This window comes from Morganella psychrotolerans (genome assembly GCF_001676055.1).
Taxonomy (GTDB): domain Bacteria; phylum Pseudomonadota; class Gammaproteobacteria; order Enterobacterales; family Enterobacteriaceae; genus Morganella; species Morganella psychrotolerans_B.
Genome location: NZ_LZEX01000012.1, coordinates 346,028 through 403,521, shown reverse-complemented (window position 1 = coordinate 403,521; position 57,494 = coordinate 346,028). Strand labels below are relative to the sequence as shown.

The following is a 57,494-nucleotide window of genomic DNA, read 5'->3' as shown; positions in this document are numbered from 1 at the left end:
TGATTTCAATGACGGCCGCTGGCTGCCGTTTGAAGGTATCCCGGTGGATGATGACAGCAGCCTGACCCTGAGCTTCCCGGACGCAATCGGTGAGAAGCAGAAACCACTGCTGCTCAGCCTGACGGATATCGTCATCCATATCCGTTACACCATAAGTTAATTTGCGTCCTTATCCGGGCAGCCTGCGGGTTGCCCTTTCAGGAGGATACAACGGGTATTAACAGTGCAATCTCAGCCTGCTTCCGGCAGGCTGTTTGCTTTTTAGTCATAATTTATATGCGTAATTTTTCCGGGGGTACAGTCACAGCTCACTGCACGGGCAATTTTATGACCCTGCTCAAGAGAAAATGCCGGATTGGTTACCGGGCTGAACATATCGATATAATCCAGACTGGCTTTATTGTAAATAAAACCACCAATAAGCGGATTATTAACCTGATACATCAGCGGTAACATTGCCATCATTGATGAGGCGGGGATACCAATAAGGTGTTTTTCCAGATCGCCTTCCTGAATAGTATCCTGCGGATAAAACCATAATGGCGTGCTGATAAAAAAGCGGGCATTATCATTCATATTCGTCAGGATATATCTGACCAAATCAATTGCTGCCTCTTTATTAAGATGTTCAATCACATCCAGCAGGCAAATAACATCATATTTTGCAAATAATTCCGGAGGAATATTCTGAGCCAGTCCATGCCAGATATTCCGATAAATATTATCGTTAATCAGGCTGTTATTATAACAATTAGGTTTAAAACCGTCGATACCGTCCACAGACCAGTAAAACGAGTCTTCCCCGCCCTTTATCATCCGTCCCGTAAGGCCCAGACCAAACCCGATATCCAGTACATTAACTGAAAACTGCGTCATCAGGTCAGTTAATTGAAATAATAGTTCACGCGGGGCTGCAGACATTCCATCGCAGCATCCGGCAATCTCTCGTTCTTCACCGATAAATACGTAATCCTTTACTGTCTGTAATAACATACAAACCTCTTTTTAATCCGGAATTATTTCATCACTCTTCCTGTGCTATCTTATGCTACATAAATACCAGAATAAAAATATAGGAATAGCAATTATTTATATCCTTATTCATTCAAATCGCAGGGTTGTTGTCTGCATCCTGAATAATGTCAGATATATAATGAAAAAATCCCTGACGGATACCGGCAGGGATTTCTTTGATAATCCGATTAATTACGGTTCACTCATGCATCTCAACACTGAGTTCTGACGGTGGCAGCCCTATTTGCAGAATAACCGGCTCATAATCACCGGTATCACCTAAGCGGCGGGCAATATTACGTGCCAGCAGAAAACCGGCAACACCGCCCAGTAAACCACCCATTGGCACCAGAGTCTGGCTCATCGCCAGCGCTTGTGCCAGACCGGCACCTATGAATAATCCCAGCAGAGGTGTGAGATAGACCAACATAGCTGAGCGCAGCAGGCTTCCTTCCGGAATGCCTACTTCCACTTTTTGCCCGGCAACCAATGCTTCACTCACGGGGACTTCCAGCTGATGTTCAGCTTCCGGCCCCAGTTTATTGAGCAGATACGAGCCGCATGCGGCTTTCGCTTTACAACTGCCGCAACCGGCTGATGAACCGTAACGCAACACCGCGCGCCCGTCCTGCCAGCGCACGACGGTCGCCCATTCTTTCACCATATCAACCTCCGCTGAACGTCACGCCCTCAGCGACCTGCCTGGCTGTTGCCATCGGCAATTCACCGAAAATCGTGATTTCGTTATTACCTTTACGTAAGGTATACAGCGTACGTGAACCCTGGCGCAATGTCTGTTGATTTTCTGGGATCTTAACCGCCTTCGCGACATTCACTGAAAACGAGAACACCCCGTCACTGAACATCACGGTTTCAATCCACTCTTGCGCGCCAACCTGACGACGATTGCGGGTCAGCTCTTTAAAACCGTTCGGCAGACGCATCACATCCCAGTCAAATTTTACATTCTCAGACTGAGGAATAGCGAGAACCGGCGGCATAGTCACGGTTTGTACGGCTTTCAGCGATTCTGTCACGCCGGGATTATTCACTGATACAGATACCACACGGAACTGCTCCAGCGAAACATTGTTAAGATCCAGTAACTCGACCTGAAGCGGCAGACCACTCTCTTCATCCACCACAACAATATAGTTATAGCGGGAGTTATCTTTTGATGTGATCCGCACGACCCGTCCCGGGTGATCCCCGATATGAATGCGCCCCACATCAATAAAATTGTAATAGGCTTTCAGTGCAGCAAAATCGGCAAAAATAATGGCCGGCAGATAATCAACAATATGGTTACCGGTCAGACTGAATGAGTCCAGACCCGGCTCATAATAGCTGATTTCCTGACCCCGCTGCACAATTTCACGCCGCGAGCTGTCCATCTGCATAATTTGGGCAACCGGCTGACCGTTCATCAGCGCATGGCGGTAACGGACAGGAATAATTCCTTTCGGGGAAATGGTAATAAAAGCAAGTTCATAATTGAGAGTACGGGAAGCATCACCCATTTTCTGCAACAATGCCTCAGCACTTTGTGGTGATTGTGCTGAGGCAGGTGCTGCAGATAACAGGCTGCCCGTCAGGAGAACAACGGATAACCAGATTCGTTTCATTACCACACTACGGCTGTGATTGGCGGGACACACTACCCTGTTTCGGGGCGGATGTCGGTTTAACATCAGACTGACCGTCAGTGTGAGCACGGCGATCCAGTTCATACTGCTGTAAGATAGCGTTCAGGCGCGCACCGCGTTCCTGATCCATCTGACTCTGAGGTGCAAGACCCGCGCCACTTTTCAGATCAAGGCTGACCGGTGAGGCGCTGCCCATAAACGGAACCGTGTTAAAAGCAGATGCATCACCTGTTAACACGCCCTCTGTGCCGTCAGTATTATAGTGCTGAACACCCACAATGACCGCGAGTGAAACACATGCAGCCATACCAATCTGCGTAATCTGACTGGCCCACGGACGTAATTTTGCCACAAAACTGTAGTCACGCCATGTTTTCGGTTCAGGCTGAGATTCAGGGATAGCCTGAGGTGCAATATAAACCGGCTCCTGCGCCAGTGCATCAGCTACCCGGGCTGCGATGTCAAAATGCATGACATCAGGCAAGTCTCCACGCATTGCATCGCGGATAAGATGATAATCTGACCAGCTTTTTTGCAGGTCGGCATCACTTGTCAGTCCGGTAACCCATTCACTGTCAAGAGTTTCTCCGTCCATCAGTGCGGAAAGTGTCTCTTTTTGCATGCCAAAGTTCCCTTCAGTGTTGTTAAGCGCTCACTAATATTGTATCAGTGGCTGAACTTTATTATCGATGGCTTCACGCGCACGGAAAATACGGGAACGAACCGTACCAACCGGACACTCCATAATCACGGCTATCTCTTCATAGCTCAGACCATCGAGTTCGCGCAGTGTAATCGCCGTTTTCAGATCCTCAGGTAAGGAATCGATCGTGCGGAAAACCACCGCTCTTAATTCTTCAGACAACATTAAATTCTCAGGGTTCGATATTTCTTTTAATGCGCCTGATGCTTCAAAATTTTCCGCATCAGTTGCATCCACATCACTTGACGGCGGACGACGCCCCTGAGCAACCAGATAATTCTTTGCTGTATTAACCGCAATACGGTACAGCCAGGTATAAAATGCACTGTCACCACGGAACGACCCGATAGCGCGGTATGCCTTAATAAAGGACTCCTGCGCCACATCAGGAACATCACCCTGCGGAACATAGCGGGAAACTAAACTCGCCACTTTATGCTGATAGCGTATAACCAACATATTGAAGGCGTTCTGATCCCCTGTCTGTACCCGATCAACCAGCATTTGATCTGTTAACTGCTCGCTCATGCGCAGTGTTCTCTCCTGAAGCTCAGTTTCACTATTCTCTTACCTGTTCCGCTTCACTTCAATATGAGCAAGCGATACTTTGAGTCAGGCAAAAGAGTGAAGTTCATTTTTCTTTTAAAAAAATATAAAAAAACAGATCATTTTGTGATCTTTCCGACAATTTTTATAAGACGACGCCTAAGTAACTACACCCGGTCAGCGACTTTGACAAGCAGCGCTATAGGCTATCACGTTTTTCCCGGTAAGCTCTCTGATAATCACGAAAAATTCCGCTTCAACAGTGTAAATATCCTGTGAAATCCGTTTTAAGCCGGAAAAGCCGCTGCTACACCCGATATGACAGTCCGGTTTAGTATTTCAGGTAATATCCACTGATAAATGCTTTAAAATCATCGCTATACTGACCATCCTGCATTTTGATGCTCATTGTCCGGGTCTGTGCTGTAACCGCCCGGCGGGATAACGCAATCAGTATGCGGTGAAACGGGGTGTCCGGTTTGTCTGACACTGCCACTTGTGAATGCAGAAACCAGTTCTGTTCATTTCCGGCTGCGATAAACGCCTGTCCGATATCATAAGGCAGCACCACACACAGCAATCCGTCAGGTGTCAGCAGTTGCTCCGCCGTGTGCAAAAGCGTGCGGTGATCCAGTGACGAGGTATAGCGCGCCGTTTCACGCGCACTGTCGCGGCAGGCCACGGCGGGTAAAAAATAGGGCGGGTTACTGACAATCAGATCATAGCGTTTCTGCGGATACGCACTGAGAAATTCGCCGATACCCAGATGAAAGACCTGCATCCGTGACGCCCACGGTGACGCCTGTGTATTTTCCAGCGCCTGTAAATACGCGCCTTCATCAATATCCACCGCATCAATCTGTGTGTCCGGCAGCGCCCGTTGCGCCAGCATCAGTGCCACCAGCCCGCTGCCGGTGCCGATATCCAGAATGTGCCGGGCGTGCTCACACGGCGCCCAGCCCCCCAGTAAAACACCATCGGTGCCGACCTTCATTGCGCACCGGTCATGGGCGACAAAAAACTGTTTAAAGGTAAAACCGCGGCGGCGCGGAGTGGAATTATTTTCTGTCATCATTATTGCGCTGCTATATGATAAAATAGGAAAAAATCTGTCCGACAGGATACGGGCTTATGTCTGCGGAAGAAAGTCCGGCGTGCACAGAACTATTTTTAATGAAGATCCTGCCCAAGCCGTCTATAATCAGCGGTCCAAACAGAGGTATATAATGACTGCAATCACTTTTTCTGAACTCGAACTTGACGATTCGCTGATACGCGCACTGAATGAAAAGGGCTTTGAGCGCCCGACTGCCATCCAGGAAGCCACCATTCCGGCTGCGCTGGATAATCGTGATATTCTGGGTTCAGCCCCGACCGGCACCGGCAAAACTGCCGCTTATCTGCTGCCGGTGATCCAGCACCTGCTCGACTTCCCGCGTAAAAAATCCGGGACGCCGCGTGTGCTGATCCTGACCCCGACCCGTGAACTGGCAACACAGGTTGCGGATCAGGCAAGACAACTGTGTAAATACACGCACCACGACATTGCCACCATTACCGGCGGTGTGGCTTACATGAATCACGCTGAAGTCTTCAGCGAGAACCAGGATATCGTCGTCGCCACCACCGGCCGCCTGCTGCAATACATTAAAGAAGAAAACTTTGACTGCCGCTCAGTTGAAATTCTGATCCTTGATGAAGCTGACCGTATGCTGGATATGGGATTTGCCAACGATATCGAAACGATCGCCGGTGAAACCCGCTGGCGGAAACAGACTATGCTGTTTTCCGCAACGCTGGAAGGCGATGCCATCCGCGATTTCGCCAAGCGGATCTTAAATGAGCCGGTTGAAATAGAGACCGATCCTTCCCGCCGTGAACGGAAAAAGATCCAGCAGTTTTATCTGCGGGCAGACGATCTCGAACACAAAAAAGCGCTGCTTGTTCACCTGCTGAAACAGCCTGAAGTCACCAAATCGATTGTGTTTGTCCGCAAACGCGAACGTGTGCGCGAACTGGCAGACTGGCTTCGCAGCCGGGAGATTATCTCCTGTTATCTTGAAGGGGAAATGGTACAGGTCAAACGGACCGAAGCCATCCGCCGCATGACCGAGCCGGGTCCGACTACCGTACTGGTCGCCACCGATGTCGCCTCCCGCGGGATCGATATTGATGATATCAGTCATGTGTTTAACTTTGACTTACCGCTTACCGCAGACGTTTATCTGCACCGTATCGGGCGTACTGCCCGTGCCGGACGCAAAGGTATTGCTATTTCACTGGTTGAATCCCATGACCAGCCGCTGCTCGGAAAAATCATCCGTTACATCGATGAGCCGGTGAAAATCCGCGTAATTGATGAATTGCGACCGAAGACCCGTGCGCCGTCTGAAAATGCGTCGTATAAGCCATCGAAAAAAGTGCTCGCCAAACGTAAAGAGAAAAAAGCGGCAGAAAACGACCAGAAGAAGAAAACCAAAGTCCGCCACCGCGTGACAAAAAATATCGGAAAACGCCGCAAGCCAAACGAAGATGGCGCTGCAGTTGAAACACCGGTGACCAGCAAGCCACAGGAATAGCCGGTAACCGTTATCCTGCCCTGAAAAAACGGACTCCTGAGTCCGTTTTTTTATTTTTATAACAAAGGTTCCCGTCTGTTCTCCATTGCCGTGATAACCTGCGTCAGCATGTGCGCTTTCACCCCCAGAATCAGTTTCTGCAAAACAGAATGCACGGTCTGCGGCGGATAATAATCCAGCTCTACCCTGCGTCCCAATGCCTTAGGAATATCCAGCCCGTCCTGAATATGGGTCAGCCAGTCATACTCCAGCGCATAATGGCGGATGAACGCCATGCCGTGCTGTTGCGCAGCCTTCAATGATAAACCTTCCCGTACCAGGGTATTTTCCGCCAGACCTGCGGCATTAAAAGTAACTGCCGGCTGCTGCAATACCACCGCGCATAATGATGCCAGCCCGCCGCCGAGAGAATGGCCGATAAACAGCCAGGGATAGGAAGAGTGAGAGAGCAGATGCCTCGCCAATTGCACAGCCTCACGATATTGCAGCGAAGGCAGCCCCTGCCCCTGGCGGATATTCGTTATCATATCCGTCATATCATTACTGCCGGCAAATGCCAGAATTCCGGTATCCTGATAGTGATAAATCATACTTTGCAAACCCGACGGGCTTCTTAACTTTCCGGGACTCAGCGAAAGGCGCGCCAGTGTCTGCGTATCGGCACGGGTAATCCCGGCGATACTCTCTTCCCCGGGATTGTAACTATCCGCACATAAACGGGCGAGGGTAATATCATCCGCAAGTCCGGTATTTTGACCAGGGGAATAAAGCGGCAGAACAGGCTTTTCAATATTGATGTACGGCTGTTGCAAGAGGGACCGGCAGAGTGATGTGGATGAAAAGGACAGTAACTTTGAAAAATAGTGCTCAATTAACATAAATACGCCTCCGCAGATATACAAGGCGCTACTTCACCTGATCCGGTGAAAGACAACAATATTATTATTTATTAGCCTGTTATATAAATCCCATCAGTATAATGATAAAAAAAACCACGCCGGAGCGTGGTTTTTAACATAACGGTAGTTACCGATACAATTACAGGCTTGCTGTAAAAGTACGGGCGATAACATCGCGCTGCTGTTCAGGTGTCAGTGAGTTAAAACGCACTGCATAACCAGAAACACGGATAGTTAACTGCGGGTATTTTTCAGGATGATCAACTGCATCCTGCAGTGTTTCACGGCGCAGAACGTTAACGTTCAGGTGCTGACCACCTTCAACGCGAACAGTCGGCTGAGCCTGAAGATTAACTTCACGATACTCAAAAGGACCTAATTCCGCGCGGGAAACAACATCACCGTCTGCATATTTTTCTTTGGCACAGATGCAACGGGCTTCGTCTTTGCTGTCATCCAGCAGCCAGAAAGAGTTCAGCAGTGCAGCGTTGTCAGATTTAGTAATTTGGATACCAGTAATCATAGTGACCTCCGGGTTGGTTCGATATCAATTTATCGATTGTCATTTAAAGTGGAAATTGGTCTAACCAATGTCTATGCGTATTATATACCAAGAAAATCAGGTCGATTCTTTGATATATATCAATAAAAATCACACCAATTTTTCATGCCGTCCGTAAAAGCCTGTTTTAAATCAAAAACCCGCATCCGGCAAATTTACGTTTTTTTGTAAAAAATACACTATTTTTTTAAAATTCTGCAGTTCACCGATAACTATCCGGTAAATATGGTCTTCTGCTTTCCCAAGACCTGACAAGTCAGGTAAGCTGAACGCTGAATTTTGTTATTAATGAAGGATAACAGCACAATGCCCACTTCACTTACCTGGCATGACGTCATCGGACGGGAAAAAACACAGTCCTATTTTATTGATACATTAAATACGGTTGCCCACGAAAGAGAAATTGGTAAGACCATTTATCCAGAACAAAAAAATATCTTTAATGCCTTCCGTTATACAGAGCTGAAAGATGTCCGTGTTGTAATGTTGGGACAAGATCCTTACCACGGCCCGGACCAGGCTCACGGCCTCTCTTTCTCCGTACTGCCCTGCATTAAACCGCCTCCGTCACTGGTTAACATGTATAAAGAGCTGGAAACCGATATTCCCGGTTTTACGCGACCTGACCACGGCTGTCTGGTCAGTTGGGCGCAACAGGGTGTACTGCTGCTTAATACAGTATTAACCGTTGAACGCGGTCAGGCACACTCCCACGCAAAATTGGGCTGGGAAACCTTTACAGATAATGTCATTGCCGCAATTAATGAAAATTGCAGCGGTGTTATTTTTCTGCTCTGGGGCGCGCATGCACAGCGCAAAGGTCAGCACATTGATCAGAATAAACATGTCATTCTGAAAGCACCGCACCCTTCTCCGCTCTCCGCACACCGCGGTTTCCTGGGCTGTCATCATTTTTCGCAGACAAATGCACTATTGCAGGCACGCGGGCAGGCGCCAATCGACTGGCAGCCGGTGATCCCGGCAGAATTACAGCCGGACGCATAAAACAGAGACAAAAATGCCGCCATATAAAGGCGGCATTGAGATTGCAGACAAAACAGGATAAACCGTGGTTTTTCCTGTTTTGTGTTATCCGCCTGAAATCTCTGTTTATTTAGACACAATCACCATCGCCGGACGCAACAGGCGCCCGCTCAGGGTGTAGCCTTTCTGCAACACATTGACTATCTGGTTCGGCTCGTGACCTTCGGCCTCAACCATGCTGATAGCCTGATGCACATCCGGATTGAACGGCACTTTTGTCTCGGCAACCACATCAATACCGAATTTTTTCACGGCATCCAGGAATGATTTCAGCGTCAGCTCAAGACCTTCGAGCATACTTTTTTGCGCTTCATCTTCCGGATTGACTGCTTCCAGTGCCCGTTCCAGGTTATCAATCACCGGCAACAGTTCATTAGAAAAACGCTCTAATGCAAATTTATGCGCTTTTTCAATGTCCTGCTCCATACGACGGCGGTTATTCTCAATCTCCGCCTTCGCCCGCAGCATTGCTTCACGTTCCGTTTTACGGGACTCTTCCAGCTCATGCTCCAGTTCCGCAATACGACCCGCCGCCACTGCCGCGTGGTCAATTTCTGTGTCTGCTGCCTGTTCCTGCCCTGCATTCAGGGTATCTGCTGCATCTGCAACAGCTTCTTCGTGTATTTTTTGTTCGTGACTACTCATAAAATCTCCGCGTATTTCGCAATAATCCTGATTCTTGTTTATTATGGGGATCAAACTCAAAGATTCAAGGGAACGGCGACTAAGTGAGGGGAAAACGCACATGCTGACGGACAGCCCGGCAAAAAACAAATTATTCCGCTGTATCGGGATTGTCGGCCACCCGCGCCACCCGGAAGCTCTGGCGACACATGAACAACTCTATCACTGGCTGATGAAAAAAGGCCTGCGCGTTCTTGTTGAAAGTGATGTCGCTGCCGAAATGCGGTTAACGGATGCCGAAACCGGCTCATTACCGGATATCGGGCAGGAAGCGGATCTGGTCATTGTTGTCGGCGGTGACGGTAACATGCTGGGCGCTGCACGCGTATTATCACGTTACGGCGCGGATGTGATCGGCGTAAACCGGGGAAATCTCGGATTTCTCACCGATCTCGCACCGGATAATGCCCTTCAGCAACTCGACCGTGTACTCACCGGCGAGTATCACGTCGAAAAACGTTTTTTGCTGGATGCGGGTGTTGTCAGCCCCGACGGAAAACTGCGGCGCAGCACCGCTCTGAATGAAGTGGTACTGCATCCGGGAAAAGTCGCGCACATGATTGATTTTGAGGTCTATATTGATGAACGCTTTGCATTTTCACAGCGTTCTGACGGACTGATCATTACCACACCGACCGGCTCCACCGCCTATTCACTTTCTGCCGGTGGTCCGATACTGACGCCAGACCTCGATGCTATCGCCCTGGTGCCGATGTTCCCGCATACCCTCTCCTCGCGCCCGCTGGTCATCAGCAGCCGCAGCACTATCACACTGAAATTTCCGCAGACAAATATTGACTACGAGGTTAGTTGTGACAGCCAGATAGCCCTGCCGATACAGGAAGGAGATATTGTTAAAATCAAACGCAGCCAAAAAACGCTCGATTTAATACATCCGATTGATTACAACTATTTCAATACGTTAAGTACCAAATTAGGCTGGTCTAAAAAAATGTTCTGATTTTTTTCACTCCGCCTCTTTACGGGATATAAAACCTGATTATACTGTACATAAATACAGATATGGTTATATCAACAGGGGAGACGGAATGTTAACTCAGCTCACTATCAGCCAATTTGCCATTGTCCGCGAATTAGAAATCGACTTCCGCGCAGGAATGTCCGCCATTACCGGCGAAACCGGTGCAGGTAAATCCATCGCCATTGATGCCCTCGGCCTGTGCCTCGGCAACCGTGCTGATGCCAATATGGTGCGTCCCGGCGCAAACCGCGCAGATATCTGCGCCCGCTTCTCTCTGAAAGATACTCCCGCCGCCCGTCTCTGGCTGGAAGAGCACCAGCTGGATGATAACCACGAGTGCCTGCTGCGCCGGACAATCAACAGTGACGGACGTTCCCGCGGTTTTATCAATGGTACCGCCGTTCCCCTCTCTCAGTTACGGGAACTGGGCACGTTGCTTATTCAAATCCACGGCCAGCATGCTCATCAGCATCTCCTTGAGAACAGCCACCAGAAAGTGTTACTGGACACATATGCAAATCAGGGGCTGCTGTTAGGGGAAATGAAAAAAGCCTGGCAACAGTGGCATGATGCCTGCCGGACGCTGGCCTGTTATCAGCAGCAGTCGCTGGAACGGGAAGCCCGTCAGCAGCTTGTTGATTATCATCTGAGAGAACTCAGCGAATTTGAACCACTCGAAGGAGAATTCCCTGAAATTGACGCGGAATATAAACGACAGGCAAATTCCGGGCAATTTCTGAACCTGAGTCAGGAAACATTAAATATCCTCAGTGAAAATGATGAGCGCAATATTCTCAGTATGCTTAACCATGCCAGAAATGAACTCAGCGAACTGATTTCACTGGATGAAAGCTTATCGCCTTTACTGACCATGCTGGAAGAAGCCACTATTCAGGTTGATGAAGTCAGCAATGAAATGCGCCACTACCGTGACCGGGTTGATCTTGATCCTAACCGCCTTTACGAACTGGAGCAGCGCCTTTCGCGTTATATCAGCCTGAGCCGTAAACACCATACGCCACCTGAAGAGCTGTATGTTCTCTATATGCAGTTACAGGAAGAGCAGCAGATGCAGCAGGAAAGTGAGCATCACAGTGATGAACTGAGTCAGCAGGTTGAACAAAGCTATCAGCAGGCGCTGGCTATTGCACAGCAACTGCATATGGTCAGAGAGCACTACGCTGCTGAACTGAGTGAACTGATCACACAGAGTATGCACCACCTCTCAATGCCTCATGGTCGCTTTACTGTCGATATCACTTTTACACCTGATCAGCTGAATATGGATGGTGCCAGTAAAATTGAATTTAACGTCACCACCAATCCGGGACAACCACATCAGGCATTAGCTAAAGTCGCATCCGGCGGGGAATTATCCCGTATTGCTCTGGCAATCCAGGTGATCACCGCCAAAAAAATGGATACACCGGCACTGATTTTTGATGAAGTCGATGTCGGGATCAGCGGCCCGACTGCAACTATCGTAGGAAAATTGCTTCGCGAACTGGGTGAGTCCACACAGGTAATGTGTGTGACACATTTACCACAAGTCGCCGGTTGTGGACATCAGCACTATTTTGTCAGCAAACACACTAACGGCACAGAAACAGAAACCGCAATGCAGTTACTCGACAAAAAATCACGGGTACAGGAATTGGCCCGGTTGCTGGCAGGAGCCGAAGTCACAAAAAATACACTGGCGAGTGCAAAAGAATTACTGGCTGCGTAACAATCTGACAGATTTCATTCAACTTTTATGCGATCCTATGGTCATAGAAAAATGCATACCCAACGTCATTCAGGATGCCACGAACAAACCTGCAGTTTGAATGAATAAGGGGACTACCCAACGTCATTCAAGATGCAGGCAGGCGGTAAGGGAAGATAGACAAGGAGCATACATAAGTATGTGACTTGGCTAGCTGAGTGCCACCAACGAACCTGCAGTTTGAATGAATAAGGGTATAAAGGTTTTCAATTTAGTTATAGTCGACTATCATCGTCACCATGAATCCTAAAGGAATGAAATCACCATGCGTTGTAAATTGCTGATTGCCGCAACGACATCTCTGTTGCTGTTAACTGCCGGATGTTCCACTCTGGAGCGTGTGGTTTACCGCCCTGATATCAATCAGGGGAATTACCTCACACCAGCAGATGTAGCGAAAATTCAGACAGGAATGACTCAGCAGCAGGTTGCCTATACACTCGGTACGCCGATGTTACGCGACCCGTTCGGAACACAGACATGGTACTATGTTTTCCGTCGTGAGCCTGGTCACCAGAAAGTGAAACAAGAAACACTGACACTCAGCTTTGATGCAGCCGGCAAGCTGACTGAAATTAAAAATACGGATTACAAACCTGATAACGGGGATGAAACCACAAGCGAAATCGCAAGTGAGACCGTAAAAGACTAATTCATCATTATCATGTCCGTCTGACGTGTGGTGAACTGTAAAAAACCGCTGATGCAGGTATTGTGTCAGCGGTTTTTTATTTTAATCATTATTTTCCGCATTCAATCAATCGGGCAGTCGATTTATGCTACTTCCGGTTATAGATAAACCGGCAGATAAATTGTAAATCAGCAAACAACAAAATAAACAGTGACATCGTCCGACACTTGTTACCATACTAATTATACGGTTATAAGTCATTAATATAATTAACTTTTCATAAAAACTCAACTGGCAGATATTATCATGCTAGTATTCACGAATATTTCGTATTCACACATGTTTGATAGGTAAGGTTAACAGCATGTCTAATCGGTTAAGACTTCAGGACGGGAAAACGCTGACACTGGCGTCTCTGGGTGGTGCACTGGAATTTTATGACTTTATTGTCTTTCTCACCTTTGCACCTTTCTTACAGATACTCTTTTTCCCTGGTGATTCACCGCTGCTTTCGAGCATCATGACCTATCTGACCTACGCGGTAGCGTATTTCGTACGCCCCCTGAGTGGTGTTGTAATGGCCCATTTCGGCGATATCATCGGCCGGAAAAGAATGTTCATGCTGTCACTTTTTCTGATGGCTATCCCGACACTATTAATCGGATTGCTGCCTACTTACGAACAAATTGGCTATGCCGCGCCGGTGCTGTTACTTATCATGCGCCTGTTGCAGGGAATAGCATTAGGTGGTGAAGTCCCCAGCGCGCACGTTTTTGTCACAGAGCATGTTCCGCACAACCGCATGGGTCTGGCAAACAGTATGATCGCCAGTGGTCTGACATTTGGCGTGGTTATCGGTCACTTTGCAGCATACATTATCTATATTAATTACAGTCATGATGAAATTTTAAGCTTTGCATGGCGCTACCCGTTTATCTGCGGGGGAATATTAGGACTTATGGCGGTCTATTTGCGTCGTTATCTGCGCGAAACGCCTGTATTCCTGGAAATGAAAAAACGTAAAGAACTGGTCTCACTCCCGATAAAAGAAGTATTAAAGAACTTCCGGGGCGCAACACTGATTTCTATTTTAACCACCTGGCTGCTGACCACAGGTGTGGTGTTAGTTGTACTCGCACCAAACCTGATGAAATCAGATATCTTTAAAATCGACCCGGAATTTGTCAGTAAAATTGCCATTCTGGCAACAATAATGAATGTGGTAGGTAATATTATTGCCGGTATTATTGCAGACCGTGCGGGCATACGGAAAACTGTTGTTCTTTACAGCCTGCTTCTGGCGGGTACCAGTTATGCATTTTTTGACTCATTAAGCAGCGGCGATCACATGACTATCGGCTTCTTATATTCATTCGCCGCATTGTTCTTAGGTTTAGTCGCCTGTGTACCTATCATTATTATCAAGCTTTTCCCGGCAAATATCCGCTTAAGCGGCATTGGATTTTCCTACAATATCGGTAACGCCCTCTTTGCCGGGCTGACCACCTTTACGGTCCCGGTCATCGCTGAACACGTAAACCCGATGTTTATCGCCTACTACATATTATTCCTCTGCGCCCTCGGTCTGTTTATCAGTTTCTGCCTGGGCAGAAAGTCAGTGAAGTTTTATGTTTAAATAATTCAGGGATGGCTGTTTAACAGCCATCCCTGCGTTTTATTACTGTATTAATATCGACAGAGAGGTGGTTATCTCTGATAAGTCAAATACACCGTCAGAACGAATAATTAAGACCAACAGAGTAATTAACCGAGTTACTATGATTACTTTCCTGGTTGTAATTAACCACGCCGAACACATTCAGATTCTCTGTCAATGCCGCTGAAGCGCCTAATTTAGCAGATACCCAGCTATCCTTTGATTCAATGCCGGTACGGGTAAACGATGTATCCGTGCTATTAACCGCACCTTTAACGCTCATCGGTTTATCGCTTAAATTGTGATTATATTTTATCTCAAAATATGGGTTTACCGGCAATGACTGCGTACTGATGCCCCACCCTCCGCTCACAATATTCCGCTCTTGTTTCTGAGAACCAAAATGCATAGCCGTACTGGTATCCGAGTTTTCACGGTAACCATCTACTTTATATTTATCATACTGGTAACCAATAACCGGACCGGTAGTTATATTCTCTGTAATTTTATAGTCATAACCTGCGTTTACTGCCACACCAAAGCTGTTAGCATCGGTTTTACCTTTTTCTTTGCGGGTCGCTTTACCTAACTGTATTTTACGCTCGATATCATCCAGCTTCATATCGCCATAACTGGTATTAATATTACCCCAAAGACCATTTTCAGCTGATACCTGCATAAACAATGACACAACTTTACCATTATAATCATACTGATACTGATCATTAACTTTAAAGTTTCCGTCAGAGATACTAACCATTCCCCCATAAGCTAACATCGACGATGTACGTACAGAAAAACCAAGATTAAGATCATTATTGGTATCTTTACCGTCTAAATCGAACCGATTTCCTTGTGAGGATTTATATCGCCCGCTGTAACCACCAAATACATTGAATTTATTGTCACTGATATTTTTACGCAAACTCTGTAATTGCCCGTCAAGGAAAAGACGATGAGTATAATTGACATTCTCCAATGATTTAGACAGGCTTGTTGCATAATAAGGAGCATCAATAACAGATGCTATATATTGTGCAATAACAGCGTGACCTTCGTTGCTGGGATGGAACCAATCTGAAAACAAATATACTTTATCATCATGGAAGGTTTTAACACCTTCTTTACAATGAAAAGAGCGAATACCGATTTGACAAACAGGGACCAGAACGTCATCAAATCCATATTCTTTTCCTGAGAACATTATTTCATCAAATAGTTTTTCAACGTCTGCACGTATTATATTACCATTTAATTTAGCCAGTCCTTTATCCACGCTATAGTTAAACTGTGATGTAATTCTGTTTTCAGTATCAGTTATAACCTTCTGATAAAATTTAACTATAGAACGAGGAACAGGTACACCATTTTTATCCAGCACTGTTTTAAATGCATTAACAATATATTCCTGACGCTGTTCTTCATTGCTTATCTCACCTTTGTTCTTCAGCTCATCATTCATTTCTTTGTATAGTCGCTGAGAATCAAACTTATCACCAAGAGCATCTTCCATAAAACTAAAAATTGATACCGATGTCCATGGGCTCAATCCAGCTTTAGGGATACTGGGTACAACAACATATCCGGCACCAGCATCTAATAATTTTTTTGCACTGGCGACAGAAAGATCTGCTGACGGAGAAATTAAATATTCATTACCTTTATGAAGTAAGCCATGTAAATCAAAACGCTTTACTGCACTAAGAACATTATGAGATATATCATTAGCACCAATCCATAAAATATATAATCCATTTTTATTGGCATGACCGCCATTTCTGCTCAGATAAAAATCGATCTGCTGATCACTGGTACGTATAGTCGGCAGAGACAATTTGTCTGCTGTAGCCCCCCCTTCCGCATAATTTTCACCACCAAAATTAGAGGGTATCAGTGCTTTATTTACATAATATTCGGATAAAACTTCATTATATAATTTACTATAAGAACCAGCTAAATACCGGCTGTCATTACCTCTGTTTCCTCCATCACTCATACTGTCTCCGATTACAGTAAAGTTATCAAAAGCAAAAGCATTTGATCCTGATAATATAAGTGCTGCAGCGGTACAGCAAAGAAAATTGCGTCTCATGAATTAATCCTTTAATCAATGATTTGACCTGAATTTCATAATTCAGGTAATGAAGTTTTATACTATTTTGGTTTGATTTATTAATCAGGCTTTATACAATCAGGCAATCACATAGGATTGATATTGTTATAAATAACCATAACAATTTTATTTTATATACTATATTTATTAACAACCCTCTGTTTATATATAACACACTCTGCAGGATGCAGTTTATCCTGTTACTCTGAACATTATTTACTGATCTGATAGAATCAATAGAATGAAATACAGATAGCATATTAATTTACGGATACACGTAATTAAATTTGAAATTAACAAATTTTAAATTTAACCATTGAATGCTCTGGCTTCACCAAACCATATTAATATGCTGACAACTCATTATCAGTAAGTAGTAACATAATTTATTTTTAGTATTGTAGTTTTATATTTTAAATATCAAATATTTAGTTCCATAGATTATTATTTTTCTGACGAGATGACAGATTTGGCTTAGTAATTACTATTGATTTTAAATTATTTTACTAAGAATGAAAGATAAATATTTGTAATTAAACCAAGCGAAAAAATTGAACTTTACACTTTGTTTCCTCAGGAATTTAAGACTGTAACATTCATTAATCGTTTTTATTTCAATAAAATAGAATGACTATATATTTACTCTGACGCAATAGAGCTCACAGGAAAACAAATCACAGGCGTTATAGTAACGGCGCTATATTTATTTGCATATTTAATACTATATAAAACAGTAATTACTATATTGTGGATAAATAAAAACATATTAAACATTAAATAATTAAAATAACCGATTTATGTGATTAACCTGGTATTTAAAGCCAGCGTTGCGATAGTAAAATTTAACTATCCGTACTAAATACATAAATATAGATAACCAAAAATACAGATTTATCTTGTGCGCCGAATCGTTAAAAGAAACATTGCAGCACAAGATGCTTAGCAATAGTGAAATATTATCACACTACGTTGTTTTGCCTGTTATTCAGGTGTCAGAAATACGAGTACTGAATCTGTAGTACAGATAAAGTCTATGAAAATAAATGGAATATCCATTTTATCTGCGGCGGCACGGCTGTCAGTTGCTGACTAATCCAGGCAATGCTTTGAATATACCCGGTAGAAATTACCGGACGGTACTACTTTAACATTTACCGTACGTAACATTACTAATTCCGTTCTGGTGACAGATTTCGTAGATCTTCATACCAGAGTCAGCCAGCTTTAAAATACTGACTACCTGCGATTCAGTAAAACGTGCTTTTTCATATAAATCTCCCCGATTCATGTTACGAGAAAATTCCACTTATGAACACTCTGGTTTTTCGGGGGATTACCGAGGGAAGTGGACAAAAGAACTGTATGCTACCTACCATTAGCCTTAATCCTCAATAGCCAATATAATCTCTGGGTAGTCTAACATTCAGGAAAAAACGTCATCATTGATTCTGAAGCCATTCCGATTTTTCAGTGTCTACTGTTAACAAAATATCAAAATCAAGAAAATACAGCAGCTTTACCAATTTTAGTTGACAAATACACTAACCTTCTCTTACAAGAAATAAAAAAGGATTTAATTCCATGAGTGAAATGAAAAACATTATAAAAGATAGCATAGATACCGCTTGGTTCGTCGGTGCTACATACGGTGATGATGATCAGCTAGATAGTTTTATTGAGAAAGGTATTTGGATGAATGGATATAGTGACAAATATCTAGATCAAGTTAGGTCTATGCAAAAAGGCGAGAGGATTATCATTAAATCAGCATATACACGTAAATATGAACTTCCATTTGATAACCGTGGACATATAGTCTCTGTCATGGCAATCAAAGCTGTTGGCACAATCACTAATAATTTAAATGATGGTCAAACAGTTCAAGTAAACTGGTTAGAAAAATTTGATGAACCAAAGGAGTGGTACTTTTATACCAATAGAACGACTGTATGGCGTATTGATAATACAAGCTGGATGAATAAAGCTCTTCTCGATTTTACGTTTAAAAATACTCAACAAGATTACAGTAAGTTTGCTAATGCTCCATATTGGAAAGAACGATTTGGAGACACACCTAAAACTGATATTCGATTTAAGTGGGCTACCTTTTACGAGTCGTTTGCAGATAAGCTACTCATGCATAAAAATGATCGTCAAGCCCTCACAGCTTTCATCATTGAACTAGCTAATGAACATCAACTTTCTTATATTATCGGTAAAGGCCTCGACGATATCTGCCCATTTACCGTGATGGGAATTTTCAATCGTGGAGTAACAGAGAAAAACCGTAAAGCTCTTGCTAGCACCTTAGCCCATTTTTTATCCGTCGATAAACCTATCCCTGAATCCTTTGAAGCGATCCCTATTCTCAACAACCAGAAGTCATGGTTTTTTGCTGCCGAAGAAAATAGAGGTGCACAAGATATCGATAATCTATGGTCTATATTCGAATCTGCATTAATATATGCAGACTCTCCAAATGAAGATACCCAAAGTTTTTTTTTCAGGTTTATACAACCAAGTATCCAGCCAACTAAGTGTTGGTTGGAACTTAACTATGGGACTATTTTGGAGCAGACCATGGACATACCCTACTCTAGATACGCAATCTCGGAACTATCTGTCCTCTCTAGGTGTTAATTTAAATAAAACAGGAGTTAAAGGTCGCTGTAGCGCTAAAGATTATCTTACTCTCATTAATAATTTGGAAATTCGCTTCGCAGAAGAAAAATTTCCTGTTCACTCATATCCAGAACTATCACTAAAAGCTTGGCAGCAACCATCGAAGAACTACAATGAGGAAACAAATTTTTCAGACAAACGAGATGGCTGGAAGTCTCTTATAATTGAACGAATTGAACAACTATGTCGCCTAAATGAATCAGCAATATTTACTAGAGAACAATTCCACACAAAATATTTAGAAGAGCTAAGCAGTCTATTCCCAGACAATAATTCACCGGATATGACTATCGACCGCCAAATGCAAATTTTACGAGATGAGTCTATTATTGGCTTCCTGCAAAGAGGCCAATACGAATGGTATGGATATGAAGATACTGTTGAGGATATTATTTTTATCAATGAATCAATCGAGTATCTAGATACTTACAATGTTAAAAACATTATCAAAGACGGATGCTTTCTTTCAGAAGAAACAGTAACACACTTATTAAAAAGGCTTAGAGACAAAAAAAAATCTAATACTTCAAGGTTCTCCAGGAACAGGGAAGACATGGCTAGCTAAGCGCTTAGCATATGCCTTAATTAATGAGAAAAAGGATTCTAACCTTTGCGCTGTTCAGTTCCATCCAAATCTATCATATGAAGATTTTGTTAGAGGCTGGCGCCCTTCAGGAGACGGTAAACTCACATTATGTGATGGACCATTCCTCGAAACAGTTGAACTGGCTTGTGAAAATCCAAACCAAAAATACGTTGTTGTAGTCGAAGAAATAAACAGAGGTAATCCAGCACAAATTTTTGGTGAAATGCTAACCTTATTAGAGGCGGATAAGCGAACACCAACCGAAGGTTTATCCCTAAGCTATAAAAAAAATAATAACGAAAGAGTTTATATACCTGAAAATCTATACGTTATCGGCACGATGAATATTGCCGACCGCTCTTTAGCCCTTGTAGATTTAGCTCTGAGACGTCGATTTGCATTTTTCACTTTAGAAACCACTCTAGATGATACGTGGATGAATTGGGTTTCAACTGCTAACCAAATCCCTATTTCCTTTTTACGTACAGTTAAACAAAAACTCGATCACCTAAATAACATCATTGAAACTGATCAGAGACTGGGTAAACAGTTTAAAATTGGTCATAGTTATGTCACCCCTTCATTTAGCAGTGAAATTTCTAACCCTATCTCTTGGTTTTCTGATGTTGTTAACACAGAGATTTATCCCTTACTTGAAGAATATTGGTTTGATTCCATAGAGTCTGCTGAAAATGCAAGATTAACTCTTTTAGAAGGACTGTAATGAATAATTGGAAACGGGAAAAAGTCGGTATTATTCCAGTTAGAAACCTTTGGCTTCTAATGCTCTATGCGTCTGATTGTCGCTATTTAGCAGAACATCTAGCTAGTTCAGAATCGACGCAACATGATGTACTTGAACTAGTTGGAAAAATACTTTGCGATCTTCTGGAATCTAGAATGAGAAGAGAACTATCCAAATCTTTTATTAATAGAAAAAACGAACTAAACCGTGTAAGAGGAAGAATAGATATCCTTCAATCTGAAAGAAAAGTATCACTCTATCGAGGTAAAATTTTCTGCCATTTCGAAGAAGTATCAGTCGACACCGCTAAAAATCGCTATATTCTTAATGCGTTACAACAAATCCAAAAGCTTACGAAGCAAAGTGACCTTTTAGTTCGTTCAAAAAAAATTAGCATGCAATTAAAAAAACAAGGCATTAGCGATATTCAGATCGCCGTATATAATCCTACTAGTGAAAAATTTGGTCGCCATGAAAATGAAGACCGAAAAATTATTCAACTCGCTGAATTGATACACAACATGATGTTAATTAATGAGTCTTTGGGATCTAAATTATCACCTAAGCCAGATAAACAAGAACAGTGGGTCAGAAAACTTTTTGAGAAAGCTGTTGCTGGTTTTTATAAATTAACTCTTCCCCAAAAAGGGTGGAAGGTATCACCAAACAAGCAGCTTAGGTGGCAAGTTGAACAAGTGTCTGCTCTCATACCATCACTACTACCAATAATGGTGCTAGATATTCAGCTTGATAATAATCAGCTAAATCAGAGAATTATCATAGATACAAAATTCACGAATATTGTTACAACAGGTCGCTTTGACAAAGCGATATTTAAGAGTATGAATATCTACCAGCTTTATACATATATAATGAGCCAGAAAAAAAAAAGAGGATTTACTTTCACTAGAATCATCCGGAATACTTTTATACCCATCACTGGGCGACCATTATGATGAATCAGTTACAATACAAGGACACCGACTACGATTTTACACTGTTGATTTAATGGGCAAGCCAAATGAAATAACAAAACGTTTAGAAAGCCTGATACTTTAATTTTATAAATACTACCTTTATAGAATACGTAAATTTGTGAAGGGCATATTTCAGATAAGGGGAAGTGGACAGACAGAAGTGGACAGACAAGACTTCACAGAACAAATAACAGACACAAAAAAGCCCACAGGCTTGCGCCGTGTGGGCTTTCAGGACTTCGTATCAGGCTCTGGTGACCGTCAACAAAGAATTTTTGGTGGAGCTGGGGGGATTTGAACCCCCGTCCGAAATTTCTACACCGTCGGTACTACATGCTTAGTTTATCTTTACATTCGCCTGCCAGCTGCGGACAAACACGCCACTAACAAACTAGCCCGATTAGTTTTAATGCTTTCTCCCCGGGCAGGAAGTCCACACGATCTCTTTTGGTTTTGACCTCTCTTGATCCCCGTCCTAAGAGCGGAGGCTAGGGAGAGAGGGCTTCCAGCAGGTTATTAAGCTGCTAAAGCGTAGTTTTCGTCGTTTGCGACTATTTTTTTGCGGCTTTTATCGTGGCAAACCGCCCCACGGCATGCACCTTGGGTTTCGCAAATCCCGTCGAATCCAGAATCAGCCCCAAGTTGTTAAACCCAGTATATCAGAAAATTAGTGAAGAATACCAGTACTTAACGGCCGGCATGCTTCATAATTCTTGCTTTGTCTACTTTCCACTCACGATCTCTGATGTCATCGCGCTTATCATGCTCTTTCTTACCTTTGGCAATGCCGATTTTGACTTTGCACCAGGCATTTTTCCAATAGAGCGATAATGCGATGACAGTGTGTCCGTCGCGATTCACTTTACCGAACAAGGTATCGAGTTCCCGTTTGTTCAGCAGTAACTTACGTGTCCGTGTCGGATCGCAGACAACGTGAGATGACGCCACACTGAGCGGCGTAAAGTTTGCACCAAACAGGTAAGCCTCGCCGTCACGCAGGATCACGTAACTGTCGCCGAGGTTAGCTTTACCTGCACGTAAGGATTTGACCTCCCAGCCTTGCAGCGCCAGACCCGCTTCCATCTCTTCTTCGATAAAGTAGTCGTGGCGGGCGCGTTTATTGAGCGCAATGGTGGCAGAGCCTGGTTTGTGAGCTTTTTTCTTTGTCATAATGGCCGCTATTATACGTTATGCGCACATGAAATAAATTGCTTATTTATCCGTCGTGAGATAAATGGTGATATTTTAAGCGCCGGTTCGGGTTTTTTATCCCAATACGCTGTTTTTAACACGTTGCCGGGATTACGCAAGTCATTTTCTGCGAAAATCCCCTATCCCCTTTTGTGGTAAACATCTTTGTTGTCATTAAGATACATTCTGTCATCACGTCGCACAGGATTGTCCATTTATCTCCATAGCAGAGCACAGTATAATGATGAACAACAGGCGAAAAATTACCTCACCGGCAGGTCGCCGTTTTTGACTTTCTTATTGCAGGATTTGTTATGCCACAGATTAACCGCTCTGCGCTTGTGCCCTTCAGTGTGGAACAGATGTACAACCTTGTAAATGATGTTCACGCTTACCCGGAGTTTTTACCCGGATGTGTGGGAAGCCGGATCCTCAGCCGGGAACCGGATGAAATGACGGCCGCGGTCGAAGTGTCAAAAGCCGGGATAAGTAAGACATTTGTCACACGTAATCAACTGACAAATAATCAGCACATCAGCATGCAATTGGTCGAAGGTCCGTTCCGTAAACTTATGGGTGGATGGTCATTCATCCCTCTGAGTGATGATGCCTGTAAAGTGGAACTAAGCCTGGATTTTGAATTTACTAATAAGCTGGTTGAACTGGCCTTCGGGCGTATTTTCAAAGAACTGGCCGGTAATATGGTGATGGCATTTACCCGCAGAGCAAAAGAGGTTTACAGTGTCTGATATATCTATCGAGGTTTGTTATGCATTGCCGGATAAACAATTTTTGATCCCGGTAAAAATGCCGCAGGGATCGACTGTTGAAGCCGGTATTCTGGCATCCGGTATTTTAGCATTACGTAATGAGCTGGATTTATCACAGAATAAAGTGGGTATTTTCAGCCGTCCGGTAAAATTAACCGATACGGTTAATGATGGTGACCGCATTGAAATATATCGTCCACTGACGGCAGATCCGAAAGAAATGCGCAGAAAACGTGCCGAAGAAGCCAGTCGTAAAAAAAAAATAATGAATTTATCTGTTCCTGCATAAAAACGAACGCTAAGGGTACGACTTATTCAGGATACAGATAATCTGAGCGTAGTCAGCAACATCCTGTGGTATACGAGTATATCAGTTGAATTTTATTGTATATTCAGCTCTTCCTTCAAAACTTCCCGGTTCAATTCTGTTTTTCAATTTATAAATATAGGCTGTTATCATCGGATTGAGCTGTCCTTTCATTGAGCCAAGGTTTGTTTCACTGTTTTGTGTTATTTGCTTTTTATCGTGATAGAGCACAAAACCAATACCGGTATTTGCTGAAGCAATGACTGATTTCTCTGCTGATGCATACAATGTTGCTCCACTCAATTGAATTGAAACATCTTTATTTCTTTTCTCATTACTACAGGTAATTGAAATAGTATTACTCTGTCCTATATCCGTTTTACCGATACCTGCAGGAAATTGAAGCATATCTATATCACCAAAGTTAAAATCCAGTTGTTTATTATTAATATAACAGGTTTCAACAGTATCAATACTGGCTGATAACATCAATTTAGCTACAGTATCATTATTTTCATTTTTAATAAGACCAATTTGAGAAGAGGATAATCGTAATGGTGCCGGATTATCTACTGCTGCATAAACTGATACTGATGACCTCGGGATATTAACAATACCATTCTTTACTTGCATTGAAATACGCATTCCCCGGGCAGTATAAGCCTGAAAATCATCCATTTTGATGGTATACGCATAATCCTTGTTAAGATAATACGCCGGAACGCCATTGATAACCCGAAAAAACTTAGGCGATGCCTCACTATTCGGTTGTGTAGCAATCAACCGGAGTCCTTCATTGGAGCTATTATTACATACTGATATATTTTCAATCTGTAAAACATCTGACGCCAACAATTCATTAATCTGTATCTTACCTTCAATTCGTTGCTGAATATGTGTTTGTGCTGTTTTGGCGACCTCACTATCCTGATTGCACTCTGCCATCAGTGGCATTGAAAAAAATGATATTGCCGATAGCAGCCATTTTCTGTTATTAACTAAAATCATAATACCTCCCGACAATCCAATTTTTCAAATTCCGTTTCTGATCGAATATCCATATTATTACAAGCAGGTCTCGTCAAATATATAGAGTCCATTCACTCGTCGCTTACCTTCTGTTGTATAAGAAAAATCACATTGGTATTGGTTATCGTCCCCCCAAATAACATGAATATTATTAGTATCACCGACACCGGTAAGATAAAGCCGACCGTAATTACTGACATAGAACCTTTCTGTTTTATCATCTGATTCTGTGTAAGCACCAAATGGTATAATGTCTCCATTTCTATCACGTAGCGTTACCAATATTTTTTTACCCAGGTAAGTATCATAATTGATCAATACCAAAGCACCCCGGGTCGGATAAACCTCTTTTAATGTTGTATCGATCTCTGCATTATCCGGCATTGACAGAGGATCCAGACGAATAAGATTATTACGGTAAGGGATAAGATTAGGTACAACCGCCAGACCTGAGTTATCTGTTCTTGCTTCCGCACTGTTAATAATACGTACACCCTCAGCGCCTGGTGCATAAATAAGACCATTTGTATCGCCTAATGGCCGGGATAGCGTTGCACCATATTGGCTCATCATTAATGAACCATTCAGGCCATAAGATAACCGACGGTTATCATTCTTATATGAGTAACCGGCATTTGCATCACCATATCTGCTCCGGTATCTGCCATATACACTGCCGTAATTTCCGCGATCATGGTTACCATATCCTTGCTGAACGCTCCAGGATAAGTTATTATTTTCTAACGCTAATCCGCCGACACCGACATAGTTATCAAAATCATTATCTTTATTATATGATGCCCCATAACTTATCCAGTTATCTTTAAATCTTCCACTAAGAGGTATATTAATATTTAATGAAATGACATGATCATTATCACGTTCTTTTTCAAAAAAGTTATTATTATAATTTCTATTATTGATAGTATTTTTGTAATAAGAATAGTTTAATGTATATGTAAAGCTGTCGAGTGCATTTGAATACCCGATATTATAGGATTCTACATTCCGTTCTCTATTACTATAATAAGTATTATAGGTTTGATGAGATACCGAAGCATTAATCATTCCCCAAAACTCCGGTAAGTCCTGAGAAACGGTTATATCCATTTGTCCTTTTCTCATCAGATATGCTGAAGTATCCACTCTTCCGGTATAATTATCAAACATATCAGTCATAGTGATATAGTCACCACTCATATATCGATAACTGGCGAAACTGATATTAGTGCCTGTATCTGTCAGTGATTTTGAATAACGAAAACGAAATGCCCTTCCGTTCATACTGTCAAAATTATCAGGATCTGCACGGGTAAACATAATATCGGTTGCAACCGCACCAATAACCGGAATATTCATTCCTATACCCAGATCATATGCCTGGTAGCGTGATGCCGCCTGGAAACCACCAAATAATGTTGTATTATCTGTTAATCCATAAAATGCATCAGACTGGACAAACTTTGTTTTATTACCAGCATTGTCTGAATCCTGGTTATTCATTCTGTACTGCCCTGCAGTAATACTGTAATTAAATCCCCCCTTTCTCTGTAAAAAGTCCAGAGAAGAAAAAGGAACAATGAACCGGCGTTCACTGCCATCAACACCTCTTTGGACAACAGATAAATTAGAGCCACTGTTAAGCGGAACTACATCCGTTAATTCATAAGGTCCTGCAGGAATATTAGTTCGATAAATAACGTAACCATTCTGATAAACATCAATGGTTGAATCAATTGTAGCGACACCGGAAATAGCAGGTGCATAAACATTGGCATAAGCAGGTCGCATTTGATCATCAGACCATAGCTTTATCCCGCGAAATGAAACATTATCAAATACATTTGAGTCAGAAAAATTATCACCGACCAAGATGTTACTTTTAATTGATCGCAGTGGCCTTTCCAGGTAATTGAGTTGGTTTTCCCATGATTGATCCCCGTTAGTATCACGGCTCCAGGTGCTATAGTTACGGTACCGCCATGCACCAATATTTATTCCGGAGCGTAGCCCCAGATAAAGAGAATCGCTGATATCGTGGTTTTTAGTATCATTTTGGTGAATCCCTGATAAATTATAGTCAGTAAAAATAGCAGGAATACCATCATTCCATAATAATTCCTGCTTCGCTTCCAGTATACGCTGATCAAAAGCAATCTGAGGTATACTCAGATTTAGCCTGTTCTGACCACCTCTGAACTCAGCTTTCACCCCTGAAATATCTTTAAAACTGACACATTCCCCGGACTTCTCCAGCAAAGCGTAATATTCCGGCTTTACACCATATTCAGCCAGTTGAGTATCCGACAGGCAAGGTTGCAGTTGCCCCTGATTTTTATCACTGTAAAACAGAACTTCCTGTGTGTTAGCATATTGATCATTAATATAGATATCAACACGGTAGGTTCCCGGTATAAAAGAAGATTTTTCGAATGGTGATAAATCCACATTTAATACTTTACCTGACGGGTCCGTAACAAATGCGGGATCAAAATAGTCATCGGCTTTTGCCGTATTTATATCCAATAGTATTGCTGTCATTATTGAACTATAAAGAAAAGTTCTGGCTGATGACATTATCATAATTATTTCCCTGACTTATCCCTGTCGTGAAAAGCACACCTTAACTATTAATTAAGACTAGTCTCAAATAAATTCAATTTCCCTAAATCATCGATAAATACATATTCTACTTTTGATATTTTTTTTCTGTCCTTCAGAGGTAAAGAGACACTTGATTCAGGCTGAATATAACTCGGTATTTTTAAAGAAACGCCATCCGCTTTTACTTCACTAAAATTAATAAAGTGCTTGGTTGGATTTTTAAACTCCAGATTTTCACCTGTTCTTTTAATCGTGATTTTTTTGAATTCATCGACCATATCATGGTTAGAAATAGATTCCGGCCTATATATTAATTTTATTTGATTATTTATTGCAAACGTCAGTTTATTAGATTTATCATCTTTATCTGATGATGGAATGAATTTAACATTCAGCCAGTACAATAACTCTTTATCTTGTGGTAAATCCTTTACCAACATGATACGAAGGCTATTTGATGTATTTGCATTTAACTTGAATAGCGGCGGGGTAAGAACAAAGTCTTCTGACGCTTTATCATTTTCATCCAGTACCCAACTCTGAATAAGATAACTACCTATGTCTTTGTTATGAACGTTAACCGTACCTTCATTTTTACCACCGCTGATAACAACACGGGTAGAGCCTAAGGAAATATCTGCAAAACTGGTGTTAAAAAATAAAAATGAAAATATAACAAGAAGAATTTTAGCTGATTTCATTATAGCTCCATAGTCGGGTTACTGATAATGAATAGGGCAGCATCAGCTACCCTATAAACATTAAAACAATTACAGGTAACGAATGGTATATGCTACACGTGCGTTGATTTGGCCCGCTTGGATATATTCAGTTGTTCTTACTAAGAATGGCTGGTATTCAAATTTAGCAGTACCGGTTGCAGTATCGATTGGTGTACGAGTCCATGTACCGTTAATTTTACGGTTAGGATCAGTTTCGTTTTCACCATCTTTTAATACAATAACAAGACCTTTAGCACCGTTATCATTTAACTTAATTTGATCTTCGCCTAATGGGTTATCAGCCATTAAATTCAGATCTGCGTAATAACCAGTACAACCAGTCAGATCCAGAACTACTTTTTGTGGACCTTTTTTCATTACGCCGGCAGTCGGGAAATCGGTTACTTCATAGTCACCTAAGAAAATAGATAAATCGCTGGTGCCACTGTTGACTGTACAGGTAGGGGCTTTAACAGTACCGTTAAAATTAATGCTACCATTAGATTCAGCTAATGATGCGGCACTGAATAACATAGCAACAGCAGCAGGTAAAACAGCATATTTCAGTTTCATAACAATTCCTTTATAGTATATAACCTTAGTATTTAACAACACTGTTTTAATTTCGGCAGATTGCCGTAAATTAACCGTTAACTATGTGCAAGCATAATAAGTAACATCAGCAAGCTAATGTTCTTTTTATTTATTGATATTTTCATTCTATTTAATAGTGCTAAAATTTCTATAAGAATTATCTATACCTATGCTAACCCCTGATATTCATCACCCATGGGAATTTAACAGCACTGATATTATCATTACTAATTTTTCAATCCAGAATATTTTTAATTTCATGCTATTTTTAGTAAAAACACCATTTGAAACATTAACATTAAATACATCAGAGTGGGTTTTAAATATCATTTAAAAATAATATTAAATGTGATAAATCCTAATTTAATTATACTTCCTCTCAATTTAAAAACATAATAACCTGTACGAAAAACACACGAAAATTAAATTTAATTTAATAATCATAAGGTTAGGCCGGGGACTGTTTCTGTATAAAAATATACATTAGTTTAGTAATCATTATTACGATGCTTTCGTAATGACTAATGTATATATTTAGCATTACGTGAACCTCATTTCAATTTATATATCAATCATAAATATTAATAATGTATTACATTCAACATAACACATGGCATTAACATTTAGTTAAAAAGTATATTGGTGAAAAACACATATCATGCTCAGGTCCCTCCCCGATATTTATTTATCTTATTTTAATTAAGAGTTATCCCACAAAGTAATATGTTCATACTACTCTTTACCTTGCAGGAGATTTTCTTATTTCCAACGGAATGATTTAAACCAGAGATTTACTCAAAACAACAGTGCAAAAAATAACCAGGAAATAATATTCATCCCGGACTCTGTCTGTTTACTTTCCGCTAAGATGATTTAGTCCCTGACTCTCTTGCGTAAAGGTGACGGTTGTTTTTTCTTTTTTGTGTTCAATATTCAGTACCCAGAGGGAGTCAAAATCATCACGCGGCCACACAGGAACAATATCAAGGTCGCCTCCTGTCCGTTTCATTATATCTTTTACGACTTTAACGAGATTATCATGCTCCCAGACAATAAAAATCACCTGGTTATGATGCTGCTTATCCAGTAACGCATCACGCAGCTCTTTTGTTTCTTTGGCATGAAACTCCAGATGTACCGGCAGTGATACCCGGATAGCCACAGGGCTTATTGTCTGAAGTGAGCGCAGTGAATTACCCAGCTTGCTCTGTTTTGGTGCTGCGGCATACAGTGCGTCCGGCTGTCCGTAACGGCTCAGTAAAATATCCGGCAATGCCAGTGCCCGGTTCTGTCCTTTGACGGATAATTGACCGCTGTCATTATCCGGCTTTTCCCCGTGCCGCAAAAAAACCAGAGTTTGTGCTGAATATGCCATCTGACTGATACCCAATAATAGTAATGCTGATGCGATAACGCGCAAACGCATAGTGGTACTCCCCTGAGCCGGGAAAACGTCAGTGTAATGGTTTCCGGGGTATTCATCATGAATTTTTTAATTATTTTTATATTATCGTCCGGCATGTCTTTTCCTGCGTTTGTCAGTGTGTTACGCCACGCTACCTTCTGCACTTTTTCATTATCAGCAAGTATGTCCCGTAATAAATACATTTACAGGAAGAAATATCAGTGTGTTTTTTTTTTAAAAACCGCAGGCAGGCAGCCATCCCATTGACAGAAACAGCATAATAGTGAGATTAATAAAAAAATAGCGCATGTGTAAGCACATGCAGTAAACGCATATAGTAAAGGACGATAACAATGCGCCAGATTACAATACGATTAGCCGAACCAACAGATGCAGCCGCATTATACGAAATGCATAAAGATTTTAATTCTTATGCCAATACGCTTCAGATGCCCTACTCATCCCGTAAATTCTGGGAGCAGCGCCTGAGTCAGAATGAAGCATTATCCACACGCCTGGTTGCCGTTGTTGAAGGTGTTGTTGTGGGATTGCTGGGTATTAATCAAAACAGTAACCCCCGCCGCCGCCATGTGGTCAGTTTTGGTATTACTGTTGATAAAAGTTACCGTGGTCAGGGAATAGGCAGTACACTGATGCAGGCAATGATTGATTATTGCGATAACTGGCTCGATATCCGCCGGATTGAATTGGAAGTTTTTGCTAATAATCCGGATGGCATGGCGCTGTATGAAAAATTCGGTTTTCAGCGTGAAGGTATTGCCCGCGATTATGCGTTCCGCGATGGTCGTTATGTGGATGCGATTATCATGAGCCGGATAAGTAATCAGGCAAGATAATCCTTATTTCCGGGAAAATAAAATGGAAGCACCTGTCATAGAAACGCGCTGGATGTGTATTGAGTGTCATAAAGAAGAGATTGCACCGCATACAGATTACTGCAGCGAATGTACTGAAAAACTCTATTCCCGGATAGACGGGTGGCTTTGGTTGCCGTTAATCAGCTTGTTTCTTTTTATTGTTTCAGGGATCTACTCCCTGCTCGATTATTATACTGTGCTGAATGACGGCTATGCCCTTCCCCGCAATATGATGCCCACTCTGCATATTATGGCAATAACCGATATTCTTTATATCGCCGGTGCCATCATCACACTGACCTTTTTTTTTAAAGCGCTCCCGCCTGCTGCCCCGCGTTTTTACCGGGTTCATATTGTTGTACATAAGTGCCGAAGCACTCATTTTTGCCAGTATTATCGGTTTTATCCCCTCTTCTGCCGGGCTCCTCACAACCTTACCGCTGATAAAATCTCTCTTTTATGCGATGATTTGGCTATCCTATTTCCGGGTCTCTGATCGCGTGAAAAAAACATTTATTCATTAATAAGGAAACAGCATGAACAAGTTTATTTTTCCGGCAATGGTGTGTGCTGCCTCTTTGGTAGCTGTCCCCTCCTATGCGGGTAAATTACCGGAGAATCCTTATTTATCAACAGCCGTAATCAGCAGCGCCGGTAGTGTCTACAGTTCTGTAATGATAAGCGGTGCTATTTTATCCCCTGTTATTTTGCCTGCTCAGTTGATTGCTGAATCAGTAGAAAATAATAAAAAAAGAAAAAGTAACAACTATTACTGGTAAAACAACGAAAAAAGAAGATGTCACTCTGTTGGTCGCAACCGAAAAACTGGAAAAAATCCCGGTAAAACCCGGTGATAAACTGACTATTGAGCCTGCAGAAAAAGGTGCCGGTGCATATCTGAAAAAAGACGGAAAAGTCATTTCCCATATGGTGACACAAGACGATCGTGAATTAACCCATCAGGAGAAAATGCCATAATATGCGCCTGCTGAAATCAATGCTCCTGACCGTCCTGCTCATTATATCCGGCCCGGCAGTCAGCGGCAGTCAGAACTGTACGGATAAAACCCCGCCGACCCCGCAGGAAGCTGCACTGCGTACCAGTCAGGCAAAGGTTCTGCATGACTGGCTGGAGCAACAGGGCGACAGAGTTGTTCTGCTGGTGCGCCAGGGACAAGCGCTCAGTGAATACGGACTGACATTTTCCCATGCCGGATATGCGGTCAGAGAACGAAACGGAACCTGGCGGGTATACCATAATCTTAATACCTGCGGGACAGCAAAATCTGAACTGTGGATCCAGGGTTTGTATCAGTTTATCGATGACGACCTTGCCGGAAATACCATCGCCACCCTGCATTTTCCACCCGCCTTACAGTCGCAGTTGCTGAGAGTTCTTCGTGACCCGGCGCTGCGTAAAGCACTTCATAATCCTGATTACAATATGCTGGCACATCCGTTTGCAACAGACAGCCAGAACTCCAACGGCTGGATACTGATGGTGTTTGCCGCTGCGCGCTCTGCGGGTGTTGATTCTGTACCCGCCGGTGTGACCTGGCTGAAATCGGAATTTTATATCGGCTCCTCCGCAGAGGCCGGACTGGTCAAACGGGCACTGGCAGATAGCGTTATGCCTCATGTGTCAACAGACGGCCAGCCGGTGACCGGTATTATCACCTTTAATTCCGGCGACAGCCTGCTGGGGTTTCTCAGCCGCTACGGGAAATTCCGGGTCGAATGTAACCACGGTAATTTCGGGTCTGCCGTCTGCCTGAGACCGTTACCTGAGTAACAATGCCGCCTGCTGCTGTTTTATATCCTGCTGCCGTCAACTCTGACGGCAGCGGTTTCTACGCCACTTTCTTCCCTGCACCTCTTTTTTTTCACTCATATTGTCACTTTCCCCGACTACCCGTCCGTTACATTAAATTTCCTTTTCCTTTATTTTTCATTAATTTAGTTGCTAATGAATACTTTATTGAGCTAATAATAAAACATAACAACAACACAACATTTTTTTTATTTCAGCCGTACTTTTACCGGCAACATGCCAACACAACACGGGATAAGGAAAAACACAATGAGCAAACAAGACACCTCACATGCGCCGCAAACGCATGACAGTGATTTTATGTTTACCCCCATACCCATGACTCACCGCCGGGAGACCTGGAAACAGATCCTCGTGTGGATAGGGTTTGGTTATGTCGCCACCGGGCTTTTTATCGGCGGCGCACTGGCGGGTGCCAACGGCGGACCGGGGATGTCATTTCCGATGGCGCTGCTGGCGATCGCTATCGGCATGGGATTATTATTTATTCTCACCTCACTGCTCGGCATTATGGCGCAGCGTACCGGTCTGAGCCTGGCGCTTCTCAGCCGTTTTTCATACGGTTATCTCGGCTCTAATCTGCCGATGATCGCGATGGGGCTGCTGACACTCGGCTGGTTTGCCGCGATCACCGGCATGGTCGGTGATATCTGGGGATCGTTTCTGGGCAATCCCAGCGGGATAATTGTCTTTGATCCGGGCGCACACGGGTATAACGGCGCACCTATCACACTGGAAATTTTTATCTCCTGTGTGGTCGCCGGATTACTATTCACTTACACCTCACTTCACGGTATGAAAGGGCTGGAAATTATCGCCATTCCTGTTTCGCCGATCATTATGATTATTGCTGTGGTCACCGGCTATGCGATGTTACAGGAGGGCGGCGGGTTATCTGTCTTTATTGAAAATTCAAACCGCAATGAAGGGCTGATGCTGTCAACGGCGATCACCATGGTTGTCGGCAGCTGGATTGCCGGTGCCGTAATGGGTGTGGATCTGTTCCGGTTTAATAAAAGTATTTCTGCGGTTTTCTGGGGATCGGCGGCCTGCTTTATTTTTACCAATCCGCTGCTCAATATCGTCGGGTATATCGGCACTATGACTGTCGGAATGCCGAACTATGTTACCTGGATGATTGAAAAAAGTTTCCTGCTGGCGCTGCTCGGCGTTGTCACCTGGACACTGTCTCTGTGGACCACCAACGACGCAGAGCTGTACTGTAACTCACTGTACACCGGCCCGGTACTGGATTCCGCGGGTATAAAAGTCAATAAAAGCATTCTGATTCTGTCTACCGGGATCCTCGGCACCGTATTGGGCGCTATTGGCTTTTACCAGATATTCTTTGCTGATTTTATTAATTATCTCGGCATTATGGCGCCGCCGCTCGCCGGTCCTTTGCTGGCTGATTATTATGTCACCCGCAAATGTAAATATGATATCAGCCTGATTAACAGTCAGCCGAAATGCAATTACGCAGGCGTAATAAGCGCCCTGGCGGGGATGGCTTCAGGGCTGATTATGGCAATGAATAATATTCTGTCTGACTGGCCGACCGGCTTGTTAGCCTGGTGTTTACTATCATCCTTTATCTGATTCTGCATCCGTTACTGGCGGCAAAAGCTGCATCACCGGCAGCAGGGAGATCATCATGAAAAAAGTTGTTTTAAATGAGTTCAATACTGAAGAGCTGAAAACATTGTTCGATAACGGACAAATTGACAGCGCCATTACTGTTTTCGGCAGTTGTGAAAGCCACGGTCCTCATCTGCCCCTCGGTCCGGATCTGTTTGTGCCGGAGGCGGTTGCAAAACGCGCGGCACAGCGATTGTCGCGCACTATTGTGGTGCCGGGCATGCCTTTCGGAACATCGGCACACTACAACGGTACGCCGATGGCGATTAATATCCGCTTTGAAACCGTGATTGCGATTGCGGAAGATATGTTCGAAAGCCTGATTCAGTACGGCATCAAACATATTTTTGTCTTCAATGGTCATGACGGAAATATTCCGTCTCTGGATATCGCACAGCGCAATGTCAAAGCGCGTCATAAAGATGTGGTATTCGCTTTCCTGCCGGCGTGGTGGTCGGTGGTCGGCAGCCGTCTCGGAGATCATTTCTTCCGTGAATGGAACGGTCTGGGTCATGGCGGAGAAGGTGAATCATCAATTACCGCAGCCGTCTGCCCGGACTTATGTGATTTAAGCAAAGCCGTGCGCCAGATGCCGGAAGACAGTATCCGTCATGGTGATAATGTCCAGATCATGTGGGATATCACCGAAGTATCTGTAACCGGTGCCACCGGCGACCCGACTTACGCCAGTATTGAAAAAGGCGAAAAAATGCTGGATGCCCTGACCGATCTGGTGGTGGAAAGCATTGAGGCACTGGAAAAAACCAACTGGAATTACGATCTGCGTACAAAATAAGATTTATGCCCCGCATCACGTTGCGGGGCTTTTTCTTACAGCCCGGCGAATTCAGGAATGGGTTTGCGCCCATGGGATTCAAGGAAATCCAGCACCCGGCGCGGGGTGACATTCAGGATCTGCGCTTCAGGGAATTCAATTTCACGAAGCATGGCAAGCACGCGGTCAAAATTCCCCAGATAGCCTGCATAGTGGGAATCAGAACCAAGAGAAACCCAGCCGCCACTATCACGTACAGCTTCTGCTATTGCGCGACACTGTTTTTCACTGCCTGTGCGTGAGTGCAGAAATGATGAGTTATTCATCTCCAGCGCCACATTGCACTCTCTTGCCGCCTGAACCATCGCCTGAATATCAACCGGATACTTAGGGTTGCCCGGATGAGTGATAATCTGCACCTTGCCGCTGCGGATAGTGGCTATCATCGCCTGCGTATTCTCCGCCTGCCCCTGAGGTTGCAGAACCGGCTCATGAAAACCCGCCAGGATGATATCGAGCTGTTTTGCCATTTTATCCGTGCAATCTGTTTCGCCGGCCTGGTTTTTAATATTCGCTTCAATGCCGTACAGCAACCCGGCGCCGTTAATCATCCTCGGCAGAACCGGCATATTAGAAAAATGCCACGGATGAGGTGCATCTGCCATGTCCGGTCCGTGATCGGTTATTGCGAACAGTTTCATCCCTTTTTCCGCCGCCTGCGCAAAATAGTCGCTGACGGTACTGTACGCATGCGTGCTGGCAACGGTGTGTGCATGTAAATCAACCGGATACATAATCAGACCCTTTTTATATTAACAACCCTTTAACCCTATCAGATTCCGGAAGGGATCTTCAACCTGACATATCCGCAACCCGCCTTCAATCTGCATCGGCCCGCGATATAACCGCGCACCTAATGATTCAAAATGCGTAATAGCCTGTGCCAGGCTATCTGTCTGCCAGTACAGAACACTTCCCCGCTTTCCTGCACCGACTTTTTCATCTGCCTGAACTATTTCGATGGTAAACCCCGGAAGACGGAGCAATGTGAAATCAAACTCAGGCAGATATTGCGCCACCGCGTGCGGAAATGCCCGTTGATACCACGCAAGCCCGGCAGGAACATCCGGCACATGAATAAGAACAGATGCAGGTATCAGATTTATCATTCGTTCTTTTCCGCCCGTGCACCGCGTAATATCTGCGCAATACAGTCAGTCAGTTCCGGGTGTTCTTCATGCCAGACCGTTATTCCGTTTGCTTCAAACAGCGCGGTTGCCACGCCAGAGCCGGTTTTCAGTGTGCCGTCAAACCGGCCGCTGTAAATAAGACCACTGCCGCAGGAAGGACTGTTGGCTTTTAAAATCACATGGGTGATGTGCCGCTGTTTCAGGTATTCAAGCGCCCGCTGCGCGCCCTGCATAAAGGCGTCAGTCACATCTTCACCATCCTGAGCTACCACACGGGCGCGGCCCTGCCAGACATCCTTTCCGTCTCCGCCGGTAATTTCTGCCGGGGCGCGCGGAACCGGCAGGCCGCCGAGAATTTCCGGGCACACAGGAACAGCAAGTCCGTATTCCTGAAGCATTTTCAGCGGGGCATACAACTTATGGCTGCCGTCATAGCGGACAGCTTCGCCTGCCAGACAGGCACTGATTGCGATCATGAATGACTCTCAGTCTTTGCCGGCTTCCCGTGATGCAGCCAGACAGTTTAATGGATAATAATCAATCAGGTGATAGTAAATAACTTATGGCAGTGCAGCAAGTGATGTTATTCCGCTGTCCTTCCTGCGCTCAGGTTTATCCTTTCCGCTAAAAAAAAGTGCTAGACTCAGCAGGATGTCTTTTTTAACCGGAGTATGAGCCGTTATGCACGCACCTTCCCCGTCAGAGAAACCGGTTTTATCCGTTTTTGATTTTGACGGCACGCTGACCCACAGTGACAGCTTTGTCCCTTTCCTGCGCTTTGCGTTCGGGAAACGTATTTTCACCCTGAAGATGCTGCGGCTGGTTTTACCGACTCTGCGCTGTTTCTCCCGCAGACTGACCCGCGATGAGTTAAAAGAAGTGCTGATCACCACCTTTCTGACCGGTGTCGAAGCCCGCTGGGTGGAAGAGAAAGCAAAAATATTCTGCTCACGTTACTGGGCAAAAATGATGCGTCAGGAAGGGCTGTCGGCGGTTGAGGCCGAAATTGATTCCGGCGCGGAAGTTACTTTATGCTCGGCATCGCCGGAACTGGTTTTGCGTCCCTTTACTGATCGTCTGGGGATCAAACTGATTGGTACCCAGCTGGATGTCAAAGACGGTATTCTGACCGGAAAAATCAGCGGAAATAACTGCCGCTGCGGTCAGAAAATTGCCCGCCTGAAACAGATTTACGGCGATTTATCCGCTTATCATCTGCGCGCATGGGGTGATTCCCGCGGGGATTATGAACTGTTGTACGCCGCACAAGAACCACACTGGCGTCACTTTCACCGCAATCCGGCAAAATATGAAAAACGCCGTAAACAGTTTTCTGTCCGCTGACAGATAACACAAAACAGATGCCGGATTTGAGCGGGCAGTGAAAACACAGCCCGCTTTTATTTACTCTGCTCTTTCATCATCTGTTTTATCCGGGACATTGCTTCAATCCCCCGCTCACACATGCCTTCCTGTGTCTCTGCCGGCAATTTAAAGAACTCCTTTTTAGACTCGTTATACTTTTGCTTCATTTCCTCAATATGCTCTTCCATCCCCTGCGTTTTTGAAAGCTGTTCGATAAACTCATCAGATTTTTTAAGATAATCTTCACAAAGAGGTGATAACGGCGCAGAAACAGCCACAAAAGAGAGTGATAATAAGACGGCAGTGAGTACTGATTTTTTCATGGAGTATCCTTTCACTTTATTGTTATTAAAAATGGTAATGCAACACTCAGTAAGCCACAATTTCAGCTCCGCGGCGGACAACACAGCACTCTCCCTGTGCAACCCATTCGCGGATGTCGGCACAGCGCTGAGCATCATGTGCGGCAACGGTATCCAGTGCAATCAGCAGAGGAATATCCCGCTCTGTTGCGGGCAGGATTTCCTCTGTGATAGCTTGCATTCCTGTATATGTATTAATTATATACCCTTAATTATCAGCTCGTTGCAGCATCTTCCGCGTGATTATCTGTTTCTGCCGGTTTTGCGGGAGCCGATTTTTGCGAAGCCAGTAATTCCAGCAGGGCATACTGTTTTGCAATCCGCTGTGTTGCCTGATCCACCAGCATAGCGGCTCTCGCCGGAGAGCTGTTATTCAGCCGGTTAAAGCGTTGCTCCTGATTTATCACGTCAGATAAGGGTACAGACGGCGCACGGGAATCAAGGATCAACGGTGCTTTTCCGGTTCCTTCACGGCGCGGATCAAAGCGGTACAGCGGCCAGAATCCGCTGGCTGTCAGGGATTTCATCTGATCGTAACTGAAGGCCAGATCATAGCCATGTTCCTCACACGGGCTGTAAGCAATAACCAGTGACGGGCCGGGATACGATTCTGCTTCCTGAATCGCTTTAACAGTCTGGTTCATCTGCGCACCGATCGCGATTTGTGCGACAAAAACATTGCCGTACATCATCATCGACAGTCCCAGATCTTTGCGGGACTTACCTTTGCCTTCTTCACCAAATTTAGTCACAGCCCCCATCGGCGTAGCTTTTGACTGCTGACCGCCGGTATTGGAATAACACTGGGTATCCAGTACCAGTACATTAACATTTTCACCACTGCTCAGAACATGATCCAACCCGCCGAAACCGATATCATAAGCCCAGCCGTCACCACCAATCAGCCAGACCGATTTCGGCAGCAGATAGTGCGCATCTTCCGCCAGTTCACGGGCGTGCGGATCCGGGTTATCTGCCAGTAATGCCCGAAGCCCGGTGATCGCAACCCGTTTATCATCCGCAGACAGCGCATCATCTGTCAGCCGTTGTTGCAATTCTTCCGGCAGTTGTGACGCAAAGGACATCAGCAACCTTGTTACCCGTTTTTTATGCTGATCCATTGTCAGCCGGAAGCCCAGACCGAACTCAGCATTGTCTTCAAACAGGGAATTTGCCCACGCAGGTCCCCGCCCGTCTTTATTGGTGGTGTAAGGTGTGGTCGGTAGATTACCACCGTAAATTGAGGAGCATCCGGTCGCATTGGCAATAAGCAGCTGTTCTCCGTAAAGCTGGGTCAGCAGTTTGATATAAGGCGTCTCACCACAACCGGCACAAGCACCTGAGTATTCAAACAGCGGAGTTATCAGCTGGGATGTGCGGATATCAATGCGCTCAATCTGAGACGCGGGGGTGTCCGGCAGTTGCAGGAAGAAATCAAAATTGGCCTTTTCTTCTGCCAGATGAGCCAGGCGCGGCTGCATATTGATGGCGCGGATAGCCGGGTTTTCTCTGTCTTTTGCCGGACAGACCTCATAACACAGGTTACAGCCGGTACAGTCTTCCGGTGCAACCTGTAAAACATAATCCAGCCCTTTCATATCACGGGCTTTGACCGGCAGACGCTGTAGTGTTTCAGGCGCATCACCGAATGCAGCCGGTGCTGCCACTTTCGCGCGGATGGCCGCATGCGGACAGGCCGCCACACAATAATTACACTGTGTGCAAAGTGATGGTTTCCAGATAGGGATCATCTCTGCAATATTGCGTTTTTCCCAGCGCGTGGTGCCAACCGGCCAGGTTCCGTCCGGCGGGAATGCCGAAACCGGCAGTGCATCACCCAGCCCTGCCAGCATCATAGCCGTTACGGTTTTAACAAAGTCCGGTGCATTATCCGGGACTACCGGCGGGCGCGGCAGACTGTCAGGATCGACAGGCTGCAATGCAACCCGGGTCAGAACATCAGGCGTACGGGCAATCGCCGCCAGGTTGTTCTGAACCACCTCATCACCTTTACTGCTGTAACTGCGGATCACCGCCTGTTGCAGATAAGCCTGAATTTCAGTCAGCGGCAGCAGTGCAGTCAGGTGGAAGAATGCAGTCTGCATTACGGTATTGATCCGCGCACCCAACCGGCATTCGCGGGCTATCTGATACGCATTGATGACATACAGCTGCGCCTGTTTTTCGACCAGCAGCGCCTGAACATCCTGCGGAATATGATGCCAGACCTTGTCTGCCGGATACGGACTGTTAAGCAGAAAAATGCCGCCAGGCGCAAGTTTTTCAGCGATAGCGTATTTATCCAGGAACTGCCACTGATGACAGGCAATAAAATCAGCCCGGCTGATAAGGTAAGTCGCTCGGATCGGCTGCTCACTGATACGCAGATGTGAAACCGTCAGTCCGCCTGCTTTTTTGGAGTCATAGACAAAGAAACCCTGCACATAATCAGCCGTATTATTACCCAGAATACTGATGGTATTTTTTGCCGCAGAAACCGTTCCGTCGCTGCCAAGCCCGTAAAACAGCGCGCTGAGACGGTGACTGACCGGCAGGTTTGCCGCAACCGGTGCCAGCGAGAGCCCGGTAACATCATCCATGATCCCCACGGTAAACCGTCTTTTCGGCGATGTTAATGTTAATTCACGGAAAATAGCCATTACGCAATCCGGATCAAACTCTTTGGATGATAATCCGTAACGTCCGCCGGTTACCCGTGGCAGCACTGCCCGCTCCCCGTTCTGAAAAGCCTCGGCAAAAGCGGTCATCACATCCAGATAAAGCGGTTCCGCCTGAGCGCCCGGCTCTTTTGTCCGGTCGATCACGGCAATATTGCGCACTGTTTCAGGAATAGCAGCCAGAAAATTTACGGCAGAAAACGGCCGGTAAAGATGGACTTCCAGCACACCGACCGTTTCACCCTGAGCGACCAGTTTATCCGCAACTTCTTCCGCAGGGCCTGCTGATGAGCCCATCAGAACAATCAGCCGCTCTGCCTGCGGATGTCCGTAGTAAGTAAATGGCTGGTAGTGACGCCCGGTCGCCTGCGCAAACTCCGCCATCGCCTGCGTCACATGCTGATATGTTGCGTCATACCAGGGATTGGTCGCTTCCCGCGCCTGAAAATAAGTATCCGGATTTGCAGATGTACCGCGCACAACCGGATGCTCCGGTGACAGTGCCCGGTCGCGGTGAGCGCGGACAGCATCAGCCGGGATCAGTTCATTCAGCTCTGCACGGCTTACGGCAATGATTTTATTCATCTCATGCGACGTGCGGAAACCATCAAAAAAATGAATAAACGGAATACGGCTGCGCAGCGTCGCTATCTGGGCGATTACGGCAAAATCCTGCGCCTGCTGGACACTGTTTGAACATAAAAGCGCACAGCCTGTCTGACGGACAGCCATAACATCTGAGTGATCACCGAAAATCGAAAGTGCATGGGTGGCAACAGTGCGCGCCGCCACATGCAGAACAAACGGCATCAGCTGGCCGGCGATTTTATACAGAGACGGGATCATCAGAAGCAATCCCTGGGAAGAGGTAAAGGTTGTGGATAATGCCCCGGTCTGAAGCGCACCATGCACTGTGGCAATGGCTCCCCCCTCTGACTGCATCTCCATCATGCGGGGAACATCCCCCCACAAATTCAGCTCACCACCAGCGGCCCAATGATCTGCATACTCCGCCATCGTGGAGCTGGGAGTAATAGGATAGATGGCGATCACTTCATTCAGCTGATACGCCACCCGTGCCACCGCCTGATTTGCATCAGTGGTGATCATGCTGTGTAATTCATTGCTCACGATAATATCACTCTATGGTTTTTTTATTTTTTACAAAATAACAGAATAAAAAACGGGAGATTATCGTGATTGTGGTGTGTTATCTGAGTGTAAGCGACGGAGCCTCTTCTGCAATCAGTATGAATTCATCCTGCTCACAGAGGTAAATATGACTGACCTGCGGGCGGGTACGAAGCCCGGTCAGCATTCCGGCGTCCGTATTCAGCCGTATTCCCAGCCCGCAGGCTTTGCCGAGTGATGACGGAATATCGGTCACTGTAAACGGACAGCCTTCGGCGGTGAGGTGTTTGCGCATCGCCACCACCCCCAGCATGTTGTCAAACAGGATCAGGTAATCATTCACAGAATGGATGCCTCCGCCGGGTTTGCTGCCTGTTTCTGCAATTGCCGCAGTCCGTAAATCGCCGCGCCGATAGCCCCGGCAAATTGTCCGTCGGGATGAGTGATAACCTCTGCCCCCAGATGCTGTGACAGACGCTCACAAAAGACCTGACTGCGGCTGACCCCGCCGCTGAATAATACCGCGGGAACGGTACTCAGGCGCTTGGCAAATCCGGCAGTACGTTGTGCCATTGAATTAACAATTCCTGACAGGATCGTCTCAGGATCAACACCGGCGGATCGCAGACTGATCACTTCCGATTCAGCAAAAACCGTGCACATGCTGGAGATAGCATGTGGCTCAATACCCCGGATAGTATCATCAACGGCAGTGATATCGGTTCCCAGCGTCCGGCTTATCACATCCAGAAAACGCCCGGTTCCGGCGGCACATTTGTCATTCATCAGAAAGTCAGTGAGATGGCCCTGCTCATCCAGACGGATAACTTTGCTGTCCTGGCCGCCGATATCAATCACCGTCCGTGTCTGCGGATGCAGCCAGCGCGCGCCTATCCCGTGACAGGAGATTTCCGTGACCTGTTTATCCGCAAAATCAGCCAGTTTCCGTCCGTATCCGGTCAGGGTAAGAAACGGCGGTGAATCACACTCACCGCACAATGTTTCCCAGGCTTCAAGAATAGCTGACTGTGGCTTAAAAGGCGTCGGAATAAGAAAACGGCGCAGGATCTGCCCGCCGTTTTCATCACTGAACAGAATACCTTTTGTTGCAGTAGAGCCGGAATCAATACCAATACTCAGCATTGCTGCCCCCTTATAACATTTCAATAAAGGCGGCAATACGGGTTGCAAGCTGTCCGGTATCAGATGTGGAATAATCCGTTTCAATCGCCATATACGGAATATCATGCTTTTCGCGGATATGGCGGTTTATCAGCAGTGATTCTACCGCATAAGTGTGACATGCCTGTAAAATGACATCGATAACACCATCGACATGATAATCTGTCACCATATCACTGAGCATATTCAAACGCTGTGTATTAGGTGAAATACAGGAGCAACCGATCGCCAGGTATTTTTCGGTAAGGGCATCATAAACATCGGTCTGCGGATTTTCATCCACACATTGTTCCGTCGCTTTTGCGCCGGTACAGTTTTCATAACCAACTACCCAGCCACCGTTTTCTTCAATGATACGCACCACTTTTTCAGCCGCACCGCCGATAGGACAGCCGGTAATAAGAATGCGCGGACGCGGATCCAGACGTTTTCCTGCGGCATATTCCGCACGGACTTTCGCCGTCAGGGTTTCCAGCTCATTGATGAGCACGGTTTTATCGAATTTAAAGGTTGCACCATACACCACACTCAGAAGCTCACGCCCTGTCAGTGCCGGCGGATTCAGTTGCCCGAGGCGGTAAAATTCCGTTAATGCGCGGCGTTCACGGTTGCGTAAATCGATGGCATCGCGGATCCCCTGCTCTGTGATTTCACAGCCAAACTGCTCTTCCAGACGTTTTTGAAAGCGGATGATTTCTGAGCGCCAGAGCGCGACAGATTCTGCACTTTCACTGTTATTCGGCAATTGCATTACATGAACAGGCTTATATTCAGCCATGTATTCATACATCTTTTTCTTGCCGTCACAGGTGGTTTCACCAACAACAATGTCAGAAAAATAGAAATACGGGCATTTATCAGTTTTACCGAATCCGTAACTGCTTTTAATCAAAGGACATAAATTACGGGGTAAGGTTTTTTCTGCTTCTTCAATGGTTTCATCACTGGTGGAGCAAAGAGAAACAACAGCAGCACCGGCCGCCATAGCAATCTCCTGCGGCATAAAAGTACAGTAGGTTCCCACTAACGGAATACCCTGCTCTTTCAGTTCCATAACAGTAAGAAAGCCCTGCTGACGGGCATCGGAGAAATCAGAAAAAATAGACGGGAGTTGTGTAACTAATGACATAAGTAGACCTACCATTATCATTGCTAATATGTGGATGTGGCGTCAGGGTAGACCTATTAACAATGTGGATAATTGAGGCAAATCATATTCAGGGTGAATATACCGGAGTGAACTAAATTAACGTGATCTTTAATCACAATACCCGCTGCATTACCGCCTCTGATGAAGAGATGCTATTTCAGGGCAAATGTGTAAGATGGATTATCACCCCTCTGACGGAGTCTCTGTTATGTCTGATTTTCCTGCTGTTCCCGGCGTTTTGTTTGTTGCCGGCTTTGGCCCGGTTACCCGCGAGCCCGCACGCAGTAAACATTTTTTTGCAGACAGTGTCGGGCTGCCGCTGGCACCGATGGAGGGTGCGCCGGACTATCTGATTGCCGATCATGACAAGTTACACGGCGTCAAACATTTTGCGCTCTGGCCGCTCAGCCAGGCAGCACAATCCTGCTTTGGTCAGGATACATGGCCGCAGACCCACCCGCAGCCACAGGCGTGGGTGGAATTTGAAGTCGCGGATCTGCCCGCGGCCACCCGTTTTCTGACAGAACAGGGCTATCCGCTGCTGGTTGCGGACAGAACGGAGCCGTGGGGACAATCAGTTACCCGCCTGCAAAGCCCGGAAGGTCTGCTGGTCGGGCTGACTATCACCCCGTGGCTGCGAGATAACGCCGGGGAATAATTATCCGGCGCGTGGTGGTTGTTATCCCTGTTACTGACGCAGGCTGACAGCCACCCGGTTAAATGCATTCATCAGCGCAACAGCGATAGTCAAATCGCTCATCTCTTCATCCGTAAAATACGCTTTAACTTTCTGATACAGCGCATCATCAGTTTGCTGTGCCGACAGCTGTGTAACGGACTCCGCCCATAGCAGGGCGGCACGTTCCCGGTCAGTAAACCGCTCACTCACCTGCCAGCCCGCCAGTGCGTCCAATGTCGCCTGTGGTACTGATTTTTTGCGCAGAGCGCTGCTGTGCATCTCAAGGCAGAATGCGCAGCCGTTAATTTGTGAAACACGCAGGTAAACCAGTTCAGTCAATTCAGCACCCAGTGTACTGTTTTCCAATGCATTTTTGCAGGCTATCAGCCCTGAATACGCGGCAGGACTGAGATTCGGATACTTCAGGCGTAATTGTGACATGGCAGATTCGCTCTTTATAAAAGGTCAGTGATATCCGGTAAACCGGGAGGCGCAATAATAACTGTATATAAGAACAGTCGTACACTCATGATATGGATAAATTCACAGTATCGTTATCATAATTGTGTGATGCACTGACGTTTAAAACGGCCCTTTAAAAATAAAGAATGCGCCCACAGCAATAAAACCAAAGCCGACAAGGTGATTAAGCGTAACCCCCTCTCCCAGATACATCACAGAAAAAACCATAAACACACAAAGTGTAATCACTTCCTGAATGGTTTTCAGTTCAGCGGCACTATAATACTGATGCCCCAGCCGGTTCGCCGGAACCGCCAGGCAATACTCAGCGAGCGCTATCATCCAACTGAAAAAAATGACAACGTACAGCGGTTTATCTGTAAATTTCAGATGCCCGTACCAGGCAAACATCATGAAAATATTGGATATAACCAGAAGTATAACGGGAAAAAACTTTGCCAGCATGGGAGATCCGTCAGAGGAGAAGAGTTGTGTTTTTCTATTTTACGCTGATATTTGCAGTAATTCGATATGCATATACCCAACGTCATTCAAGCTGCAGGAAGGCGGCAAGGGAAGACAGCCGGGGAGCATACATCAGTATGTGACCCGGCTGGCTGACCGAAGCCAACGAACCTGCAGTTTGAATGAATAAGGGTATACATTGATAATTATTTCAAAGGGTAACTATCCCGCCGCGCACTTTAAAATTTGTGCTATACACGTATTCAGCCCTTTATTCTTTCTGTTAATTTCAGGAAGATTGATCCGGACAGATTGTACGACTACCGATAACCGCTTACACTAATAACATGTAAAAATAATTACTCTATATATGCGTTTACTTACTCTTATTTTATTAGTCATTTGTTTTACCGGTCATGCCGCAGCTGTCCCGCTGAACGGATACTACAAATGCGAAATATCACCCGGCAGTTACCAGAAAACACAAGGTGCACTGCGTGACTACTATTTTACGGATAAACAACGCCACGCTGTCGTTCTTTTTCAGGAAAACCGGTTTATCGTGCTCGATACACACCCGGCGCCTTATCAGTCTCCGCTTCTGGTGCCTATTCAGCAATTTGCCATGATGTCCAAAGAGGATTTGCAGGAGATCGGCGAAGATACACTGATATACGCTAAAGTTCTCGGCGGCCTTGCCTATTTTACGCCGTCAAAACACCGTTTTGTATTCGGGTTTTCCAAACGCGGCGGCGGTAATAACGGGGCTTACCTGCTGGAACTGCTCAACTGCCACAAAATCAATCAATAACTGAGCCCTGACATACTTTCATAACCGCGTCTCTCAGCCAGCTCAACGCTTCATCCCCGTCACTTCTCTGATGCCACAGCATCTGAAAATTCAGTGGTGCAATCACCAGCGGCGGTGCAAATACCTGCAATGATTCACCGATATTGTCCGGCAGCGCGCGCTGCGCTACTGTCAAAATTAAATCTGTTCCCTGTGGTAACTGTGACGCAATCTGCCAGTAAGGTATTGAAACCGCAACACGCCGCCGGTAATTAAGCAGTTGTAACTGCCGGTCTATCTCATTGGCTTCATAGGGCTTCATACTCGCCAGAATATGAGGATGGGAAAGCCAGTCTGCCATCGACATTTTACCCTCTGTGCAATACTGCTTATCCGCCACACTGACCATAATGTCCGTAAAGACCGTTTGTGTGCGCAGTGTGTAATCAGGTGCAGCAAAAACACCAAACGCAAGATCGAGGCTGCCTTCCTGTAACTTACTCTGCATCTCCTCCCGGTTGCCCTGCCAGATTTGCAGATTAACCGCAGGTGCGTTTGCCCGCAGATAACAGACAAGCTTCGCACACAATATAGCCGCGCCATAATCAGACATCGCAATATTAAAACGCCGGGCGCAATTTTCCGGACGGAAATCCTGCTGCGCTATCAAATCATCAAGCTGTCCGAGCGCCTGTGTCAGCGGGGCATAAAGTGCTTCCGCCTTGCTGGATAACTGATACTGTCCCTGCCTGCGGATAAGCAGCGGATCCTGAAATAACTCACGCAACTGATTCAGTGTATGGCTGACTGCCGGCTGGCTGCGGTGCAATGACACCGCGGCACGGCTGACATGGCGCTCCCGCAATAATGCATGAAGCGTAACAAGCTGATTTAAATCTAATTTTTTTAAGTTATTCATATGGCGAATAGTACTCTATAAAATTGATCATTTCCCGCTCATAAAAAAACACTCTATGATGGATGTTAACAAAACGTTAATCGGGAGACAACGATGACAACATTATCTTTATCAGGTATCGCCCTGATTATCTGTGCTTTTTTTGCCGGTGCTATTGTACCGGTCCAGGCCGTCAGTAACGCGGTATTAGCGCGCCATCTGGGACACCCGCTGTGGGCCAGTCTGGTTTCATTATTAATCAGTATTATTGTTTTAGCACCGTTATTATTAATATTTAAAGTACCGAAGCCGGTATTAAGTGCTGACCTGCTGCATCAGCCACTCTGGATCTGGCTGGGCGGGATAGCCGGGATGCTGTATCTGACCTCTGCCCTGATCCTGGTGCCGAAAATCGGCGGGATCACGTTTTTCGTGATGGTGATTGCCGGTCAGTTAGCAATTTCAGCTCTGATTGAGCACTTTGGTCTGTTCGGGATGCCGAAACAACCGGTTCAGATAGCAAAACTGGCAGGGATAGGCCTGGTGATCACTGGTGTTCTGGTGATGCAGTTTGCGGGCGAAAAAAAAGCCCCGTGATACTGATAACGGGGCAGGAAAAAGCACTCAAGTCGAACAAATAATAAAAAGATAGGTTTGTGTTCCCAACGTCATTCAGGATGCAGCCAACGAACCTGCAGTTTGAATGAATAAGGGTATGTCCGGAATTTTACTGCACTGCCTCAGCATCTTTCACCGCTTCCGGACGGCGTGAAGGACGCTGTAATAAAAAGACCCCGCTCAATATCAATACCATTGACAGCACTTCGGTCAGACCAATCTGTTCATTGGCAACCGTCACCCCGGCAATCAGTGCCACAACCGGCGGAATATAAGTTACAGATGAAGCAACAACCGCACCCAGATTGAGGATCAGATAGTAATAGGTCAGATACGCAATCCCGGTACCAAGCAGCCCCAGCCCGATAATCAGCCCGAGGCTGGCAGTGGTATCCTGTGCAATCGCGGTTATCCCGGTAAATGGCGTGATAAAAGTTAAAATCAGCAGCGCCAGACCAATCTGATATGTTGCCAGCGCCGGAGGAGCAATTTTTTTATCTGCCAGAAATTTTTTGGCATACACAAACGAGATCCCCACACTCAGTGAGCCCAGGATCATATACCCCACACCGGCAAGACTGATATTGTCCCCGCTGACCTGCCACGGTTTGGCGATAAGCACCACACCGGCAAACCCCAGTAAAATACCGCCTAACCGCCCGGCGGTGATTTTTTCCTGCCGCAGAAAAACAGCCGCAACAATAAAAGAGAACAACGGAATAGCCCCGCTCAGTACACCGGAAACCCCGGAGAGCAGCAGCGACGTACCGGAGGCAAATGCCCAGTAATAAATCACTGTAGCCAGCAGCGCCATCACCAGAAAATGCCCGGTATAACGCAGATGCGATTTACATAATGCTTTTTGTGTCCACGCCAGAATCGCTATCGGAACAAAGCCGAACATAACCCGCAGAAACACAATTTGTACCGGGGTTATCCACTCACTTGCCCAGCGCATAAATACAAAATTAGTGCCCCAGATAATGCCCAGAAAGGCAAATGCCAGCGCGGTTTTGTTATTCATTTGTTCATCACTCCCTTTACTCTCCTTTTTCTGATGGCGCTATTGTTCAAAATCAGCGGGTGTGTTACAACCGATTTAAATTCGCTTATGAAATACAAAAACTATTCTATGGGTGCTGTTCTGTGAATGCTTATCCACCGATGAAAGCCTTGCTGGCATTTGAGGCTGCCGTACGTCTCGGCAGTTTTATTAATGCTGCTGAATCTTTGCATGTGACGCCGGGAGCAGTCAGTCAGCAGATCAAAAAGCTGGAGGAAGAGCTGGGTGTCATGCTCTTTCACCGGGAGATCCGCAAACTGACCGTGACGGAAACAGGTCAGAAATACTATCGCTTAATTTTACCTGCGCTGGAGCTTATCCGCAGTGCGGGTGAAAAAATTCGCTACAGCGCACACCACCAACTGACGATTTCGATGCCGCCCGGGCTTGCGGCAAAATGGTTCTCTCCGCGGATGAGTGATTTTGTCAGAGCTTTTCCGGGGCTGGATCTTCATCTGAATGCCACGGCAGCCCTGGTTTCACTGGAAACCGATAATGTGGATTTAGCGGTCCGCTATTGCAGTCACTCTCAGGTACAGCCGGGCTGGATACGGCTGACTGATGCACCCTGCCGTCTGTTCTGTCATCCGGATTACGCAGCGCGTTTTGCACTCAATTCCCCGTCAGATCTGACAAACGTAACACTGCTGCATACCACGCTGTATCCTTACTGGGACGCCTGGCTGAAGCAGCACGCAGGTTTAGCGCACGAAAAAACAACGCTTCCCGGCGGGCTGCATTTTGATCAGATTTTGCTGGCGATTGATGCCGCAAAACATCAGCAGGGCGTGCTTATCGCCAATGATTTTCTGGTGGAAGATGAACTGACACAACAGACACTTCAGCCGCTTTTTCCGGATCTCACCTGGCAGCCCGGCAAAGGCTTTTATCTGCTGCGTAACCGCCATAGTGCGGATCCTGCGATGGTCAGTGCGGTCAGTGACTGGCTTCATCACACCTTTATGCCCGCATCGGAGAATAAATAATATATTCAACTATGCCCGCATCGGAGAATAAATAATATATTCAACATCATTTATTATTATCAATTACTTTACTATATATATTTAATCACAGTGAGTCATTATATGACTCAACTTAATAACTCATTGTTATTAATAACTAAGACAGTAAACTCGTCGATTTTAAATTAAAATAAAATCCTTTCACATCAAACGATAAAAATAATATCACCTGCAAATAAAGTCACTACCATGCATTATTTCAATTAATACCAATATAGTTAATTGATTATTTAAATTAAACCTGATAATTCATTATTAAATAAACGAATTTTACTTTGAAAATTAATTAACAGCGTTATCATCCCGATGGCATTCAATTAAGAGTGCCAATAAAAAGGATGGAAATATGAAAAAAACAAATGTCCCATATGGAAGTGATGTCTCCTCCGGAACTTATACCTGCTGTGATTGCGGATATATTTATTCCAATCAGAGCAAATCATCACTCCCGCCCTGCCCTAACTTCAAAAAATCACCGCATCCGAAACGTGCATGGGATATAAAAACCGGCCGGGGAGATGCAAAAGACGATCCTTATCCTGCGTCATAACAGGCAAACGGCGGGGGGAGAGTTCCCCGCCGTTTCATTCAGTGCGACAATCAGTAAATACGGCTATTTTTTACCGGCAGATGTTGGTTTTTGCTCTGCGATACGCGTCATCATATCCTTAATAACATACGCATATACGCGCAGATGCCCGTCTTCGTCCCTCTCAGAATAAGCGCCCTGTAATTCCGGGGCAAAGCCCGGGAAACGATCGGCTGTCTCTTCCAGTGCCAGAAAATAGTGCTGAACCGGCGCTTCCCATACTTCGCCCGGCACCACACACAGCACACCCGGCGGATACGGCAGCGCACCTTCAGCAGCAATGCGCCCCGCAATATCCGCCACTGCCACCCGTTCCGTGTTGCCACGGACAAATTCGGTATGTGCCACTTTCGGCGACATCCGCACCGCCGGAAAATGCGTGCGCCGGAACATCTCTTTCTGCCGCTGCTTTACATTGTGTCTGACAAATAAATCATGCATCTCCTGACATAACTGGCGCAATGTATACCCCGTATAACGCTCCGGATATGTGCGGCAGAGTGACGGCAACACCGTTTCCAGCGGTGAATCCGTATTCAGTAACTGCTCAAAGCGGGCAATTTGCCGGACCAGATGTTGCATTTTTTCTGTTGTTTCTGCCGGTGTCAGTAAAAATAAAATGGAATTGAGGTCGCATTTCTCCGCCACAATATTATTTTCCCGCAAATAATACGCCAGTATTGTTGCAGGTACACCAAACGCCTCATATTCCCCCGAGCAGACATCCACACCCGGGGTGGTCAGCAGCAGTTTACAGGGATCGACAAAATACTGATCTTCCGCATACCCGTCAAAGCCATGCCAGCGCTCACCCGGGATAAAATTAAAAAAGCGCCGGTCGGTGGCAATAACCTCCGTTTCTGCGTCAGCCCACGGGCGTCCGTTCACCATCTCCGGGATAAACGGACGGATAAACTGACAGGTGCGCAGCAACAGTTTGCGTGCCTCAATCCCTGTTCTCACGCATTCCGCCCACAGCCGTTTTCCGTGCTCCCCCGCGTGCATTTTCGCGTTTACATCCAGCGCGGCAAACAAGGGATAAAACGGGCTGGTGGAGGCATGCATCATAAACGCGTTATTCATCTGTTTATGAGAGACATACCGCGCCTGTCCTTTGATATGACGGTCTTTTTTATGAATTTGTGATGCCTGGGAGAACCCTGCCATCTGTTTATGAACGGATTGCGTGACCAGGATGCCGGGATCATTTTCATTGAGCTCTAATAGTAACGGAGAACACATCTGCATCATCGGGATAAACTGCTCATATCCCACCCAGGCAGAATCAAACAAAATGTAGTCACACAGGGAACCAATGCTGTCCACGACCTGACGGGCGTTATATACCGTGCCGTCATAGGTGCCGAGCTGGATAACCGCCAGACGGAACGGACGTGCCTGTGTTTCCCGCCCGGGAGCAGCTTCTGCAATCCGTGCCCGCAGATAATCCTCATCAAAACAGCGGGCATCTATCCCCCCGATTAACCCGAAAGGATTACGGGCGGCCTCCAGATACACCGGGGTCGCCCCCGCCTGAATCAGTGCGCCGTGATGATTTGATTTGTGATTATTGCGATCAAACAGTACCAGGTCGCCCGGCGTCAGCAACGCATTGAGTACCACCTTGTTTGATGAAGACGTGCCGTTAAGCACAAAATAGGTTTTGTCGGCATTGAATACCGTTGCCGCATGTTGCTGAGCCGCACAGGCCGCGCCCTCGTGGATCAGTAAATCACCCAGAGCGGCATCGGCATTGCACAAATCAGAACGGAAAATGGCATCACCGAAGTAGTCCGCAAACTGACGCCCGGTGGGATGACGGCGGAAGAATTCCCCGCCCTGATGACCGGGACAGGCAAATGATGTCATATTTTGTGCGGTATAATTCATCATACGCCCGAAAAATGGCGGCGACAGCCCGTCACTGTAGGCCTGCGCCGCCTGAAGCAACATCTGCGGGTAAACGCCGCTATCATCCTTATTCAGATTAATAACCCCGGTAATCCCCTGCGGTACAGATGTTATCACCGCTTCGTCTTTGCCAATTATCACAAAAACCGGCTGACCAAACCCCTGCTGTGCAATACGCAAAAACTGTCCGTTTTTTATATCATCTGTTGTGATAAGGCACAGTGACACCCCGGTAAAATCACACTCTGCAAGGGAAACCACCTCACAAGGCATATCTGTCAGATCAGTGAGCAGCGCGCCGAAGGCAGCACTGAAAAGAGAGCTGACAGCAAATTTTTTATTTTTCATAGTAATCCGGCATGATTATTATCCCTGACACGGGGTGTCAGCAGAAAAAGGAAACGGGCTTTTCGGTAATAATACGATGGTAAACAGAAATTACAGAAAGGATGGCCTGCGGGCCATAAAGTGACTGAAGTCAAAGCAGCTGCGATGGGAAAACTGCATCAGATGTGTGACACGTCTGATGTGCGGCCGGGAACGGTTATTATTTTCCATAGCACAGATTCCGGAAACAGGCGGAAAGACCGCCGGGATGGCGGTCATCATAGCATGAGAAACACAGAGAATTACATCCTGTTTACGGCGTTATTTTCTGGTTTGCGCGGCTGTTTTCCGCATGAGAAAAACGGGTATCGGTCAGTTGAAAACTAAAATCATCCCTGTCAATCATGCCGGTAATGTTATCTGAGTCATACAGTGCAAGGGCAAACTCCGCCATCTGTCCGCTGGTATGGTAGCGCCCGAAAGCCGTGTCATAATCATACGAGTCCACCTTATTTGCCACCTGACCAAATGCCGTCTGTGTCGCCGCCGGTGCCAGAACTTTGGCACGCAGTTTAGCCCCGCAGCGGGTAAGCTCCCGCGCCAGCCCTTCCGTGTACGCGCTGACAAAGAATTTCGTGGCGCAATAAGTGACCGCTGACGGGACAATCGTATAGCCCCCCGCCGAACTGATATTAATGAGCTGTGCGCCGTCAACATGCTGATAATCCTGTACATACAGTGCGGACAGAACCATCAGCGCATTCACATTCAGCGCGATCATTTTTTCCGCCTCTGCGACGGCCTGCTCCGCCACACTGCCGTAATAACCAAAACCGGCATTATTGATCCACGTAATAATAGTCAGATCTGACAGAGAACGATAAAGCGCCGCCGCACTGCCGGGCGCAGATAAATCACACACCCGGATTTCCACATTTACCTGCGGGTTAAGTTGCATCAATTCTGCTTTCAGTTCCTGCAATATGACTTCCCGCCGCGCCACCAGCACCACACTGCTGCCCCGCAGGACAAATGCCACAGCAAGCGCCCGCCCGATACCGGAACTTGCGCCGGTGATCACCACATAATTCTGACTGTTCATACAAACCTCCTTTGACATTAGTCAGCGGAGCGTAAAAGATAGAGTGAACTCAAGGTCAAGAGGTTTGTATGTATTATTCAATCAGCCAGTTTTCTGTATTAACCGGTTTTAGTGTCCATACGCTGCGGTTTTATGAAAAAGCCGGCATTCTGGCGCCTTTGCGCCTGGAAAATAATCACCGTAGTTACTCCGCCCGTGATATCGAATGGATAACCTTTATTACACGGCTGAAAGAAACGGGTATGCCGCTGAAAGAAATAAAATATTATGCAGATTTACGGGCGCAGGGAGATGAAACCGCGCAGGCGCGCATGCTGTTATTACAGCAGCACAATGAGACATTGCGCCAACGGATAGCGGTACTCAATGAAAGTGTTCAACATCTGGATAAAAAAATCAGTTACTACAATACCTTGCTTAATCCTGAGACAAAGTAACCACAGACAAAAACCGCTTTTATCGCTCTGCCGCACAATACAGGGATCACTGTGCCGCATCAGGGCACAGTGATAACTATAACGCCGTTAATCCGTGGGGGTAAGACGAAATCTTTCCACTGAATTTTGTAACGTCTGAGTCTGTTGCTCCAGCCCTGCAGCAGTTTCAGATACTTTTGCAACCAGCGCCGCATTTTGCTGTGTAACCGTATCCATCTGTGTGATCGCTGTTCCGACCTGCAATATTCCCTTGGTCTGCTCATCTGAGGCAACCGCAATCTCTTTCATAATAGAGGTCACTTCTGTTGCGGCTCTGACTATCGCTTCCATCGTTTCGCCGCCACCGGCAACCAATTCAATGCCCTGATCAACACGGGAAACGGCATTGGCTATCAGCCGCTCAATCTCTTTTGCCGCATCCGCACTGCTGCTGGCAAGATTGCGCACTTCTCCGGCGACCACCATAAAACCTCGTCCGTGAACACCCGCTCTTGCCGCTTCAATCGATGCATTCAGTGCCAGAATATTCGTCTGGAAAGCGATACTGTTAATCACACTGGTAATTTCGGCTATTTTCCGTGAACTATCAGAAATATCATCCATGGTACGGATAACAGACGCTATCATCTCATGCCCCTGATGCGCCGTTGAGGACGTCACTTCTGCCAGTTCACTGGCATGCCCGGCATTATCGGCATTCAGTTTAACCGTGGCCGTTATCTCTTCCATGCTCGCCGCGGTCTGTTCCAGCGCCGCAGCCTGCTGCTCGGTCCGTGAGGACAGATCAGTATTGCCGCGCGCAATTTCAGCCGCACTCTCTCTCAGGGTATCACTGCCTTCACGGATGGAATGAACAGCATCACGCAGACTGCTTTGCATCTCACTGAGCAGCGGAAACAATTTACCGACACAGTTGCGACCGGCAGCTTCACTTTCCACCGGCTGACTAAGGTCACCGCCGGCTATGCGGCGAAAATGCTGACGCACATCCGTCAGCGGACGCTGCATCATAATAACCAGATATCTGTCAGCAAAAATCAGCACCAGAAGGCCGAAAATTGTCCCGGCAATAATCACTATCCGCGTGGCGGCCATCCGCTCATCCACCAGCAGCCGCGTTTTTTCTATCTGAGCATCCGCTACCTGTATATATTCCACCGTTGCCGCACCAAAATCCCGGCTCAGTTGCGGTGTCACATTATGAGACTGATTGCGGTATACCGCGATATCACCCTGCACCGCCAGTTGCATCTGTACTTTAATACCCTCATCAAGCAGAGCCTGCCAGCGGGCGATAATATTGTCAGAGACCTGCGGATCCATCGGGCCCGGGGAGATCTCTTTCATCTGTATCAGGCGTTGCTCCATATTTTTCAGCGCTTCCTCAGATTGTGCAAAATCAGGTTTTTCACCTTCTGATTTTCTTTCCATCTCACGATTCAGCCGGGAGACAAACCGGAAATACTGATCATTTCCCTGATTTAACACAGTCAGTTGCGTGACTAACTGGCGATCAGTCGTATTACCTGCGGATACTCTCGACAGCGACCAGTCACTGTAAAAACTTACGCATCCTAATGTCAGGCACAAAATACCGAGTATCGACAACATGACGAACCGGATGGACAAATTTCGAAGTATCCACATACAATTTCCTTTATGGTGCGATAAAATGATCTGAAAAAGCTATACAGATCCTGTTATCGGCAGAAAATCCGAAAGGTATACTTTTTTATTATTGGTATGTTACCAATAAATATGTTGTTTTTAACAATGTAATATGCCCCGGATCTGCGGGGATTAAATACCTCTATCCTGTTGTTAATTAAAACTTATGTTTCAATCCCAGCATCACAAAATACAGCCTGCTATTTTCATACACACCACTGATACCCGGCTGCTCAAATGGCATATCACCGATCCGGACAAACGTATAGCCAAGCTCAATAGTTGTTGACGGTATTATCTGATAATCCCCGCCTAAACCAAAACGCCATGCTTTTCCCATCGGGATATTAACCGTCCGGTTGACATCATTAACGGGACTGCTGTCATACGCAATACCTGTACTGAGTCTGAATTTCTCTGAAACCGAAAATTGAGTACCAAGGCTTGCATGCCACGTATCCTGATACCCTAAATTTTTGGTTGTATTAAATTGTGCATATGAAATATCCATTTCACCGAAACGTGACCACTCCTGCCAGTTAATACTGCCCAATAATGTCCATTGATCATTTAGCTGATGATAACCGCTCAATGTCAGACTTTGTGGCATAACAATATTAATCCGGCTGTTCTGCGCAATATCAGCACCGGGAAATAAATCCCCATTCAGCCGCCATTCGGATTCAGAAACATAATTTAAGCCAATGCGGGTATTCTCATCCTTTTCATAAATAACCCCCAGTGACGCCGCATATGCCCGGTCATTTGCGCTGAAATTTAATTTGGCGGCAGAAGACATATTTGGCAAAGGCGTGCTTTTCATTTCAATTTTTCCCTGCG

60 protein-coding genes, 1 other RNA gene and 2 pseudogenes (2 of these 63 running past the window's edge) are annotated in these 57,494 nt (G+C 45.6%); 27 read left to right on the top strand and 36 right to left on the bottom strand.

The annotated features are described in order from the left end of the window. Positions 1–160 (top strand): annotated as a pseudogene (locus AYY17_RS22720) (Tc toxin subunit A-related protein); it begins 7,197 nt to the left of the window's first position. A gap of 101 nt (positions 161–261) precedes the next feature. On the opposite strand, the gene AYY17_RS21225 reads toward AYY17_RS22720, so the two are convergent. From AYY17_RS21225 to AYY17_RS10295, 6 genes are all read right to left on the bottom strand, one after another. Next, the gene (locus tag AYY17_RS21225) at positions 262–993 is read right to left on the bottom strand and encodes a methyltransferase domain-containing protein (protein WP_156656679.1); all 732 of its coding nucleotides are present in this window, start codon (positions 991–993) and stop codon (positions 262–264) included. Positions 994–1,213: 220 nt separating this feature from the next. Then, on the bottom strand, positions 1,214–1,678 hold the full coding sequence (gene rseC / locus AYY17_RS10315) for a SoxR-reducing system protein RseC (RefSeq protein ID WP_067423471.1): 465 nt from the start codon (positions 1,676–1,678) through the stop codon (positions 1,214–1,216). A 1-nt stretch (position 1,679) separates the two neighbouring features. Next, entirely contained in the window at positions 1,680–2,639 is a 960-nt protein-coding gene (gene rseB / locus AYY17_RS10310; protein ID WP_067423470.1) for a sigma-E factor regulatory protein RseB, read from the bottom strand. A 7-nt stretch (positions 2,640–2,646) separates the two neighbouring features. Continuing rightward, positions 2,647–3,282, bottom strand: coding sequence for an anti-sigma-E factor RseA (gene rseA, locus AYY17_RS10305; protein WP_067423468.1), 636 nt, complete (start codon positions 3,280–3,282; stop codon positions 2,647–2,649). Positions 3,283–3,315: 33 nt separating this feature from the next. After that, a complete protein-coding gene (gene rpoE / locus AYY17_RS10300; protein ID WP_067398578.1) occupies positions 3,316–3,891 on the bottom strand; it encodes an RNA polymerase sigma factor RpoE in 576 nt (191 codons plus the stop codon). A 349-nt stretch (positions 3,892–4,240) separates the two neighbouring features. Continuing rightward, positions 4,241–4,984: a tRNA1(Val) (adenine(37)-N6)-methyltransferase gene (locus AYY17_RS10295; protein ID WP_067423465.1), complete on the bottom strand. Its 744-nt coding sequence runs from the start codon at positions 4,982–4,984 to the stop codon at positions 4,241–4,243. A gap of 151 nt (positions 4,985–5,135) precedes the next feature. Here AYY17_RS10295 and srmB point away from each other — a divergent pair, with 151 nt between their 5' ends. Continuing rightward, positions 5,136–6,488, top strand: a complete 1,353-nt coding sequence (gene srmB, locus AYY17_RS10290) for an ATP-dependent RNA helicase SrmB (protein WP_067423567.1) — start codon at positions 5,136–5,138, stop codon at positions 6,486–6,488. A 56-nt stretch (positions 6,489–6,544) separates the two neighbouring features. Here srmB and AYY17_RS10285 read toward each other — a convergent pair whose 3' ends face one another. Both AYY17_RS10285 and grcA read right to left on the bottom strand, forming a co-directional pair. Continuing rightward, a complete protein-coding gene (locus AYY17_RS10285) occupies positions 6,545–7,366 on the bottom strand; it encodes a lipase family protein (protein ID WP_067423463.1) in 822 nt (273 codons plus the stop codon). A 160-nt stretch (positions 7,367–7,526) separates the two neighbouring features. Beyond that, positions 7,527–7,910: an autonomous glycyl radical cofactor GrcA gene (grcA, locus tag AYY17_RS10280; RefSeq protein WP_067363865.1), complete on the bottom strand. Its 384-nt coding sequence runs from the start codon at positions 7,908–7,910 to the stop codon at positions 7,527–7,529. 345 nt (positions 7,911–8,255) lie between these two features. Between grcA and ung the strand changes: the two genes are divergently transcribed. Next, positions 8,256–8,954 carry a uracil-DNA glycosylase gene (gene ung / locus AYY17_RS10275; RefSeq protein WP_067423461.1) on the top strand — a complete coding sequence of 233 codons (699 nt, stop codon included), beginning with the start codon at positions 8,256–8,258 and terminating at the stop codon, positions 8,952–8,954. A 105-nt stretch (positions 8,955–9,059) separates the two neighbouring features. On the opposite strand, the gene grpE is transcribed toward ung, so the two are convergent. After that, on the bottom strand, positions 9,060–9,638 hold the full coding sequence (gene grpE / locus AYY17_RS10270) for a nucleotide exchange factor GrpE (protein WP_067423459.1): 579 nt from the start codon (positions 9,636–9,638) through the stop codon (positions 9,060–9,062). Between the two features lie 100 nt (positions 9,639–9,738). On the opposite strand from grpE, the gene nadK reads away from it, so the two are divergent. The 4 genes from nadK (at position 9,739) to AYY17_RS10250 (ending at position 14,694) form a co-directional block, all read left to right on the top strand. After that, positions 9,739–10,638, top strand: coding sequence for an NAD(+) kinase (gene nadK / locus AYY17_RS10265; protein WP_067398591.1), 900 nt, complete (start codon positions 9,739–9,741; stop codon positions 10,636–10,638). 88 nt (positions 10,639–10,726) lie between these two features. Further along, positions 10,727–12,388 (top strand): DNA repair protein RecN, encoded by a 1,662-nt coding sequence (gene recN / locus AYY17_RS10260; RefSeq protein ID WP_067423457.1) that lies wholly within the window; start codon positions 10,727–10,729, stop codon positions 12,386–12,388. 304 nt (positions 12,389–12,692) lie between these two features. Then, positions 12,693–13,079, top strand: coding sequence for an outer membrane protein assembly factor BamE (gene bamE / locus AYY17_RS10255; RefSeq protein ID WP_067423455.1), 387 nt, complete (start codon positions 12,693–12,695; stop codon positions 13,077–13,079). Positions 13,080–13,422: 343 nt separating this feature from the next. Then, a complete protein-coding gene (locus tag AYY17_RS10250; protein ID WP_067423453.1) occupies positions 13,423–14,694 on the top strand; it encodes an MFS transporter in 1,272 nt (423 codons plus the stop codon). A 97-nt stretch (positions 14,695–14,791) separates the two neighbouring features. On the opposite strand, the gene AYY17_RS10245 is transcribed toward AYY17_RS10250, so the two are convergent. Together AYY17_RS10245 and AYY17_RS22635 are read right to left on the bottom strand one after the other, a co-directional pair. Beyond that, positions 14,792–16,807 (bottom strand): autotransporter outer membrane beta-barrel domain-containing protein, encoded by a 2,016-nt coding sequence (locus tag AYY17_RS10245; RefSeq protein WP_067423451.1) that lies wholly within the window; start codon positions 16,805–16,807, stop codon positions 14,792–14,794. Positions 16,808–17,984: 1,177 nt separating this feature from the next. Further along, positions 17,985–18,116, bottom strand: a pseudogene (locus AYY17_RS22635) (transposase); the annotation flags it as partial. A gap of 293 nt (positions 18,117–18,409) precedes the next feature. Between AYY17_RS22635 and AYY17_RS22255 the strand changes: the two are divergent. The 4 genes from AYY17_RS22255 to AYY17_RS10235 are packed head-to-tail and all read left to right on the top strand — an operon-like array spanning position 18,410 to position 21,797. After that, complete coding sequence (locus tag AYY17_RS22255; protein ID WP_235845341.1) at positions 18,410–19,468, top strand: hypothetical protein; 1,059 nt, start codon at positions 18,410–18,412, stop codon at positions 19,466–19,468. Continuing rightward, positions 19,386–20,075 carry a hypothetical protein gene (locus AYY17_RS22250; protein WP_235845340.1) on the top strand — a complete coding sequence of 230 codons (690 nt, stop codon included), beginning with the start codon at positions 19,386–19,388 and terminating at the stop codon, positions 20,073–20,075. The genes AYY17_RS22255 and AYY17_RS22250 overlap by 83 nt, the downstream gene beginning before the upstream one ends. Further along, entirely contained in the window at positions 20,032–20,820 is a 789-nt protein-coding gene (locus AYY17_RS22245; protein WP_235845353.1) for an AAA family ATPase, read from the top strand. The genes AYY17_RS22250 and AYY17_RS22245 overlap by 44 nt, the downstream gene beginning before the upstream one ends. Beyond that, positions 20,820–21,797: a 5-methylcytosine restriction system specificity protein McrC gene (locus AYY17_RS10235; RefSeq protein WP_082981359.1), complete on the top strand. Its 978-nt coding sequence runs from the start codon at positions 20,820–20,822 to the stop codon at positions 21,795–21,797. The genes AYY17_RS22245 and AYY17_RS10235 overlap by 1 nt, the downstream gene beginning before the upstream one ends. 297 nt (positions 21,798–22,094) lie before the next feature. On the opposite strand, the gene ssrA is transcribed toward AYY17_RS10235, so the two are convergent. Then, positions 22,095–22,457: a transfer-messenger RNA gene (ssrA, locus tag AYY17_RS10230) on the bottom strand. A 48-nt stretch (positions 22,458–22,505) separates the two neighbouring features. After that, a complete protein-coding gene (smpB, locus tag AYY17_RS10225; protein ID WP_067363885.1) occupies positions 22,506–22,988 on the bottom strand; it encodes an SsrA-binding protein SmpB in 483 nt (160 codons plus the stop codon). Between the two features lie 335 nt (positions 22,989–23,323). Between smpB and AYY17_RS10220 the strand changes: the two genes are divergently transcribed. Further along, on the top strand, positions 23,324–23,758 hold the full coding sequence (locus AYY17_RS10220; RefSeq protein ID WP_067398606.1) for a type II toxin-antitoxin system RatA family toxin: 435 nt from the start codon (positions 23,324–23,326) through the stop codon (positions 23,756–23,758). After that, on the top strand, positions 23,751–24,068 hold the full coding sequence (locus AYY17_RS10215; protein WP_067423449.1) for an RnfH family protein: 318 nt from the start codon (positions 23,751–23,753) through the stop codon (positions 24,066–24,068). The genes AYY17_RS10220 and AYY17_RS10215 overlap by 8 nt, the downstream gene beginning before the upstream one ends. Before the next feature lie 81 nt (positions 24,069–24,149). Here AYY17_RS10215 and AYY17_RS10210 read toward each other — a convergent pair whose 3' ends face one another. From AYY17_RS10210 to AYY17_RS10190, 5 genes are all read right to left on the bottom strand, one after another. Further along, a complete protein-coding gene (locus AYY17_RS10210) occupies positions 24,150–25,094 on the bottom strand; it encodes a fimbrial protein (protein WP_067423447.1) in 945 nt (314 codons plus the stop codon). A gap of 57 nt (positions 25,095–25,151) precedes the next feature. Next, positions 25,152–27,698 (bottom strand): fimbria/pilus outer membrane usher protein, encoded by a 2,547-nt coding sequence (locus AYY17_RS10205; protein WP_082981358.1) that lies wholly within the window; start codon positions 27,696–27,698, stop codon positions 25,152–25,154. 47 nt (positions 27,699–27,745) lie between these two features. Further along, positions 27,746–28,420 (bottom strand): fimbrial biogenesis chaperone, encoded by a 675-nt coding sequence (locus AYY17_RS10200; RefSeq protein WP_067423443.1) that lies wholly within the window; start codon positions 28,418–28,420, stop codon positions 27,746–27,748. A gap of 69 nt (positions 28,421–28,489) precedes the next feature. After that, entirely contained in the window at positions 28,490–29,014 is a 525-nt protein-coding gene (locus AYY17_RS10195) for a fimbrial protein (RefSeq protein ID WP_067423441.1), read from the bottom strand. Between the two features lie 874 nt (positions 29,015–29,888). Continuing rightward, positions 29,889–30,461, bottom strand: coding sequence for a histidine phosphatase family protein (locus tag AYY17_RS10190; RefSeq protein WP_067423439.1), 573 nt, complete (start codon positions 30,459–30,461; stop codon positions 29,889–29,891). A 332-nt stretch (positions 30,462–30,793) separates the two neighbouring features. Between AYY17_RS10190 and AYY17_RS10185 the strand changes: the two genes are divergently transcribed. The 7 genes from AYY17_RS10185 to AYY17_RS10160 all read left to right on the top strand — a co-directional run bounded on the left by AYY17_RS10185 (position 30,794) and on the right by AYY17_RS10160 (position 35,583). Beyond that, positions 30,794–31,297, top strand: a complete 504-nt coding sequence (locus AYY17_RS10185) for a GNAT family N-acetyltransferase (RefSeq protein ID WP_067423437.1) — start codon at positions 30,794–30,796, stop codon at positions 31,295–31,297. A gap of 374 nt (positions 31,298–31,671) precedes the next feature. Continuing rightward, entirely contained in the window at positions 31,672–31,842 is a 171-nt protein-coding gene (locus tag AYY17_RS21215) for a DUF2569 family protein (RefSeq protein WP_328585537.1), read from the top strand. Between the two features lie 12 nt (positions 31,843–31,854). Next, positions 31,855–32,097: an STM0539 family protein gene (locus AYY17_RS22240; RefSeq protein WP_235845339.1), complete on the top strand. Its 243-nt coding sequence runs from the start codon at positions 31,855–31,857 to the stop codon at positions 32,095–32,097. A 28-nt stretch (positions 32,098–32,125) separates the two neighbouring features. Then, entirely contained in the window at positions 32,126–32,296 is a 171-nt protein-coding gene (locus tag AYY17_RS22235; RefSeq protein WP_235845338.1) for an STM0539 family protein, read from the top strand. A gap of 1 nt (position 32,297) precedes the next feature. Continuing rightward, positions 32,298–33,110 carry a DUF2145 domain-containing protein gene (locus AYY17_RS10170; RefSeq protein ID WP_067423435.1) on the top strand — a complete coding sequence of 271 codons (813 nt, stop codon included), beginning with the start codon at positions 32,298–32,300 and terminating at the stop codon, positions 33,108–33,110. 288 nt (positions 33,111–33,398) lie between these two features. Beyond that, entirely contained in the window at positions 33,399–34,748 is a 1,350-nt protein-coding gene (locus AYY17_RS10165; protein WP_067423434.1) for a purine-cytosine permease family protein, read from the top strand. A gap of 55 nt (positions 34,749–34,803) precedes the next feature. Continuing rightward, entirely contained in the window at positions 34,804–35,583 is a 780-nt protein-coding gene (locus AYY17_RS10160; RefSeq protein ID WP_067423432.1) for a creatininase family protein, read from the top strand. Between the two features lie 35 nt (positions 35,584–35,618). Here the strand turns inward: AYY17_RS10160 and AYY17_RS10155 are convergent, their stop codons facing one another. The 3 genes from AYY17_RS10155 to AYY17_RS10145 are packed head-to-tail and all read right to left on the bottom strand — an operon-like array spanning position 35,619 to position 37,228. Then, positions 35,619–36,356 carry a phosphatase gene (locus AYY17_RS10155; RefSeq protein WP_067423430.1) on the bottom strand — a complete coding sequence of 246 codons (738 nt, stop codon included), beginning with the start codon at positions 36,354–36,356 and terminating at the stop codon, positions 35,619–35,621. Positions 36,357–36,374: 18 nt separating this feature from the next. Beyond that, positions 36,375–36,731 carry a VOC family protein gene (locus tag AYY17_RS10150; RefSeq protein WP_235845337.1) on the bottom strand — a complete coding sequence of 119 codons (357 nt, stop codon included), beginning with the start codon at positions 36,729–36,731 and terminating at the stop codon, positions 36,375–36,377. Continuing rightward, the gene (locus AYY17_RS10145; RefSeq protein WP_067423428.1) at positions 36,728–37,228 is read right to left on the bottom strand and encodes a 2-thiouracil desulfurase family protein; all 501 of its coding nucleotides are present in this window, start codon (positions 37,226–37,228) and stop codon (positions 36,728–36,730) included. The genes AYY17_RS10150 and AYY17_RS10145 overlap by 4 nt, the downstream gene beginning before the upstream one ends. Before the next feature lie 205 nt (positions 37,229–37,433). Here AYY17_RS10145 and AYY17_RS10140 point away from each other — a divergent pair, with 205 nt between their 5' ends. Further along, positions 37,434–38,096 (top strand): HAD family hydrolase, encoded by a 663-nt coding sequence (locus tag AYY17_RS10140; RefSeq protein WP_067423426.1) that lies wholly within the window; start codon positions 37,434–37,436, stop codon positions 38,094–38,096. A 56-nt stretch (positions 38,097–38,152) separates the two neighbouring features. Here AYY17_RS10140 and AYY17_RS10135 read toward each other — a convergent pair whose 3' ends face one another. The 6 genes from AYY17_RS10135 to AYY17_RS10115 form a co-directional block, all read right to left on the bottom strand. Next, on the bottom strand, positions 38,153–38,440 hold the full coding sequence (locus tag AYY17_RS10135; protein WP_067423424.1) for a DUF5339 domain-containing protein: 288 nt from the start codon (positions 38,438–38,440) through the stop codon (positions 38,153–38,155). Positions 38,441–38,486: 46 nt separating this feature from the next. Continuing rightward, entirely contained in the window at positions 38,487–38,660 is a 174-nt protein-coding gene (locus AYY17_RS21540) for a hypothetical protein (protein ID WP_156656677.1), read from the bottom strand. Positions 38,661–38,694: 34 nt separating this feature from the next. Next, positions 38,695–42,267 carry a pyruvate:ferredoxin (flavodoxin) oxidoreductase gene (gene nifJ / locus AYY17_RS10130; RefSeq protein WP_067423422.1) on the bottom strand — a complete coding sequence of 1,191 codons (3,573 nt, stop codon included), beginning with the start codon at positions 42,265–42,267 and terminating at the stop codon, positions 38,695–38,697. A gap of 100 nt (positions 42,268–42,367) precedes the next feature. Continuing rightward, on the bottom strand, positions 42,368–42,631 hold the full coding sequence (locus AYY17_RS10125; protein ID WP_067423420.1) for a putative Se/S carrier-like protein: 264 nt from the start codon (positions 42,629–42,631) through the stop codon (positions 42,368–42,370). Continuing rightward, positions 42,628–43,431 carry an acyl-CoA dehydratase activase gene (locus AYY17_RS10120; protein ID WP_067423418.1) on the bottom strand — a complete coding sequence of 268 codons (804 nt, stop codon included), beginning with the start codon at positions 43,429–43,431 and terminating at the stop codon, positions 42,628–42,630. The genes AYY17_RS10125 and AYY17_RS10120 overlap by 4 nt, the downstream gene beginning before the upstream one ends. 10 nt (positions 43,432–43,441) lie before the next feature. Continuing rightward, entirely contained in the window at positions 43,442–44,599 is a 1,158-nt protein-coding gene (locus tag AYY17_RS10115) for a double-cubane-cluster-containing anaerobic reductase (protein ID WP_067363930.1), read from the bottom strand. 229 nt (positions 44,600–44,828) lie between these two features. Between AYY17_RS10115 and AYY17_RS10110 the strand changes: the two genes are divergently transcribed. Further along, on the top strand, positions 44,829–45,278 hold the full coding sequence (locus AYY17_RS10110; RefSeq protein ID WP_067423416.1) for a VOC family protein: 450 nt from the start codon (positions 44,829–44,831) through the stop codon (positions 45,276–45,278). 30 nt (positions 45,279–45,308) lie between these two features. On the opposite strand, the gene AYY17_RS10105 is transcribed toward AYY17_RS10110, so the two are convergent. Together AYY17_RS10105 and AYY17_RS10100 are read right to left on the bottom strand one after the other, a co-directional pair. Further along, positions 45,309–45,740: a carboxymuconolactone decarboxylase family protein gene (locus tag AYY17_RS10105; protein ID WP_067423414.1), complete on the bottom strand. Its 432-nt coding sequence runs from the start codon at positions 45,738–45,740 to the stop codon at positions 45,309–45,311. 141 nt (positions 45,741–45,881) lie between these two features. Continuing rightward, entirely contained in the window at positions 45,882–46,226 is a 345-nt protein-coding gene (locus AYY17_RS10100; protein WP_067423412.1) for a DMT family protein, read from the bottom strand. A gap of 370 nt (positions 46,227–46,596) precedes the next feature. On the opposite strand from AYY17_RS10100, the gene AYY17_RS10095 reads away from it, so the two are divergent. After that, the gene (locus AYY17_RS10095) at positions 46,597–47,037 is read left to right on the top strand and encodes a hypothetical protein (RefSeq protein WP_067423410.1); all 441 of its coding nucleotides are present in this window, start codon (positions 46,597–46,599) and stop codon (positions 47,035–47,037) included. Here the strand turns inward: AYY17_RS10095 and AYY17_RS10090 are convergent. Further along, on the bottom strand, positions 47,027–47,935 hold the full coding sequence (locus tag AYY17_RS10090) for a LysR family transcriptional regulator (RefSeq protein ID WP_067423408.1): 909 nt from the start codon (positions 47,933–47,935) through the stop codon (positions 47,027–47,029). The genes AYY17_RS10095 and AYY17_RS10090 overlap by 11 nt on opposite strands. Before the next feature lie 93 nt (positions 47,936–48,028). Between AYY17_RS10090 and AYY17_RS10085 the strand changes: the two genes are divergently transcribed. Further along, on the top strand, positions 48,029–48,511 hold the full coding sequence (locus AYY17_RS10085; protein WP_067423407.1) for a DMT family transporter: 483 nt from the start codon (positions 48,029–48,031) through the stop codon (positions 48,509–48,511). Between the two features lie 130 nt (positions 48,512–48,641). Here the strand turns inward: AYY17_RS10085 and AYY17_RS10080 are convergent, their stop codons facing one another. Next, the gene (locus tag AYY17_RS10080) at positions 48,642–49,556 is read right to left on the bottom strand and encodes a DMT family transporter (protein WP_067423405.1); all 915 of its coding nucleotides are present in this window, start codon (positions 49,554–49,556) and stop codon (positions 48,642–48,644) included. A 122-nt stretch (positions 49,557–49,678) separates the two neighbouring features. Here AYY17_RS10080 and AYY17_RS10075 point away from each other — a divergent pair, with 122 nt between their 5' ends. Beyond that, positions 49,679–50,581, top strand: a complete 903-nt coding sequence (locus tag AYY17_RS10075; protein WP_412779018.1) for a LysR substrate-binding domain-containing protein — start codon at positions 49,679–49,681, stop codon at positions 50,579–50,581. Positions 50,582–50,966: 385 nt separating this feature from the next. After that, positions 50,967–51,170 carry a hypothetical protein gene (locus tag AYY17_RS10070; protein ID WP_067423404.1) on the top strand — a complete coding sequence of 68 codons (204 nt, stop codon included), beginning with the start codon at positions 50,967–50,969 and terminating at the stop codon, positions 51,168–51,170. 63 nt (positions 51,171–51,233) lie between these two features. On the opposite strand, the gene speC is transcribed toward AYY17_RS10070, so the two are convergent. The 3 genes from speC to AYY17_RS10060 form a co-directional block, all read right to left on the bottom strand. Beyond that, a complete protein-coding gene (gene speC / locus AYY17_RS10065; protein ID WP_082981355.1) occupies positions 51,234–53,468 on the bottom strand; it encodes an ornithine decarboxylase in 2,235 nt (744 codons plus the stop codon). A 90-nt stretch (positions 53,469–53,558) separates the two neighbouring features. Continuing rightward, positions 53,559–53,678, bottom strand: a complete 120-nt coding sequence (locus AYY17_RS22775) for a hypothetical protein (RefSeq protein WP_235845336.1) — start codon at positions 53,676–53,678, stop codon at positions 53,559–53,561. Positions 53,679–53,760: 82 nt separating this feature from the next. Beyond that, positions 53,761–54,549, bottom strand: a complete 789-nt coding sequence (locus tag AYY17_RS10060) for an SDR family NAD(P)-dependent oxidoreductase (protein WP_067423401.1) — start codon at positions 54,547–54,549, stop codon at positions 53,761–53,763. A 68-nt stretch (positions 54,550–54,617) separates the two neighbouring features. Between AYY17_RS10060 and AYY17_RS10055 the strand changes: the two genes are divergently transcribed. Beyond that, positions 54,618–54,986: a MerR family transcriptional regulator gene (locus AYY17_RS10055; RefSeq protein WP_067423399.1), complete on the top strand. Its 369-nt coding sequence runs from the start codon at positions 54,618–54,620 to the stop codon at positions 54,984–54,986. Positions 54,987–55,073: 87 nt separating this feature from the next. On the opposite strand, the gene AYY17_RS10050 is transcribed toward AYY17_RS10055, so the two are convergent. After that, positions 55,074–56,633 (bottom strand): methyl-accepting chemotaxis protein, encoded by a 1,560-nt coding sequence (locus AYY17_RS10050; RefSeq protein ID WP_202906400.1) that lies wholly within the window; start codon positions 56,631–56,633, stop codon positions 55,074–55,076. A gap of 178 nt (positions 56,634–56,811) precedes the next feature. Next, positions 56,812–57,494: the 3' portion of an OmpP1/FadL family transporter gene (locus AYY17_RS10045; protein ID WP_067423396.1), read on the bottom strand. It continues 496 nt past the right edge of the window; the window shows 683 of its 1,179 coding nt (coding positions 497–1,179); the start codon falls outside the window, past its right edge; the stop codon is at positions 56,812–56,814.

Excerpts from the sequence above, each read along its gene's own strand:
- AYY17_RS10245 (WP_067423451.1), bottom strand. The coding sequence starts at position 16,807 with ATGAGACGCAATTTTCTTTGCTGTACCGCTGCAGCACTTATATTATCA.
- AYY17_RS10170 (WP_067423435.1), top strand. The coding sequence starts at position 32,298 with ATGCGCCTGCTGAAATCAATGCTCCTGACCGTCCTGCTCATTATATCC.
- AYY17_RS10140 (WP_067423426.1), top strand. The coding sequence starts at position 37,434 with ATGCACGCACCTTCCCCGTCAGAGAAACCGGTTTTATCCGTTTTTGAT.
- AYY17_RS22255 (WP_235845341.1), top strand. The coding sequence starts at position 18,410 with ATGAGTGAAATGAAAAACATTATAAAAGATAGCATAGATACCGCTTGG.
- AYY17_RS10105 (WP_067423414.1), bottom strand. The coding sequence starts at position 45,740 with ATGTCACAATTACGCCTGAAGTATCCGAATCTCAGTCCTGCCGCGTAT.
- AYY17_RS21225 (WP_156656679.1), bottom strand. The coding sequence starts at position 993 with ATGTTATTACAGACAGTAAAGGATTACGTATTTATCGGTGAAGAACGA.
- AYY17_RS22240 (WP_235845339.1), top strand. The coding sequence starts at position 31,855 with ATGAACAAGTTTATTTTTCCGGCAATGGTGTGTGCTGCCTCTTTGGTA.
- AYY17_RS10050 (WP_202906400.1), bottom strand. The coding sequence starts at position 56,633 with ATGTGGATACTTCGAAATTTGTCCATCCGGTTCGTCATGTTGTCGATA.
- smpB (WP_067363885.1), bottom strand. The coding sequence starts at position 22,988 with ATGACAAAGAAAAAAGCTCACAAACCAGGCTCTGCCACCATTGCGCTC.
- AYY17_RS10090 (WP_067423408.1), bottom strand. The coding sequence starts at position 47,935 with ATGAATAACTTAAAAAAATTAGATTTAAATCAGCTTGTTACGCTTCAT.
- rpoE (WP_067398578.1), bottom strand. The coding sequence starts at position 3,891 with ATGAGCGAGCAGTTAACAGATCAAATGCTGGTTGATCGGGTACAGACA.
- AYY17_RS10205 (WP_082981358.1), bottom strand. The coding sequence starts at position 27,698 with ATGATAATGTCATCAGCCAGAACTTTTCTTTATAGTTCAATAATGACA.
- AYY17_RS10145 (WP_067423428.1), bottom strand. The coding sequence starts at position 37,228 with ATGATCGCAATCAGTGCCTGTCTGGCAGGCGAAGCTGTCCGCTATGAC.
- AYY17_RS10085 (WP_067423407.1), top strand. The coding sequence starts at position 48,029 with ATGACAACATTATCTTTATCAGGTATCGCCCTGATTATCTGTGCTTTT.
- AYY17_RS10210 (WP_067423447.1), bottom strand. The coding sequence starts at position 25,094 with ATGATTTTAGTTAATAACAGAAAATGGCTGCTATCGGCAATATCATTT.
- AYY17_RS10285 (WP_067423463.1), bottom strand. The coding sequence starts at position 7,366 with ATGTTAATTGAGCACTATTTTTCAAAGTTACTGTCCTTTTCATCCACA.
- AYY17_RS10120 (WP_067423418.1), bottom strand. The coding sequence starts at position 43,431 with ATGCTGAGTATTGGTATTGATTCCGGCTCTACTGCAACAAAAGGTATT.
- AYY17_RS10185 (WP_067423437.1), top strand. The coding sequence starts at position 30,794 with ATGCGCCAGATTACAATACGATTAGCCGAACCAACAGATGCAGCCGCA.
- AYY17_RS10250 (WP_067423453.1), top strand. The coding sequence starts at position 13,423 with ATGTCTAATCGGTTAAGACTTCAGGACGGGAAAACGCTGACACTGGCG.
- grpE (WP_067423459.1), bottom strand. The coding sequence starts at position 9,638 with ATGAGTAGTCACGAACAAAAAATACACGAAGAAGCTGTTGCAGATGCA.
- recN (WP_067423457.1), top strand. The coding sequence starts at position 10,727 with ATGTTAACTCAGCTCACTATCAGCCAATTTGCCATTGTCCGCGAATTA.
- AYY17_RS10160 (WP_067423432.1), top strand. The coding sequence starts at position 34,804 with ATGAAAAAAGTTGTTTTAAATGAGTTCAATACTGAAGAGCTGAAAACA.
- AYY17_RS10110 (WP_067423416.1), top strand. The coding sequence starts at position 44,829 with ATGTCTGATTTTCCTGCTGTTCCCGGCGTTTTGTTTGTTGCCGGCTTT.
- AYY17_RS10060 (WP_067423401.1), bottom strand. The coding sequence starts at position 54,549 with ATGAACAGTCAGAATTATGTGGTGATCACCGGCGCAAGTTCCGGTATC.
- AYY17_RS10200 (WP_067423443.1), bottom strand. The coding sequence starts at position 28,420 with ATGAAATCAGCTAAAATTCTTCTTGTTATATTTTCATTTTTATTTTTT.
- AYY17_RS10190 (WP_067423439.1), bottom strand. The coding sequence starts at position 30,461 with ATGCGTTTGCGCGTTATCGCATCAGCATTACTATTATTGGGTATCAGT.
- AYY17_RS10080 (WP_067423405.1), bottom strand. The coding sequence starts at position 49,556 with ATGAATAACAAAACCGCGCTGGCATTTGCCTTTCTGGGCATTATCTGG.
- rseA (WP_067423468.1), bottom strand. The coding sequence starts at position 3,282 with ATGCAAAAAGAGACACTTTCCGCACTGATGGACGGAGAAACTCTTGAC.
- AYY17_RS10055 (WP_067423399.1), top strand. The coding sequence starts at position 54,618 with ATGTATTATTCAATCAGCCAGTTTTCTGTATTAACCGGTTTTAGTGTC.
- rseC (WP_067423471.1), bottom strand. The coding sequence starts at position 1,678 with ATGGTGAAAGAATGGGCGACCGTCGTGCGCTGGCAGGACGGGCGCGCG.
- speC (WP_082981355.1), bottom strand. The coding sequence starts at position 53,468 with ATGAAAAATAAAAAATTTGCTGTCAGCTCTCTTTTCAGTGCTGCCTTC.
- AYY17_RS10155 (WP_067423430.1), bottom strand. The coding sequence starts at position 36,356 with ATGTATCCGGTTGATTTACATGCACACACCGTTGCCAGCACGCATGCG.
- AYY17_RS22775 (WP_235845336.1), bottom strand. The coding sequence starts at position 53,678 with ATGGAAAATAATAACCGTTCCCGGCCGCACATCAGACGTGTCACACAT.
- AYY17_RS10195 (WP_067423441.1), bottom strand. The coding sequence starts at position 29,014 with ATGAAACTGAAATATGCTGTTTTACCTGCTGCTGTTGCTATGTTATTC.
- ung (WP_067423461.1), top strand. The coding sequence starts at position 8,256 with ATGCCCACTTCACTTACCTGGCATGACGTCATCGGACGGGAAAAAACA.
- AYY17_RS10115 (WP_067363930.1), bottom strand. The coding sequence starts at position 44,599 with ATGTCATTAGTTACACAACTCCCGTCTATTTTTTCTGATTTCTCCGAT.
- AYY17_RS22250 (WP_235845340.1), top strand. The coding sequence starts at position 19,386 with ATGGGACTATTTTGGAGCAGACCATGGACATACCCTACTCTAGATACG.
- AYY17_RS10135 (WP_067423424.1), bottom strand. The coding sequence starts at position 38,440 with ATGAAAAAATCAGTACTCACTGCCGTCTTATTATCACTCTCTTTTGTG.
- nifJ (WP_067423422.1), bottom strand. The coding sequence starts at position 42,267 with ATGATCACCACTGATGCAAATCAGGCGGTGGCACGGGTGGCGTATCAG.
- AYY17_RS10220 (WP_067398606.1), top strand. The coding sequence starts at position 23,324 with ATGCCACAGATTAACCGCTCTGCGCTTGTGCCCTTCAGTGTGGAACAG.
- AYY17_RS10100 (WP_067423412.1), bottom strand. The coding sequence starts at position 46,226 with ATGCTGGCAAAGTTTTTTCCCGTTATACTTCTGGTTATATCCAATATT.
- AYY17_RS10165 (WP_067423434.1), top strand. The coding sequence starts at position 33,399 with ATGAGCAAACAAGACACCTCACATGCGCCGCAAACGCATGACAGTGAT.
- AYY17_RS10235 (WP_082981359.1), top strand. The coding sequence starts at position 20,820 with ATGAATAATTGGAAACGGGAAAAAGTCGGTATTATTCCAGTTAGAAAC.
- rseB (WP_067423470.1), bottom strand. The coding sequence starts at position 2,639 with ATGAAACGAATCTGGTTATCCGTTGTTCTCCTGACGGGCAGCCTGTTA.
- grcA (WP_067363865.1), bottom strand. The coding sequence starts at position 7,910 with ATGATTACTGGTATCCAAATTACTAAATCTGACAACGCTGCACTGCTG.
- AYY17_RS21540 (WP_156656677.1), bottom strand. The coding sequence starts at position 38,660 with ATGCAAGCTATCACAGAGGAAATCCTGCCCGCAACAGAGCGGGATATT.
- srmB (WP_067423567.1), top strand. The coding sequence starts at position 5,136 with ATGACTGCAATCACTTTTTCTGAACTCGAACTTGACGATTCGCTGATA.
- AYY17_RS10095 (WP_067423410.1), top strand. The coding sequence starts at position 46,597 with ATGCGTTTACTTACTCTTATTTTATTAGTCATTTGTTTTACCGGTCAT.
- AYY17_RS10295 (WP_067423465.1), bottom strand. The coding sequence starts at position 4,984 with ATGATGACAGAAAATAATTCCACTCCGCGCCGCCGCGGTTTTACCTTT.
- AYY17_RS10070 (WP_067423404.1), top strand. The coding sequence starts at position 50,967 with ATGAAAAAAACAAATGTCCCATATGGAAGTGATGTCTCCTCCGGAACT.
- nadK (WP_067398591.1), top strand. The coding sequence starts at position 9,739 with ATGCTGACGGACAGCCCGGCAAAAAACAAATTATTCCGCTGTATCGGG.
- bamE (WP_067423455.1), top strand. The coding sequence starts at position 12,693 with ATGCGTTGTAAATTGCTGATTGCCGCAACGACATCTCTGTTGCTGTTA.
- AYY17_RS10150 (WP_235845337.1), bottom strand. The coding sequence starts at position 36,731 with ATGATAAATCTGATACCTGCATCTGTTCTTATTCATGTGCCGGATGTT.